The sequence below is a fragment of the Streptomyces sp. NPDC052721 genome, from assembly GCF_040678315.1.
Classification (GTDB): domain Bacteria; phylum Actinomycetota; class Actinomycetes; order Streptomycetales; family Streptomycetaceae; genus Streptomyces.
The window spans coordinates 1-55,559 of record NZ_JBFATL010000011.1; the positions used below are offsets into that span (position 1 = coordinate 1).

A 55,559-nucleotide genomic window follows, 5' to 3' on the forward strand; every position below is an offset into this window, starting at 1 on the left:
CCTGTCCGAGGAGGAACTCGTGCCCCTGGTGACGCGGGACGCGATGGTCGGCGTGGCCAAGGTGACGGCACCATGAGCGCGCCCCTGGACATCGAAGGACCGGCCGCACCGCCCCGCTCCAACGGCGAGCTGGTGTTCGCCGAGCCCTGGGAGAGCCGCGCCTTCGGCATGGCAGTCAGCCTGTACGACGCCGGCGCGTTCACCTGGCCCGACTTCCAGGGCGCGCTGGCCGCCCGGATCGCGGCCTGGGAGTCCACGGCGGCACCGGACGAGCCATACGAGTACTACCGGCTCTGGCTCGCCGCCCTGGAGGACGTCCTCACCGGCCTGTGCGCCGTGACGGCGGAGGAGGTCACCGCGCGGGCTGAAACCCTGGCCCAGCGTCCTCCCGGCCACGACCACTCTGACGACCACGACCACGACCACGACCACCCTCACCCTCACCCTCACTGACCTGCGGAACTCTGAGCGGGACGGCCCTGATCCGCGCCCTTTCCCGCAAGGGAACCGGTTGCACGACAGGGCCGTCGCCGGAACGACCCGACCAGGGACACAGAAGGCGTCACGAGCGCCGGCAGCCCGGCGACGGTGGCCACCAGCGCACCGACCTGGATGGCGCCGAGCTGCTCAGAGCGTTCCGACGGCATCGTGACCCCCGATCGGACCGCCGTCAGTGTCATCAGCGTGAGGACCGATCCCCTCCTCATCCACCGGGTACCGGGCCGTCCCCTCCCCGCGACGCCGGCCTGGTCGCCCATCGCCGGCTGTGACGTCGTAGCCGCCCATCGCACAGCATCCCGTACCTCTCCGTCACCAGCGCCCCACTGGCCGGCTGTCGAACGAACGTTCTGACGGGACCGCCTGAAGCCCGAACCGGCGGCTGTCCCGGCCGCCGACGTCCCCCGAGAGCAGCGTCTGCGCCGCCCGGCCGTCCGACCTGCCGCCGCCGTTCCGGCCGCCTTCCGGTGCTGCGGAGTTCGACGCCACCACCCTCGTCACGTCCGCCGGAGAAACACCCGTGTACCGATCACTCCTTGTTCTGACCGCCGCGCTGTTCGCCATCGGAACCGACAGCTTCGTCATCGCTGGAATCCTGCCGGACGCGGCGCATTCCCTCGGCGTCGGCATCGGTTCCGCGGGATGGCTCATCACCGCTTACGCCTTCGCCTACGCCGTTCTCGGTCCCGTCATGGCGGCGTTCACCGCGCGTTGGCCGCGCCGCACGCTCTTCCTCACCGGCCTCGGCATATTCGTCGCGGGTAACCTCCTGACGGCTTTCGTCCCCGTTTTCGGTGTGGCCCTGGTCGCACGGGCCGTCGCCGGACTCGGTGGTGCCATGGTCAGCCCCACCGCCGTCGCGGCGGCCGCCGCACTCGCACCGCCGGAGCGCAGAGGCCGCGCCATCTCGACGGTTCTGGCCGGTCTCAGCGCGGCGACCGCGCTCGGTGCCCCCATAGGCACGGCCATCGGAAGCGTGACCGGCAACTGGCGGGCCACGATGCTGTTCGTGTCCGCCCTGGGTGTGCTCGCCGCCGCCGGAATCGCCCTGCTGCTGCCCAAGATCGCCAACCCACCGCTGGTGCCGCTCAGGGCCCGCGTCGCCCCGCTGGGCGATCGCCGTATCGGGATGACCCTGCTGACCACGCTCCTCGTCTTCACCGGCCTGTACATCGTCTACTCCTACATCGCGGAGAGTCTGGACCGCACCACCGGTGGCAGCGGCACCACCCTCGCGGCCCTGCTGTTCGTGTGGGGTGTGGCGGCCACCTTGGGAACGCTCGGATCGGGTGCCCTGGTCGACCGGCTCGGCGCACGACGCATCATCAACACCGCGATCGTCGTGCTCACCGTCGACTTCGCCCTGCTCCCCTGGTCGAGCGCGCACCTGGGCACCTCCATCGTGGCGCTGGTCGTCTGGGGCGTCTGCGCATGGGGTCTGCTGACCCCCCAGACCCACCGCCTGATCGAGGCCATGCCTACGGCGGCGCCCATGCTCACCGGCCTCAACACCGCGACGGTCTACGTCGGTGTCTCCATCGCACCGCCCCTCGGCCAGGTCGGCATCGCATGGCTCGACGCACACTGGCTCGGCCCCCTGGGCGCCGCACTGATCGCCCTCGGCCTCGTCACGGCGGAGACGGCACACTTCATCATCCGCCGCCACCAGGACCACACAGCCGCGGCGCACGCGGAGTCGCTCCCTGCGGCGACAGCACCCGAAGTCGGCGGAGCTTCCTGATCGCGGCACCCGCTTCCGCCGGCGTACCCGGTCGGGCGAGTGGTGACGGAAGTCCGGATCAGTGCACCGACTCCCCTCCCGGCCGGCGGCGGTGCCGCAGTCGGCGGGAAGGGACGAGACGCTTTCAGCCGCCGCCACCGGACGCCAGGTCAGGCACTGTCCCTGGCCGCGGGGGAGCAGCAAGCAGGCCGTCGCATTTACGAGCAGGCCCTCGTATCATGGCAGGGGAAAGACAGTGGAGGAGACCATGACAACCGCGCGGAATGACTCCAGCGACTCGTGCAACAGCCTGGCCCTACGCAAGGCCGCCCGCTATCTGGGCGCGACCTACGACAGGGCCCTGGCACCCGTCGGTCTTCGCGCGACGCAGTTCAGCATCCTGCAGAAGCTCAGCACCCAGGGCGAGATGACGATCACCAGTCTGGCCGAGGCGATCGCCATGGACCGCACGACGATGGCCTCCAACCTCAAGCCACTCGCCCGCGAGGGTCTGGTGACCGTCGAGACGTCTGCGGCGGATCGCCGGGCACGGATCGCCGCCATCACACCGGACGGCCGTGACCGGATGAAGGTGGCGATACCACTCTGGCGAGAGGTGCAGGCCCAGTTCGAGGAGAGCTTCGGAGCCGACGAGGCCGCCCGACTGCGCACCTCGCTCGGCGCCGTCCTGCACACCGGCTTCGAGCCCTGGGCGGAGTAGGCGACGTCCGGCGAGTGGTCTGTCATCACCGTGGGAGATCCCTCAGCCCGGGACAGGTCCCGGCCTTCGTGTCCAGTCGGAATGCCTGGCTGACCGTTCATGGCGGACGGGGGCCGATCGACCGTGTACGCTCCCGGACACCCCATCGCTCGCGTCCACACACGACACCCCGCCGCACCCCTGCCGCGACCGAAGCCTCGGCCGGCTCCCCCCGGGTGACGGTCGCCCGGTGCTGCGACAGCACCCCGGCCGCGGCGAGTCGGCGAAGGATCCGGCCCGCCTCCGCCTGACGCTCTCACCCGGGCTGCGGCATCCCGCTCCTCCGGCGAACCCGTCGGCCACAACCCACCGGCCGACTCCGCTTACATGCGTCGATGCCGTGCGGGCCTCGGCGGCGGGGCCGTTCGCGCGCCTCCGCGGCATGTGGTCCTGCCACCCCGAGCTGCCCGGCAGGGCCGGGCGGTGGTCGGACCGGCCAGGGGCGACAATTGTGCCCGGACCGAAGGCCGGCGGACCCCGTCGCGGGACCGCGAAGAAGTGGAGAGCTCGACACTCGGCGGAGAAGGCCGGGAGCGTCCTTGCGGGCTCAGCAATAAGAGCATATGCTCCTATTGGTGAGGGTGCGGGGTACCGCCGTACTCGAGCAACCACCGAACGCACGGACAGGTGCCTGCTTCCAAGGCCATCGCGGTGTCACCGCGCCGTTGCTGCCAGGAGCCATCTGCTGCCTCGATTTGTGCCCAGATAAGGAGCTTGATCAATGGCCGACAATCTTGTTCTCATGACCGGGGTTGGCGCCGTGGGCCGCTCGGTCCTCGCGCAGCTTCGCGCGCAGAACGTACCGGTGCGCGCGATGGTGCGTCGTGACGACGAGTCCGCTGACGCTCTGCGCGCGCTAGGTGCCGAGGTGGTGATCGGTGACCTGACGCGGCCGGAGACCGTGGAAGCCGCCCTGAAGGGCGCCGCACGGATGTACTTCGCGATGCCCGTATCGCCCGACCACCTCCTGGCAGCGACCGTGGTGGCCAGCGTGGCACGTGAGCACGGCCGGCTTGATGCCCTGGTGGCCATGTCACAGATGACGGTTTCCCAGATGACCGCGACGAGCACCGCGGAGTCGCATCAGCAGCGGCTGCACTGGCTCGCCGAGCAGGTGTTCAACTGGTCCGCTCTGCCTGTGGTGCACATCCGGCCCACCTCCTTCCTGGACAACCCTCTGTTCACCACCCTCGCAGCACGGACCATCCGGGAGAACGGCACCATCGCGCTGCCGTTCGGCACGGGACGCACCTCGCCGGTGGCTGTCGAAGACGTGGCGCGGGTGGTCGCCACCGTGCTCCGCGATCCTGCGGAGCACATCGGTGCCGTGTACGAGCTCACCGGTCCCCGCTCGGTGGACATGCACGAGATGGCCAAGGAGTTCAGCCGGGCGCTCGGCCGTGAGGTGTCGTACAACGACGTGCCGCTGGACCGCTGGCACGCCGAGGGATTGTCGAAGATGGGTCTGCCCGCGCACATCGAGCAGCACATCGTCACCATGGCGCGGTTGCACCAGGAGAACCGCTACGACCGGACTTCGGGGGACGTCGAACGTGTGACAGGCGTCCCCGCGCAGTCGATCGAGGCGTTCGTTGCCGCCCGCAAGGACTTGTACCGCGGCTGATCGATTCGAAAGCTGCGGTCCCCAGTCGGCCATGCCAGACGCCCTGACCTGTTCATCGCCATCCCGCCTACCGGGAGAGCTGCGACGTGCCTCGTGCCTCAACACACGCGGTGGCCCCAGGGCGGAGGCCCGTATCGCCGATCCCGGCTCCGTCGACTTCGACCTGCCGGGTACCGACGCCAGAAAGGGAAGTACATGACCACGTCCTCAGCGAAACCGCCCTCCCGAGCAGGTCATGATGCGCGGCCGCCGCATCATGACACCCGGGGGGTCTCACGTCGCGCCTTTGTCGGGGGCGCTACTGCCGTTGCCGCCGGTGTCGGGCTCGTGGGCACCTCCGCACTGCCTGCCGCAGCAGCCGCCCGAACCTCTCATGACTTCGGTTCCGTCTCCAGCGTTCCGGGACTCCCCGCAGCCTTCGAGCGCATCTTCACCAGCCGGCTCATCCGGGCCAATGGAATACGCCAGCACGCGGTAATCGGCGGCGACGGACCGCCGTTGCTCCTGGTGCACGGCTGGCCGCAGAACTGGTACGCCTGGCGCCTGATCATGCCCGAACTGGCCCGGCACTACACCGTGGTCGCCGTCGACCAGCGCGGCACCGGACTGACCGACAAGCCGAGCGACGGATACGACACCGCAACCCTCGCCGGCGACCTGACAGCGCTGATGGAAACCCTCGGCTACGACCGCTTCGCGGTGGTGGGCCATGACACCGGCATGCCGATCGGCTACGCGCTCGCCGCCGACCACCCGCACCGGGTCGAGCGGCTCGCCGTCGCGGAAGCCGTGATCCCCGGGGTGACGCCGTCACCGCCCTTGCTCGGTACTTCCCAGGCCAACAACATGCTCTGGCACTTCCCCTTCAACCGGCTGGAGCACGTCAACGAACTACTCGTTGCGGGCCGGGAGAACATCTACTTCGGCTGGCAGTTGGAGACGAAGGCCGCACGGAAGCTGCCCGACTATGCCACCCGCTACTACATTGAATCCCTCACCGCACACCGGCACGCACTGCGCGGCAGCTTCGGTTGGTACCGGCATCTCGACACCACCTTCACGCAGAACGCAGAACGCGTGAAGCGGCGCCTGGTCATGCCGGTCCTGGCGATCGGCGGAGCCGAAAGTGTCGGGCAGGGAGTCGCCACCACGATGAAGCTTGCCGCGGACAACGTGGAGACCCTGGTCATTCCAGGCAGCGGCCACTGGGTTGCCGAAGAAGCGCCCCAGGAGATCTTGACGGCCCTCATCACGTTCCTGGCCCCGTATCGAGCCGCCGCCCTGTCCCGCTCCCACTGACAGGCAGTCACATCTCGTACCCACCCTCAGAGGGTCCTATCCGTGCACCGAGACGGCCTCTTCAGCCGACGGTCAGGCTCGCACCACGGGAGGGGGGCGGATCGCCGGTTCTCCTTCCGCTCACCACGGTGACCGTCACCGGGCTCACGGTGCGCCGATACCGGCGGTCGTCCCCCGGGCAACTGCCCGGCTGCCCCGCCACGCACTCGAAGCGGACATCTCCGATGGCCGTCGTACCACCTGTGACTTCGTACCGCCGGTCGGGCTGGGACGCGTGCTCGGAGCCCTCCGTGGTGGCGACGGCGTCGCCGGGACGGTGCGCGTCGCTTCGCCGCTGCTGGGCTCGGCCACGTGGCCGAGCCCGTGGTCAGTCAGGTCCGTACGCCAGTTGAGCGCGATGACCGGTTCACAGGTCGGCCGCGTGATCGGGGACGTAGGTCTGCAGATCGCGCGGCGGCCGCTCGTAGCCGGTCGACGGCGGCCGATGCGGCAGTTCCGGAACCGGTGGGGGCACGTGGTGATAGGGGACCGAGCCGAGCAGGTGGGTGATCATGTTCAGCAGCGCCCGGCGCTTGCCGTCGCTCTCCACGACGTACCAGGGCGCCTCGGAGATGTCCGGGACGACTGACGGTGCGAGGGAGCGAGGCAGACGTGGGACGGCGGCGTGTGCTCACACCTTGAGGCTGAACCACGTCGTCTTCCCCCCGTCAGTGGGACGCACGCCCCAGTCGTCGGCGAGGGCCCGCACGAGCAGCAGGCCGCGCCCGGACTCCTCGTCCTCCGCCGCCAGGCGCGGCTGGGGCAGGTGGGGGCTGCGGTCGCTGATCTCCACGGTGAGATCGGTGTCCGTGCGGCACGCATGCACCCCGATGGGGCCCTGGGCGTGCTGCACGGCATTGGTGAGGATCTCGGAGAGCAGCAGGAGCGGGTCGTCCGCCGCGCCCACGCAGTCCCGTGTGCCCAGTGCCTTGCCGAGGAAGTCGCGGCCCGCCGGCACCGACTCGGGCGTGGCGGGCAGGTCCGTGGCGGCCGTGGCCGGCAGAGCCGCCGGGAGCTGCGTCAGCAGCAGCGTGACGTCGTCGTGGCCGTCCGCGTCGGGCAGCAGCGTCGACAGGACCTGGTCGGCGGCGGTCTCCAGGTCGGGTGCCGCGGTCGAGTGCGCATCCAGGGCGGCGACGAGTTGGGTGAGCTTGTCCTCGATAGCGGAGCCCTGTTCGCCGCGTCACATGGTCGCGCTGGAGGCTCGCCGGCGCGCTCGGTAAGCGCGCAGATTGGCGGCATTGCCACAGACCTTCACGCTGTGCCACACCCCGCTGTTGTTGCGGGAGCGGTCGAAGAAGGCGACCGCACAACGAGGGTTCCGACAGGTCTTGATCCGGCCCCACGACCCGTCCTGCTGGGCCTTGAACACCTCGATGGCTGCCAGGGAAGCCACTTTCCTCCAGCCGGAACCGCGGGGGACAGGCCGTACATGGCCGGAGTCGTCCCACTGCATGCTCACGGGAACCGCGGGCAGCGTCCTGGAAGCAGCACCCGCGGGGTGCTCCACTCCCTCGTCGGCAACCGCGACGGAGTGGCGCAGGTCGTCCCGGAAGTCGCGCAGTCCGTCGAGGTCGTCCTGTCCGAGGGTGACGCGGAAGGGCGCCACCGCTGTGGCCGTCGCCCACTCGGCAAGGGCACCGTTCAGCCACTCCTGCGCGGTGGACAGGTCGGCGAGGAGATCCTCACGGCGCGGCTTGCCCGCCGCGATCGTGTTCATGAGTTCCTGCACGAGTGCGAGCCCTCCGGGTGCCGGGTCCGCGTCGTATCGGGCAAGGGCTGACCAGCCCACTTTCTCCTCCCCAGGGTGTGAAATACGTCTTACTTCTTCAGGTGCCGGTGAGGCGTGGGGCGGGGTCGGGCGGCTCGGCGCCGTGCCGTAACCGTCGATCGAGACGACCGCGCCCGCCGGTGCCACCGCCACCTGCGCGTGCCAGTGGCCGGACGGCTCGCGCAGATGGTCGACGTACACCTTGATCGTCAGCGTCCGGCCGGGCTCCAGGGTTCCCGAGGACTGGCTGAAGTAGAGCCAGCCGGCCGACGTCGACACCGACCAGCGGACCTCGGACGCGCCGGACGCCGTGAGGGTGATCAGGGTCGTGTCGCCGTCGTTGGCGGCGCTGACATCGAGCTGTCCCGCGCCCTTCCCGCCCGTGCCGCCGACGCTGACCACCTCCACCGAGACGTCCGCCTTGCCGTTCTTGCCCATGCGGACGCCCGGCTTCACGCTGGCGTTGCCCGCGTTCTCGTAGCCGCCGGACGTGTCGCCGCCGAGCACCTCGGGACCCTGCGCCTCCCGCGCGGTCGCCGAGCGCCCGTCGGCCTCCCCGGCCGGCCCGCCCCGGTAGGCGGCCCAGAGGGCGAGGACCGGCGCGGCGACCACCGTGGCCACGACCGTCGTCGTGACCGCCCGCGCGCGGATGCGGTCACGGCGGGCCGCGCGGTCCTTGGGGTCCATCGGGAAGCCGCGCCGGTCGAAACGGGGTACGGCCGCGCCCCGCGCGCGCGGGTGGCGTGCCAGGGCCGCGCGCGGGGCCTCCAGGACGGGCAGCTCGGCGGGGGTGACCGTGGCGCCGGGCCAGCGGCCGGGGACCGCGCGCTCGGCGGTGCGGCGGCAGCGCGGACAGTCGTCGACGTGCCGGACCAGCTCGCGGCGCAGGGCCGTGCTGAGGACCAGCCGGTTGTCACCGGTGAGGTGGGCCACGCTCGGGCAGCCGCCCGTCTCGACCACGGCGAGGGCCGCGCGCGTGCGCTCGACCTCGCAGGCGGCGGAGGCGAGCAGCTCCCGCGCGGCGGCGGGCTCCATGCCGAGGACGGCGGCGACCTCGTGGGTGGCGAGGTGGTGACGGACGGCGAGTTCCAGTGCCTCGCGCTGCTCGGGCGTGGTGCCGGCGGCCTCCGGCCAGGCCAGCAGCGCGAGTTCGCGGCGGCGCTGCTCTTGGATCTCCGGAGGGAGGGCGCCGGCTGACGCGGGGGGCTCTTCACCGGTGGGGCCCGGAGTCCGGGAATTCTTGGCGGCCCCGGAGGGCGACTGAGTCCCGGCGGGGGGCCTGGCGGACCCGGACGCGGACCCTGCGGACCCGAACGCGGACCCTGCGGACCCGGAGCCGGCGAAGACTGCGGCCCCGGTGGGCCCGAACCCGGCGGACCCACAGGCCCCGGAAGGCCCGTCCACTCCCGCAGTCCCGACAGCCCCAGGCCCGGGCGTCCACGAAGTCCCGGCAGCGTCCGCAGTCCCGGCAGCGCCCGGAGTCCCGGATACCCCGGCGCCCCAGGCGGTGTCGGCCACCCCGGCGCCGCCCCCGCCGGCGCTCGCACCCCCGGCTCTTCCCTTCCCGGCGCCGGACTTCCTCCCGCCGCCGTGCGCCCCCTTGCCGGCGGCGCCCGTTCCGCCGCGCGCCACCCCGCCACGCCCCGCCGCATGCGTGGCCTGACGTTTCTGCTTGGCCTCGGCCAGCTTGCGCAGGCACGCCCAGCGGGCCAGCGCGTACAGCCAGGCCCTGAGGTCGCCGGGGGCGCCGGGGGCGCGGTGGCTGCGCCGTTCGGCCAGGGCGAGGACGTCGCCGAGGGCGGCGGTGGCCGTGTCGTGGTCGCACAGGACGGACAGGCAGTAGGTGAACAGGCCGTCCAGGTACGGCTCGTAGCGCGCCGGCGTGCGCTGGGCGACGGTGCGTGCGGCGGCGCGGTCGCGCGCCTCTTTCTCCTCACGGTTCTCGCGTGCTTCGCGTCGTGCGTCACGGGCCTCGCGTGCCCCGCGATGCGCCCGGTGCGCGCCTGTCGTGCGGGTGGTCGTCTCCGGACTGCTGCTCATCACCCGTGCGACCGTAGGCGGCGGCGGAGTGACCCTTCTGGAACCTTGAGCACTTTTAATCCGTACGGGTGAAACGATCCCTCATAAGGGGACACGAACCCTTTATTCCGCGGCTGGATCCCCGTGGGCGGTGGCGAGAACGGTTCCCCCACACGCGCTCCCCGCTCCTTCACGCCCGACCGCCGGTCCCGTTGTCAGTGCCCCGGGCTACGGTTTCCGCATGGCTGCCCGTACCAAGACGACCAAGGACCGCCCGTCCTACCGCTGCACCGAGTGCGGCTGGCAGACGGCCAAGTGGCTCGGCCGCTGCCCCGAGTGCCAGGCCTGGGGCACGGTCGAGGAGTACGGCGCGCCCGCGGTCCGGACCACGGCCCCGGGCCGAGTGAGCACCTCCGCGCTGCCCATCGGCCAGGTCGACGGCCGGCAGGCCACCGCCCGCACGACCGGCGTGCCGGAGCTGGACCGGGTGCTCGGCGGCGGCCTCGTGCCGGGCGCGGTCGTCCTGCTCGCGGGCGAACCCGGCGTCGGCAAGTCCACCCTGCTGCTGGACGTGGCCGCCAAGGCGGCCGACGCCGAGCACCGCACCCTCTATGTGACCGGCGAGGAGTCGGCGAGCCAGGTGCGGCTGCGCGCCGACCGCATCGGCGCGCTCCACGACCACCTCTACCTGGCCGCCGAGACCGACCTGTCCGCCGTCCTCGGCCACCTGGACGAGGTCAAGCCGTCCCTGCTGATCCTCGACTCGGTGCAGACGGTGGCCTCCCCGGAGATCGAGGGCGCGCCCGGCGGCATGGCCCAGGTCCGAGAGGTGGCGGGCGCGCTGATCCGGGCGTCCAAGGAACGGGGCATGTCCACGCTGCTCGTGGGCCACGTCACGAAGGACGGCGCCATCGCCGGGCCCCGCCTGCTGGAGCACCTGGTGGACGTCGTCCTGCACTTCGAGGGCGACCGGCACGCGCGCCTGCGTCTGGTGCGGGGCGTCAAGAACCGCTACGGGGCGACGGACGAGGTCGGCTGCTTCGAGCTGCACGACGAGGGCATCACGGGCCTCGCCGATCCCAGCGGGCTGTTCCTGACCCGCCGGGCCGAGCCGGTCCCGGGCACCTGCCTCACCGTCACCCTGGAGGGCCGCCGTCCGCTGGTGGCCGAGGTGCAGGCGCTGACCGTCGACTCCCAGATCCCCTCCCCGCGCCGCACGACGTCCGGCCTGGAGACCTCGCGCGTGTCGATGATGCTGGCCGTCCTGGAGCAGCGCGGCCGGATCAGCGCGCTCGGCAAGCGGGACATCTACTCGGCGACGGTCGGCGGCGTGAAGCTGTCGGAGCCGGCCGCCGACCTCGCCATCGCGCTCGCCCTCGCCTCCGCCGCCAGCGACACCCCGCTGCCGAAGAACCTGGTGGCGATCGGCGAGGTGGGGCTCGCGGGCGAGGTCAGACGGGTCACGGGCGTGCAGCGCAGGCTCGCCGAGGCGCACCGGCTGGGCTTCACGCACGCGCTCGTACCGGCCGATCCGGGGAAGGTGCCGCCCGGCATGAAGGTCCTGGAAGTCGCCGACATGGGCGACGCGCTCCGGGTCCTGCCGCGCTCCCGTCGCCGAGAGGCCCCGCGGGAGGCGGAGGAGCGCCGGTAGACTTTGCCCAGGTCTCGCCCGTCCGTACGAACCGAGTGCGGCTGCGGGAGCGCGTCAGAACCTGCGACCGGAGGAGTGCAGTGGCAGCCAACGACCGGGCAGCAGCTCCCGGCAAGTCCGGTGGGAGTGCCGGTTCCGATGGTCTGATGCGCGCCTCGCTGAGCGCCGTGGCACCCGGTACGGCCTTGCGTGACGGCCTGGAGCGCGTCCTGCGCGGCAACACCGGCGGGCTCATCGTCCTCGGCTCGGACAAGACGGTCGAGGCGATGTGCACGGGCGGTTTCGTGCTGGACGTCGAGTTCACCGCGACCCGGCTGCGGGAGCTGTGCAAGCTGGACGGCGGCATCGTGCTGTCGTCGGACCTGTCGAAGATCCTGCGCGCGGGCGTCCAGCTGGTCCCGGACCCGACGATCCCGACGGAGGAGACGGGCACGCGGCACCGCACGGCGGACCGCGTGAGCAAGCAGGTCGGCTTCCCGGTGGTCTCGGTCTCCCAGTCGATGCGGCTGATCGCTCTCTACGTGGACGGTCAGCGGCGCGTCCTGGAGGACTCGGCGGCGATCCTGTCCCGCGCGAACCAGGCGCTGGCGACCCTGGAGCGGTACAAGCTCCGGCTGGACGAGGTCGCGGGCACGCTGTCGGCGCTGGAGATCGAGGACCTGGTCACGGTCCGTGACGTGTCGGCGGTCGCGCAGCGGCTGGAGATGGTCCGCCGTATCGCCACCGAAATCGCCGAGTACGTGGTCGAGCTGGGCACGGACGGCCGTCTTCTCGCCCTTCAGCTGGAGGAGTTGATCGCCGGGGTCGAACCCGACCGCTCGCTGGTCGTCCGCGACTACGTCCCCGAGCCGACGGCGAAGCGGTCCCGCACGGTCGACGAGGCGCTGGCCGAGCTGGACGCGCTGAGCCACGCGGAGCTGCTGGAACTCGGCACGGTGGCACGGGCGCTGGGCTACACGGGGTCTCCCGAGACGCTCGACTCGGCGGTGTCCCCGCGGGGGTTCCGGCTGCTGGCCAAGGTGCCGCGGCTGCCGGGAGCCATCATCGACCGGCTCGTGGAGCATTTCGGGGGCCTGCAGAAGCTGCTCGCCGCGAGCGTCGACGACCTGCAGACCGTGGACGGGGTCGGCGAGGCCCGCGCGCGGAGCGTACGGGAGGGGCTGTCGCGCCTGGCGGAGTCGTCGATCCTGGAGCGCTACGTCTGAGGTCCGGCCGGGCGTCTGACAGCTCGGGGCCGGATGCCCTGTGGCGGCTGCGGGTGCGCCGTGGTTTTCCGCACCCACGCGGCGGAGCCGCATATCGACACAGCCCCGCGCCCCTTCGATGCGCTCCTCTAGTCCGCCGACAGCACGAACGACGCGTGCGTCTTCCCGAACCCCGGGGTCTTGGCCTCCAGCAGGTACGTGCCCGGCTTCGCGGAACCCCCGGAGGGCGTCGCGCAGTGGGCCGCGCTCGGTTTGCGGTCCCACTTCACGGTGTAGGTGATGCTCTGCCCGGCGGGCACCCGGAACACCAGCCTGCCCGTGCCCTCGGGACAGTCGGCCGACGACCAGAACGTGTCGTCGCCGTCCGCCGGCGTGACCGTCAACACCGCGTTCTTCGGACCGAGATCGACCTTGCAGTCGGCCGACGAGCTGTTCTTCGCGGTGAGTTCGAACGTCGGCGTCTGGTCCGGCGAGTAGGAGTTGTGCACGCTGCGCAGGCTCAACGCCACCGCTCCGGCCGTGCAGTCGGGCAGCGTGGAGGACGCCGGGAGCGTGTCGCCCGTACCGACGCCGCCGCCACCGGACGCCGTACCCGAAGCCGAGCCGTCACCGGCGCCCGAGGAACCGCCGTCCCCGCCGTCCCCGCCGTCCCCGCCGTCCCCGCCAGAGGCGGAGCCGGAACCGGAGCCGGAGCCGGAGCCGCTGCCGCTGGAGTCCCCGCCGCCCGACTCGTCGCGTCCGCCGGGGTGTTGGCTGATGGCGGGACCGGACGAACTGGGACCCGGCGTGATGGTGTGTGTGGGATTCTTGCCGTTGGACCCGTCGGTGTTCTTCTTGCCCCCGCCGCCGGCGGTGACGATCCATGTGATCACCAGCGCCAACAGGGCGACCACGGACAGCAGTACGGCCCTCCGACGCCAGTAGATGGAGGAGGGAAGCGGCCCGACCGGATTGCGCAGAGATCCCACGGCGCAAACTGTACGAGAGATCGCCGCGCTTGCTCGCGCCACCCGCCGCGCCGGCGCCAACTTTTCCGGATCATCATCCCGGCAACTGCCGCGGACGGCGCGGTTCTTCGTGTTCCGCCACGCTCGGTGACCGTGCCGTCACCCTTCGGGCCCGCCAACCCGTGGCAGGATCGGAAGGGCCATGACTGAGAAGCTGCACGCCCCCGTGATCGCCTGGTTCGACGCCCACGCCCGTGACCTCCCCTGGCGCCGCCCGGAGGCGGGCCCGTGGGGCGTGATGGTCAGCGAGTTCATGCTCCAGCAGACCCCGGTGAACCGGGTGCTGCCCGTCTACGAGGAGTGGCTGGCCCGCTGGCCGCGCCCGGCCGACCTGGCGAAGGAGGCGCCCGGCGAGGCGGTGCGCGCCTGGGGCCGGCTCGGATATCCGCGCCGCGCCCTGCGCCTGCACGGCGCGGCGGTCGCCATAACGGAGCGGCACGGCGGTGACGTACCGACGGATCACGCGCAGCTGCTCGCGCTGCCCGGCATCGGTGAGTACACGGCCGCCGCGGTGGCCTCGTTCGCGTACGGGCAGCGGCACGCGGTGCTGGACACCAATGTGCGCCGGGTGCTCGCACGGGCGGTGACCGGGGTGCAGTACCCGCCGAACGCGACCACCGCCGCCGAGCGGCGCCTGGCGCGGGAGCTGCTGCCGGAGGACGAGCGGACCGCCGCGCGGTGGGCCGCCGCCTCCATGGAGCTGGGCGCGCTGGTGTGCACGGCGAAGAACGAGGGGTGCCCGCGGTGCCCGATCGCCGCGCAGTGCGCCTGGCGGCTCGCGGGCAAGCCGGAGCACGCGGGTCCGCCGCGCCGCGGGCAGACGTACGCCGGTACGGACCGGCAGGTGCGCGGCAAGCTGCTGGCCGTGCTGCGGGAGGCGCACGCGCCGGTGCCGCAGGCGGCGCTGGACCGGGTGTGGCACGAGCCGGTGCAGCGGGCGCGCGCGCTCGACGGGCTGGTCGCGGACGGTCTGGTGGAGCCGCTTCCGGGTGGTCTCTATCGGCTGCCGCTCGGCTGACGCACAGCCAAGTGACAGAAGCTCGGCACCCGTTACAGAGGTTCCGCCCGGTCAAATCGCCTCATATCGGCGCAAACTCCCCGCTCGCTCTACCCCGTTCCCACGTCCGTTACACAACCGACGGATAGCCGATTGCCAGCCGCAGGCTGGTCCGCACAGCCTCGTGACAACCACTCCGTAGCTTCTTCTCCGTGCCCGGCGGACCACCGGGCACGACGAGAGCGGGACTTCGGGCAAGAGCCGGAAGCACAACGGGGAACGGAGGCGGTTGATCATGGCGCAGGGCGAGGTGCTCGAATTCGAGGAGTACGTCCGCAGCCGGCAGGACGCGCTGCTGCGCAGCGCCCGTCGGCTGGTCCCGGACCCGGTCGACGCCCAGGACCTGCTGCAGACGGCACTGGTGCGGACGTACGGCCGCTGGGAGGGCATCGCCGACAAGCGGCTCGCCGACGCCTATCTGCGCCGGGTCATGATCAACACACGGACCGAGTGGTGGCGTGCGCGCAAGCTGGAGGAAGTGCCGACCGAGCAGCTGCCGGACGCCTGTGTGGAGGACTCCACCGAGCAGCACGCCGACCGGGCTCTGCTGATGGACGTCATGAAGGTGCTCGCACCGAAGCAGCGCAGTGTCGTGGTGCTGCGACACTGGGAGCAGATGTCCACTGAGGAGACGGCCGCTGCCCTCGGCATGTCGGCCGGTACGGTCAAGAGCACGCTGCACCGGGCGCTCGCCCGGCTCCGTGAGGAGCTGGAGGCCCGCGATCTGGACGCACGCGCTCTGGAGCGTGAGGAGCGGGAGCGTTGCGCGGCCTGACCGGGGCCGGGCCCGACCGGGCCCGAGGCAGTACACAGGCGGTGATCGCGGTGGGGGCCGCGCTCGCCGCCCCCGCCCTTTTCCTCGCCGCGTGCGGCAGCGGGGGCACGGGCGCGCGGGACGAGGGCCCGGCCCACGCCTCGGCGGTGGCCGGGGCCGTCGCCTCCCCCTCCCCCAGCCCGTCCGAGCACTACCGGCGGGTGGACCCCGTCGCGCTGATCAAGAGCGACCCCGAGGTGTCGCCGGCGGTCAAGCGGGAGCTGAAACCGTGCAACGGCGATGAGTACCCGGTCGACGTCTCCTACGGGAATCTGACCGGGGCCCCGGTGGACGACGTCGTCGTCAACGTACTCACCTGCGCCGACGCGGTCGGCATCGGCTCGTACGTGTACCGGGACGACGACGGCTCCTTCAGGAACGTCTTCAAGACCGAGGAGTCCCCGGTCTACGCGGAGATCGACCAGGGCGTCCTGTCGGTGACCAGGCAGTACTACGAGAAGGGCGACCCGATCTCCAGCCCGTCCGGTGAGATCGTGACCCCGTACACCTGGAAGGCGGGACGGTTCGCCCAGGGCAAACCCACGCGCAACGAGTACAGCAAGTCCGCCGGCGGGGGTCCGACACCGGTACCGGACAGCTGACCACCCCGCCCCGCACACCTGACCGCCCCACCTACCCCACGAGGACTGAGAGCACCGGGATGGCAGACCAGACCCACGTCCTGTTCGTCGAGGACGACGACGTCATCCGCGAGGCCACCCAGCTCGCCCTGGAGCGGGACGGCTTCGCGGTCACCGCGATGCCCGACGGCCTGTCGGGCCTGGAGGCGTTCCGGGCGAACCGCCCCGACATCGCGCTGCTGGACGTCATGGTGCCGGGCCTGGACGGCGTCAGCCTGTGCCGCCGGATCCGTGACGAGTCGACCGTGCCGGTGATCATGCTGTCGGCGCGGGCCGACTCCATCGATGTCGTCCTGGGCCTGGAGGCGGGCGCCGACGACTACGTGACCAAGCCCTTCGACGGTGCCGTGCTCGTCGCCCGCATCCGCGCGGTGCTGCGCCGCTTCGGACACGCCGGCGGATCCGCGCAGGCGGAGGAGGCCGCGTCGACGGCCGGCGGCGGCCCGCTCGCCTTCGGGGACCTGGAGATCGACACCGACGGCATGGAGGTGCGCCGGGCCGGGCAGCCGGTGGCGCTGACGCCGACCGAGATGCGGCTGCTGCTGGAGTTCTCCGCCGCGCCGGGTACCGTACTCTCCCGCGACAAGCTGCTGGAGCGGGTCTGGGACTACGGCTGGGGCGGCGACACCCGGGTCGTGGACGTGCATGTGCAGCGGCTGCGGCAGAAGATCGGCCAGGACCGGATCGAGACGGTCCGCGGCTTCGGCTACAAGCTGAAGGCCTGAGCGGAGCGGCGGTATGCGGGGGATTCTGCGGCATCCGGTCCGGCGCATGGAGCGCGCGGGCCTGCGCACCGGGCTCAGGTGGAAGGTCAGCGCGGCCATCGCGCTCGTGGCCGGGCTGGTGGCGATCGTACTGAGCCTGGTCGTGCACAACGCGGCACGCGTCTCGATGCTGGACAACGCGCGCGAGCTCGCCAACGACCGGGTCCTGATGGCCCAGCGCAACTACGAGCTGAACCGGGGGCCGGTCTTCCCCTACGTCAAGGTCGACGACCCGGAGCTGCCGGCCGCGCTGCGCGAGAAGGTCGAGCGGGGCCGCCGGGCGAGCGATGTCTCCGAGCACCACGGCGCGGCGGACATCTGGGCGGCCGTACCGGTGAAGGACGGGCATGTGCTGTCCCTGCACAGCCATCTGCCCGACCGCAGCACCGACATGCTGCAGGACCTGGACCAGGCCCTGGTCATCGGCTCGGTCGCGGTCGTGCTCGGCGGCAGCGCGCTGGGCGTGCTGATCGGCGGGCAGCTGTCCCGGCGGCTGCGCAAGGCGGCGGCCGCCGCGAACCAGGCCGCGGCCGGCGAGACCGACGTCCGGGTGCAGGAGGCCATCGGCGGGGTCGTACGGGACGAGACCGACGAACTCGCGCGCGCGGTGGACGCCATGGCGGACGCGCTGCGGCAGCGCCTGGAGGCCGAGCGGCGGGTCACCGCGGACATCGCGCACGAGCTGCGCACCCCGGTGACGGGTCTGCTGACGGCCGCCGAGCTGCTGCCGCCCGGCCGGCCCACGGAACTGGTCCTGGACCGGGCCAAGGCCATGCGCACCCTGGTCGAGGACGTCCTGGAGGTGGCCCGGCTGGACGGGGCCTCGGAGCGGGCGGAGCTGCAGGACATCATGCTCGGCGAGTTCGTCAGGCGCCGGGTGGCCGCCAAGGATCCGGACATCGCCGTACGGGTGGTGCACGAGTCGGAGGTCACCACCGACCCACGGCGGCTGGAGCGGGTGCTGTTCAACCTGCTCGCCAACGCCGCCCGGCACGGCCGGCCACCGATCGAGGTCACCGTGGAGGGGCGGGTCATCCGGGTCCGCGACCACGGCCCCGGCTTCCCGGACGAGCTGCTCGCCGAGGGGCCGAGCCGGTTCCGCACCGGCAGCAAGGACCGCGCCGGGCAGGGCCACGGCCTCGGTCTGACCATCGCGGCGGGCCAGGCGCGCGTGCTGGGCGCCCGGCTGACGTTCCGCAACGTACGGCCCGCGGGGGCGCCCGCAGGCGTTCCCGCGGAGGGTGCGGTGGCCGTCCTGTGGCTGCCGGAGCACGCCCCGACCAACACGGGCAGCTATCCGACGCTGCCCGCGTCCGGCGGCGCCTCGGTGCCGTAGGCAGGCACCGCTCGCCGGGCTCGGGAGATGTGAGGGTTCACCGCTCGCCGAGGAGACCCCCCGGCCGAGCGGGGACGCCGGCCCCGGCGCCCCTCCCGCCATCGCGTCGGACTGCTCAGGTCGTCGCCACCACCAGTTCCTCCGCTCTCGACGGCCGTAGCCCGTCCGGTCGGCCGGCGAAGTAGCGGCGGGCGAGTTCCTCCGCCGGTATGTGGCGGGCGTCGCGGAAGCCGGCCTCGCGGGTCAGGGCCACCATCCGCTGGGGCGTGAAGTAGCTGAGGAACGGCGTGCCGGACGCGCGCGCACCCCGCTCCGCCGCCTCGTGGAAGGGCCGCAGCTCCGGCTCGACGTCCGCGGCCGGCCGCAGGAACGTGGTGGCGAGTGTGGAGCCCGGAGCGAGCGTCGCGACCTGCCGGAAGCTCGCGGTGACGGCGTCCCGCGTGAGGTACATGGTCACGCCGGTGCAGGCCACGACCGCCGGGCGGCCCGGGTCGAGACCGGCCGCGAGCAGCCGCCCCCACCAGTCCTTCTCGAAGTCGACCGGCACCAGCCGCAGCCGGTCGGGCACCTCGTAGCCGAGCGCGGCGAGCCGGCGCCGCTTCCACTCCTGCGGCCCGGGCCGGTCCGCCTCGAACACCCGCAGCCCCGCGGCGATCTCCGGCCGCCGCTGGGCGAACGTGTCGAGCCCGGCGCCGAGGACGACGTACTGGTCGACGCCCCGCGCGGCCTGCTCCACGACGAGGTCCTCGACGAACCGGGCGCGGGCCGCGATGGACGCCCGCACGGGCCGGGTGTCCCGCTCGTCCATGTCGGGGCGGGAACGCCAGTCGTCACCGGGATCCGCCAGGCGCAGGCCGATCTCGTCCTCGATGACGTGCGGCGGCGGATCGGCCCGGACGTGCAGCGCCCGCCACAGGGCGACCCGCACCGCCGTGTGGTCCGGCAGTACGGCAGGTTCCGCGGTCACCCGAAGTCCTTGGAGAAGTCCAGCTCCTCGCTGCGCTCGGTCAGCGAGTACCAGTTGCCGCTGTCGTCGCGGAAGATCGCCTCGATGCCGTACGGCCGCTCCTTCGGCTCCTGGACGAACTCCACTCCGCGTGCCTTGAAGGCCGCGTAGTCGCCCCGGCAGTCGTCCGTGTGGAACGCCCCGGCCCCCAGTACTCCCTTGGCGACCAGCTTCTTCAGCGCCTCGGCGGACTCGGGGTCCAGGCCCGGGCCGTCCAGGCTCATCAGCGCCAGCTCCAGGTCGGGCTGGTCCTTGGCGCCGACGGTGATCCAGCGCATGTCGCCCAGGGCGAGGTCGGTGCGCACCTCGAAGCCCAGCTTCTCGGTGAAGAAGGCCTTCGTCCGCTGCTGGTCGGTGGTCCACACGGTGCTGATGGCCAGGCCTTTGATCATGGCTGCGCTCTCCTGTCACGAGGCTGCTGTTCCTGCTCGTCACCGTAGGCAGGGCCGGGCGCGGCGCGCTTCTTCGATGTTGCGGTGTTGAAACCGCCGGCCCAGAGCATGGCGTAGCAGCCGGGTATGAGGGCGGCGCCGCGGCCGACGTGCTTCGCCCGGTACTCGCTCGGGGTGAGGCCGGTGCGGGCCTTGAAGCGGGCGGAGAACGTGCCGAGGCTGCTGAAGCCGACCAGGGTGCAGATCTCGGTCACCGTGAGGTTGGCGGTGCGCAGCATCTCCTCGGCGCGCTCGATCCGCCGGTGGGTGAGGTAGTGGCCGGGTGTCTCGCCGTAGGCCTCCTTGAAGGCGCGCAGGAAGTGATACCGCGAGTACCCGGCGTGCGCCGCCACCACGTCCAGGTCGAGGCCCGGGTCGGCCCAGTCCCGGTCCATGGCGTCCTTGGCCAGACGCAGGCGGCGGATTTTGTCCATGGCCCGATGGTGACACGGGGGTCTGACATCGGGGCCGTGACCGAAACGGCCGAAGGCCCCGGCGCTGCGGACGCGCACCGGGGCCTTCGGGCTCAGGCAGACTCAGACGGCCTCGACCACGGCCACCGGCGCGGCGTCGGCACCCTCGGTGGCAGCCTTCGGCCCGCCCTTGAGCGGCACCTCCTTGACGAACAGCGCCGCGATCAGCACCAGCACCGAGATCCCGGCCCCGAGCAGGAAGGCGGAGTGCGTGCCCGAGGACACCGCGTGCTGGTACGCCTCGCGGACCACCGCCGGGAGCTTCTCCAGGCTCTTCGCGTCCAGCTGCGCCGACTTCTCGGTGATGTTCTTGCCGAGCGCGCCGGCCCGCTCGGCCATGACGTCCTGGACCCGGTGGTTGAACAGTGCGCCCATGATGGCCACGCCGAAGGACGAGCCGAGCGTACGGAACAGGGTGGTCGAGGAGGACGCCACGCCCATGTCCTTCATCTGGACGCTGTTCTGCGCGACCAGCATGGTGATCTGCATCAGGCAGCCCATGCCCGCGCCGACCACGGCCATGTAGAGGCCGGAGGTCAGGCGGGTCGTCTCGGTGTCCATCAGGGACAGCAGGTACAGGCCGACGGTCATCAGGACGCCGCCGACGATCGGGAAGATCTTGTACCGGCCGCTGTTGGTGGTGACCCGGCCGGCGACCATCGAGGTCACGAGCATCGCGCCGAGCATCGGCAGCAGCAGCAGTCCGGAGTTGGTGGCGGAGGCGCCCTGCACGGCCTGCTGGTACAGCGGCAGGAACAGGGTGGCGCCGAACATCACGAAGCCGGTGATGAAGCCGATGACCGACATCAGGGTGAAGTTGCGGCTCCTGAAGATGTGCAGCGGCACGACCGGCTCGGCGGCCTTGGTCTGCCAGAACACGAACCCGACCAGCGCGGCCACGCCGATGCCGGTCAGCTCCATGATCCGCGCGGAGGTCCAGGCGTACTCGGTGCCGCCCCAGGTGGTGACCAGCACGATGGAGGTGATGCCGACGGTCAGCAGCAGCACGCCCAGGTAGTCGATGCCCGCCTTGGACCGCTTCTTCGGCAGGTGCAGTACGGCGGTGACGAGCGCGAGGGCGACCGCGCCGAGCGGCAGGTTGATGTAGAAGGCCCAGCGCCAGCCCCAGTTGTCGGTGATGGTGCCGCCGACGAGCGGACCGCCGATCATCGCCAGCGCCATCACGCCGGCCATCATGCCCTGGTACTTGCCCCGCTCCCGCGGCGGGATCAGATCGCCGATGATCGCCATGACGCCGACCATCAGACCGCCGGCGCCCAGGCCCTGCACGGCCCGGAACCCGATCAGCTGGCCCATGTCCTGGGCCATGCCGCTCAGCGCCGAGCCGAGGAGGAAGATCACGATCGAGCTGAGGAAGGCGCCCTTGCGCCCGTACATGTCGCCGATCTTGCCCCAGACGGGGGTGGAGGCCGCGGTGGCCAGGGTGTACCCGGTGACGACCCAGGAGAGGTGCTCCAGGCCGCCCAGTTCGCCCACGATCGTCGGCATCGCCGTGCCGACGATCATGTTGTCCAGCATCGCGAGCATCATCGCGATCATCAGTGCGAGCAGCACCACCCGCACACTCCGGGGCTGTTTGCCCTCGGCCGCACTCTGGGGCTGTCCGCCCTCCGCCATGACACCTTCGACCGTGTCCGCCATCGTCTTCCCATTCCCCCTGCGGAAGCTACTTACTTGCCGCCCGGCTAGTTACTACACTACGGAAGGTAGACCCGCTACTAGCCGGGCGTCAAGTAAGTTTCCCCGGGAGCGCGACGAGTACGAGGATGGGCCTCACCATGGACGGCACCAAGCAGCAGCGCCGCGGCAACACCCGCCAGCGCATCCAGGACGTGGCGCTCGGACTCTTCGCGGAGCAGGGCTACGAGAAGACCTCCCTGCGGGAGATCGCCGAGCGTCTCGACGTCACGAAAGCGGCCCTGTACTACCACTTCAAGACCAAGGAAGAGATCATCGTCAGTCTCTTCGCGGATCTGACGAAGCCGATCGAGGACCTGATCGAGTGGGGCGGACGGCAGCCGCACACCCTGGAGACCAAGCAGGAGATCGTCCGCCGCTACAGCGAGGCGCTGGCCGGCGCGGAACCGCTGTTCCGCTTCATGCAGGAGAACCAGGCGACGGTCCGGGAACTGCGCATCGGCGACACGTTCAAGGACCGGATGCGCGGCCTGCGGGACATCCTCATCGACCCGGAGGCGGAGCTGGTCGACCAGGTCCGCTCGGTCAGCGCGATGTTCACGCTGCACGCCGGGATGTTCGTGATGCAGGACCTCGAAGGCGACTCCGAGAAGAAGCGCGAGGCCGTTCTCGAAGTCGCCCTGGACCTCGTCGCGCAGGCGCACGAGCACGCCCGCGAGAAGGACTAGGTCAGACCTTCACACCCTTGGCGCGCAGGAACGCGACCGGGTCGATGCCGGAGCCGTAGTTCGGGGTCGTACGGATCTCGAAGTGCAGGTGCGGACCGGTGGAGTTGCCGGTGGAGCCGGACAGCGCGATGTGCTGGCCGGTCCGGACGACCTGGCCGATCCGGACGTCGACCCGCGACAGGTGCGCGTACTGCGAGTAGGTGCCGTTGCCGTGCTTGATGACGACGGCGTTGCCGTACGCCGGGCCGTCACCGGCGCCGTTGGGGCCGGCCTTGACGACGGTGCCGCCGTGCGCGGCGACGACCTCGGTGCCGGTCGGCACGGCGAAGTCCTGGCCGCTGTGCTTGTGCGCCCAGTGGTTGCCGGCCTGCGCGAAGCCCGCCGAGAGCGCGTACTTCTTCACCGGGTCGACCCAGGAGCCGGCGGACGCGGTGGCGGCGCTCGCGACCCCGGTACCCAGCACGGCCGTGGCGCCGAGTCCGGCAGCCAGGACGGTCACACGGGCACGGAGCGAGGACGTACGGGAAGAGCGGGACGTGAAGCGCTGGAACATCTGGACCTCGTGAACTCGGGGACACTTCTGCCACCCGGCGTACGGACGTCCATGGAGACGTTTCACCGAAGCGGCCATCCCTTGGTAACCGAGCACCCCATCAAGCCCAAAACGCCTCAAGTACGGCACCGGGTAGTAGACGCCACTAAAACCACCCGCTTTCTTGACAGCCGCTCCGCTCGGCCCGCACGGCTCTGACGACGCACTTCTCTCTGGCAAGCCAGTGGGGCAAAAGTCCCTTTTTCGCCCCTTTTGTCTATCCGACGCATCCCACTATCCCGGCTAGTACCGGACATTTCGCCTGTGCCGCATATCACCGGCTCCCCTTGTCGGCGAATGCAGAAATGTGACGCAGGCCTCTATGCGCCTACCCTCCAGTAACCCTACGGTTCCCCTCGCGCCACCCTCGCCTCAGATCATGCCCCTGACATTCAGAGACGCGAGAGGACCCCCGCCGATGACCAGACGCCCCTGGGCGCGCCGCATCTCCGTGACCGCCGTCTCCGTGACCGCACTGGCAGCCCTGGCCGCTCCGGCAGCGACGGCCGCCCCGGCCGAGGCCGCGACCACGAACTACTCCTCCGCCAGGGTCGACTACGCCACCTGGCAGAAGGACTGCCAGGCGGTCATGGACCAGGCCCTGCCGTACCTGAAGGACCGCATCGCCGCCGCCAGGCCCGGCGAGAAGCAGGCGATCGTCTTCGACATCGACAACACCACGCTGGAGACCGACTTCGGCTTCAGCTACCCCCAGCCGGCCAACCGGCCCGTCCTGGACGTCGCCCGCTACGCCCAGGAGCACGGCGTCTCCCTCTTCTTCGTCACCGCCCGCCCCGGCGTCCTGTACTGGCCCACCGAGTACAACCTCGAACACGACGGCTACGACGTCTCCGGCCTCCACGTCCGCGGCCTGGTCGACCTCTTCAAGGACGTCGCCGCCTACAAGACCGCCCAGCGCGCCGACATCGAGAACGACGGCTACACGATCATCGCGAACATCGGCAACAGCGCCACGGACCTGTCCGGCGGCCACGCCGAGAAGACCTTCAAACTGCCGGACTACGACGGACAGTTGTCGTAACGCCGGCGGTACGCGGTGGCCGATACGGCTGTCCGCGCCGAGAACGCCGAAGGGGCCGGTGCCCGAAGGCACCGGCCCCTCATGTCCGGCTGAACCGCAGGAGACTGACGCTTACTCCTTGCTCAGGTTGGGCCCAGCCCCACCCGCGGCCTGCTCGATCGGCGGGACGTCCGGCAGTGCCGACTTCTCCTCACCCCGGAAGGTGAAGGTGGCGGCGTCGCCCTCGCCCTCGGTGTCCACGACCACGATGTGACCGGGGCGCAGCTCGCCGAAGAGGATCTTCTCCGAGAGCGTGTCCTCGATCTCGCGCTGGATCGTGCGGCGCAGCGGCCGGGCGCCCAGCACGGGGTCGTAACCCTTCTTGGACAGCAGTTCCTTCGCGGACTGGGACAGCTCGATGCCCATGTCCCGGTCCTTCAGGCGCTCGTCCACCTTGCTGATCATCAGGTCGACGATCCGCAGGATGTCCTCCTGCGTCAGCTGCGGGAAGACGACCACGTCGTCGACGCGGTTGAGGAACTCGGGCCGGAAGTGCTGCTTCAGCTCGTCCGACACCTTGTTCTTCATGCGCTCGTAGTTGGTCTTCGTGTCACCCGCGGCGGCGAAGCCGAGGTTGAAGCCCTTGGAGATGTCCCGGGTGCCGAGGTTGGTCGTCATGATGATGACCGTGTTCTTGAAGTCCACGACCCGGCCCTGGGAGTCGGTCAGACGACCGTCCTCCAGGATCTGCAGCAGCGAGTTGAAGATGTCCGGGTGGGCCTTCTCGACCTCGTCGAAGAGGACGACCGAGAACGGCTTGCGGCGCACCTTCTCCGTCAGCTGGCCGCCCTCCTCGTAGCCCACGTATCCGGGGGGCGAACCGAAGAGACGCGACACCGTGTGCTTCTCGCTGAACTCCGACATGTCGAGGGAGATCAGCGCGTCCTCGTCGCCGAAGAGGAACTCGGCGAGCGCCTTGGACAGCTCCGTCTTACCGACACCGGACGGGCCGGCGAAGATGAACGAACCACCCGGACGCTTCGGGTCCTTCAGGCCCGCACGCGTACGACGGATCGCCTTCGACAGCGCCTTGACGGCGTCGTTCTGGCCGATGACCCGCTTGTGGAGCTCCTCCTCCATGCGCAGCAGGCGGGAGGACTCCTCCTCGGTCAGCTTGAAGACCGGGATGCCGGTGGCCGTGGCGAGGACCTCGGCGATCAGCTCGCCGTCGACCTCGGCGACGACGTCCATGTCGCCGGCCTTCCACTCCTTCTCCCGCTTCGCCTTGGCGGCCAGGAGCTGCTTCTCCTTGTCGCGCAGGGAGGCGGCCTTCTCGAAGTCCTGCGAGTCGATCGCGGACTCCTTGTCCCGGCGGACGGCGGCGATCTTCTCGTCGAACTCGCGCAGGTCCGGCGGAGCGGTCATCCGGCGGATGCGCATCCGGGAACCGGCCTCGTCGATCAGGTCGATCGCCTTGTCCGGCAGGAAGCGGTCCGAGATGTACCGGTCGGCCAGGGTCGCGGCCTGGACCAGGGCCTCGTCCGTGATGGAGACGCGGTGGTGCGCCTCGTACCGGTCGCGCAGACCCTTGAGGATCTCGATCGTGTGCGGCAGGGACGGCTCGGCGACCTGGATGGGCTGGAAGCGGCGCTCCAGGGCCGCGTCCTTCTCCAGGTGCTTGCGGTACTCGTCCAGGGTGGTCGCACCGATGGTCTGCAGCTCACCGCGGGCCAGCATCGGCTTCAGGATCGAGGCCGCGTCGATGGCGCCCTCGGCGGCACCCGCACCGACCAGCGTGTGCAGCTCGTCGATGAACAGGATGATGTCGCCGCGGGTGCGGATCTCCTTGAGCACCTTCTTGAGGCGCTCCTCGAAGTCACCGCGGTAGCGGGAGCCGGCGACCAGGGCGCCGAGGTCCAGCGTGTAGAGGTGCTTGTCCTTGAGGGTCTCGGGCACCTCGCCCTTGACGATGGCCTGGGCGAGGCCCTCGACGACGGCGGTCTTGCCGACGCCGGGCTCACCGATCAGCACCGGGTTGTTCTTCGTACGGCGGGACAGCACCTGCATGACCCGCTCGATCTCCTTCTCGCGCCCGATGACCGGGTCGAGCTTGGACTCACGAGCGGCCTGGGTGAGGTTCCGGCCGAACTGGTCCAGGACGAGAGAGGTCGAGGGCGTGCCCTCGGCCGGGCCGCCCGCGGCGGCGGTCTCCTTGCCCTGGTAACCGGAGAGCAGCTGGATGACCTGCTGCCGCACCCGGTTGAGGTCTGCGCCCAGCTTGACCAGGACCTGGGCGGCGACGCCCTCGCCCTCGCGGATCAGGCCGAGCAGGATGTGCTCCGTGCCGATGTAGTTGTGGCCCAGCTGAAGGGCCTCGCGGAGCGACAGCTCCAGGACCTTCTTGGCACGGGGGGTGAAGGGGATGTGCCCGGACGGGGCCTGCTGGCCCTGACCGATGATCTCCTCCACCTGCTGGCGGACCGCCTCAAGCGAAATGCCGAGGCTCTCCAGGGCCTTAGCGGCGACACCTTCGCCCTCGTGGATGAGACCCAGGAGGATGTGCTCGGTGCCGATGTAGTTGTGGTTGAGCATCCGGGCTTCTTCCTGAGCCAGGACGACAACCCGCCGCGCGCGGTCGGTGAACCTCTCGAACATCGTTAATCGCTCCTCAGAGCGGTCAGGCAGTGGGGGGAACTTCCCCTCCCTGTCCTTCCGCAGCTTAGTCCCGCAAGCGGGGACCGCTCATTCCAACTGCCGACACCGTCGATGGCCTCCTGACCCGTGACGCCGACATCTGCTCCAACCCGATGGTGCGAGACGATGTTCCCGCAGGCCAGGCAGTTACCCCAGTCGCCAGTACGCCGATGGCGAACGTGAGACGTCCTTTCCTGCGTGTCGCCCCCTCCCACTAGGCATGTCTTACCCGCGGGGACTGACACTCCATGCGGCGCGCACCGGTTCCCTCCGCTATGGGCGAACAACCTTGCGCCTCCACGGACCCCCACGCGCCCCCTCTTCCGGCACTCCGCGCAGCCGACAGGCCACTCAGCGTAACCTGAAGGGGGGTCCGGCGGTTGCTCCTGGCATGGTTGGCTCGGTCCCCATGACCTCCACGGTCCCCCTTCCCCGCCGGCCCGTCGATCCGGGCACCCCGGCCGCCGGCCTCTCCGCCGGCCCCGAGGCCCGGGCCCGGCACTGGTACGAGAACGAGCTGGGCTGGCCGACCGTGCCCGGACGGCCGCTACGGCTGCGCACGGGGGTGCGGTTCGACGTGCTGGACGTACCGGCCGAGGCGGGCGCGAAGGCGCTCCGGCATCTCGCGCCGGGCTCCCCGGTGGCCCTGCGGGGCGACCGGATGCAGCTGCTGGTGGCCGCGGGCGGCGCGGAGGAGCTGCCCGGTCTGCTGGCCTGGCTGGAGTGGGGCACGGTGGCCCTGGACCTGCGCGTCCTCGGGACGGGCGACACGATGGAGGCCCCGCCGCCGCCCGCGGGGATCCCCGCCGTACGGCCTGAATCCGTACCGGCCGGAATTCCGCGCGAGCCATCCCCGCAGGGGGCCGCCGTGTGGTTGCGGCCCCCCGGTCCGGGAAGCGAGGCCGGGGCCTCGCTGCCCGCCATGCCGGCCATGCCGGCGTCGCCCCCCGTGGGACGCGAGGGGAGCGCCCCCGATCTCGTGCGACTGGTGGACACGGTGGCAGCGCAGTGTCACCGGGTCCGGCTGCGGCGCGCGTGCGCCGGGCATCCCGCCGGGCGGCGGGATCAGCCGTTGGCCTTCTCGTAAGCCTCGCGGATGGACGCGGGAACCCGGCCGCGGTCGTTGACCTCGTAACCGTTCTCCTTCGCCCAGGCGCGGATCGCCGCGGTGTCCTGGTTGCCGCCGGAAGCGGCACGCGCCTTCCCACGCCCACCGGAGGCACGGCCGCCGGTACGACGCCCGCCCTTCACATAGGGGTCAAGAAGCGTGCGCAGCTTGTCCGCATTGGCAGTCGTGAGATCGATCTCGTACGTCTTGCCGTCCAGCGCGAACGTCACGGTCTCGTCCGCCTCGCCGCCGTCGAGGTCGTCGACAAGAAGGACCTGAACCTTCTGTGCCACCGCATTTCCTTTCATCGATAACGTTGAGGGCCAGGGGTGTGCGGCGTCCGCCGTTTCGCCGCCCCTGTTATATGCAGTACTGCAGTACGTCGGAAAGCAAACCGCTTTTGCCGGAAAAACACAAACCCTCGGGAGTGACTCTGTGGACCACCCCCGTCCGGAAACATGCGCGTTTCGGACATAGGCCACCGGGGCAATGACGATCACAGATGCAGAAGCATCCGGCTGTTGCCCAAGGTGTTCGGCTTCACTCGTTCGAGACCGAGGAACTCCGCGACGCCCTCGTCATAGGAACGCAAGAGCTCGGCGTACACATCGGTGTCGACCGGCGTCTCCCCGATCTCCACGAAGCCGTGCTTCCCGAAGAAGTCGACTTCGAAGGTCAGGCAGAAAACCCGCCGAACGCCGAGCCAGCGCGCGGTCTGGAGCAACTTCTCCAGCAACTGGTGACCGACGCCGGCGCCCTTGAGGCCGGGCTTCACCGCCAGTGTGCGGACTTCCGCGAGGTCCTCCCACATGACGTGCAGCGCTCCGCAGCCGACCACCTCGGCGTTGTCGTCGCGTTCCGCGACCCAGAACTCCTGGATGTCCTCGTAAAGCGTGACCGTGGCTTTGTCGAGCAGGATGCGGTCGCGGACGTAGGCGTCGAGGAGGCGGCGCACGGCGGGGACATCGCTGGTCCGGGCCCGGCGGACGGTGATGGCTTTTGCGGAGACTTCGGGACGCTCTGCTGACATGAGCGGACGCTATCGCCCGTCGGTGTCCTGCGGCGCGCCGGGGTTCTCCTCTTGCCGGGCTTCGGCGGGTTCCTGTTGACGGGCTTCGGGGGCTTCCCGGGTTTCTTCCGGCCCCTGGACGATGCGTACGGCGTCCCTGAGGGCCTGGCGCTGTTCCTCGCTCATCATGCCGAAGAAGGCGACGAGAGCGGCGGCCGGGTTGTCGCTCTGCGACCAGGCGTCGTTCATGAGGGCGGCGGCGTACGCGGCTCGTGTCGACACGGCCTCATATCGATAGGCCCGCCCTTCGGCCTCGCGACGCACCCAGCCCTTCTGATGGAGATTGTCCAAAACGGTCATCACGGTGGTGTACGCGATGGTGCGTTCCTGCTGGAGATCTTGCAGGACTTCTCGAACGGTCACCGGGCGGTTCCACTTCCACACCCGCGTCATGACCGCGTCTTCGAGTTCTCCCAAGGGGCGAGGCACAACTCAGAACAATAGTGGGAGATCCCGGCAATGGCGTGCCGGACGTGCACTAGGACTACAAACGCGAACAAAAAGGGCGTACGACTCGTGTGGCGCCGGGGCGCGGGGAGTCGTACGCCAAGGGACGGCCAGAGTCGGCCGGGCCGGCCGACGGGCTCGCTGGATGGCCTGAAGGCCGTGCCGGAGGGCTGTGACCTGCGGTGATCGAGACGCTCTGGCGCGGTCCGCTCAGGCGTCGCCGCCGGCGGAGGCCTTGCGGGCGTCCGCGCGGGCGAGGGCGGCGTCGACGGCCGCGTCCTCCTTGGCCTTGGCGGCTCCGCCCTGGGTCTTCACGATCACCCTGACCACACCGACGAAGAACACGGCCATGACGACCGGGGGCACGAGCGCGGAGACGTAGTCCATGGCTCCAGAGTAGCCACGCCGGAACGCCCGAAAGGGGCGGGGCGCCCCTAACCCGCGGCCAGGCGGCGCGGCGCGCACTGCGCCGGGGGTGTCGGCTTGCGGCGCGGGAAGACCTCTCCGGGCGTGGGGATGGGCCGCTTCGGAGCGACCGGTTCCGGAGCCGGCCGCTCCGAGGGACCGGGCGCCGGCTTCTGCCCGGGCTCCCGAGCGGGCTCCTGCGGGGGCCCGGAGGGCCCGTCGGCCTCCTCTTCGCCCTGCCGCGCCCCGGACTCCCCCACGCCGCCCGCAAGGGCCAGCAGACGCGTCCTCGCGGGCGGCACCGCAGGCGGCGGCACCTTCCGCCCGCCCTGCGCGAACCGCGCCCGTACGTCCTGCTCGGCCAGCGCCTGACAGCGGTCCAGCAACGCCGCCGCCGCGGGGTTCCCGCGCAGCGCCCGGAGCGCGGCGAGGTCGTCCGCCGTCGGCCGGTGCCCGGCACCGAGCGCCTCCTCGAGGAGGGTGAGGTAGCCGGCGGCGGTACCCGGCAGGGCGGCCCGGTAACGGCCCAGGTCGGCCACCAGGAAGGCGCGCAGTCTGGCCCCCTCGCACATCGCCTCGTCGAGCGACTCGGCGAGCCGGAAACAGTCCTGCACGTCCTCGGCGGAGGCGTGGCCGGGGTGAAGGGCGAGGGCGAGGGCGCGGCGGAGCACACGCAGCTCCTCCACGCCGAACGCCATGCCGCCGCGGGATCCGTATGGCGTGGGCATGCGGCGACGCTACCCACTAATCCGACAAAAGTGACGAATTCGAATCCCATTCCCCCGCGTGTCGCTCCGGCTTTCGCTCATCCGGTGTCACCGGCGGAACGGCTGACGCCGACGGACGAGGGCGGCTCGCGCCACTGGACGGGATCGCCGACGCCACCGGCGGAACGGCTGACGCCGACGGACGAGGGCGGCCGGCGGCACTGGCGGGGCCCACGACGTCCCCGGCGAAGGCGGCCGGCGGCACTGGCGGAGCCCACGACGTCCCCGGCGGGGCAGCTGACGGCGAGGCGAGCGGCGTTCCCGGCGGGCCGCCGACTTCGCCGGCCAGGCCGGGGAGCGTCGCGGGGCAAGGCCCCTGGAGTCCCCGGCGGGGGTTCGACGGTGCCGCCCGACGAAGCCGGTGACGAGCCCGGCGGTGCCACCAGGCGAGGTCAGCGGCGTTCCCGATCGTGTCCCAGGCGGGCCACTGGAGTCACCGAGCGTCGGCGGCCTCCCCGGCGAGACCGGTTGCGGGGCCCGGAGGTGCCACCAGGCGAAGCCGGTGACGAGCCCGGAGGTGCCACCAGGCGAAGCCGACAGCGAGCCTGGCGGAGCCGCCGGACGAGCCAGCGGCGTTCCCGATCGTGTCCCCGGCCGGCCACTGGAGTCGCCGAGGGCCGGCGGCCTCCCCGGCGAGGGGCCGACGTCACTGGCGAGGCCGGGACGTTCCGGCGGGGACGGTGTGTCCCTGGCCGGCCGGTGTGCTCACGGTGGCGCCGCGGTGTGCGCCCGGGTGGGGGCAGGGGCGTTCTCGGTCGGGTCGGGGGTGTTCGCGGGGCGGGCCGGCGCATGGTGGGGCGCCGGGCCTTCTCATAGGCGGGAGACGTTTCGTTCGTAGACCAGGCGGAGGCCTATCAGGGTCAGCCACGGCTGGTGTTCGTCGATCACCGAGGACTCACCCAGCACCATCGGCGCCAGACCGCCCGTGGCGATCACCGTCACGTCGTCCGGGTCGTCGGCCAGCTCCCGGGCCATCCGGCTGACGACCCCGTCGACCTGCCCGGCGAACCCGTAGACGATGCCCGCCTGCATCGCCTCGACCGTGTTCTTGCCGATCACACTGCGCGGCCGGGCCACCTCGATCTTCCGCAGCTGCGCCCCCTTGACCCCGAGCGCCTCCACGGAGATCTCGATGCCGGGCGCGATGACCCCGCCGACGTACTCCCCGCGCGCGGAGACCGCGTCGAAGGTGGTCGCCGTACCGAAGTCCACGACGATCGCCGGGCCGCCGTACAGCTCGACCGCCGCGACCGCGTTGATGATCCGGTCGGCGCCGACCTCCTTGGGGTTGTCGGTGAGGATCGGCACGCCCGTCTTCACGCCCGGCTCGACCAGGACGGCGGGTACGTCGCCGTAGTACCGCCGGGTGACCTCGCGCAGTTCGTGCAGCACCGACGGGACGGTCGCGCAGATGGCGATGCCGTCGATGCCGTCGCCCAGCTCCTCGCCGAGCAGCGGGTGCATGCCCATCAGGCCCTGGAGCAGTACCGCCAGCTCGTCCGCCGTGCGGCGCGCGTCCGTGGAGATGCGCCAGTGCTCGACGATGTCCTCGCCGTCGAACAGACCGAGGACGGTGTGCGTGTTGCCGACGTCGATCGTGAGGAGCATGGCCGTTACTCCGCCTCGCGCAGGTCCAGGCCGATGTCCAGGATCGGCGAGGAGTGGGTCAGCGCGCCGACGGCCAGGAAGTCCACGCCCGTCTCGGCGTACGCGCGCGCGTTGGCCAGCGTCAGCCGTCCGGAGGCCTCCAGCAGCGCCCGCCCGCCGACGATGCCGACGGCCTCCTCGCACTCGCCGGGCGTGAAGTTGTCCAGCAGGATCAGGTCGGCGCCCGCGTCCACGACCTCACGCAGCTGGTGCAGGGTGTCGACCTCGACCTCGATCGGCACGTCCGGGAAGCCCTCCCGTACCGCCTTGAAGGCCTGCGCGACGCCACCGGCGGCGACCACGTGGTTGTCCTTCACCAGGGCCGCGTCGGACAGCGACATGCGGTGGTTGACGCCCCCGCCGCAGCGGACGGCGAACTTCTCCAGCGACCGCAGGCCCGGCGTCGTCTTGCGGGTGTCCCGCACGCGCGCCTTGGTGCCCTCCAGCGCGTCCGCCCACGCGCGCGTGGCGGTCGCGATGCCGGACAGCCGGCACAGGATGTTCAGCGCGCTGCGCTCCGCGGTGAGCAGGTCACGCGTGCGCGTGGTGACCGACAGCAGCTTCTGCCCGGCCTCGATCCGGTCGCCGTCCTCCACGTGCCGCTCGACTTCGAACTCGTCCGTGCACACCACGGAGAGCACGGCCTCGGCGACCCGGAGGCCGGCCACGACGCCCGCCTCGCGCGCGGTGAAGTCGGCGGTGGCCACCGCGTCCTCGGGGATGGTCGACACGGTCGTCACGTCCACGCCGCCGTCCAGGTCCTCCTGGATGGCGACGTTGGCGATGTCCTCGACCTCGACCGGGTCCAGTCCGGCAGCGGCCAGCAGTTCGGCGAGCGCGGGGTCCAGCCCGCACTCCAGGTATTCCTCGTCGCCCTCGGCGCCGCAGGTGCAGCCGTCGCCGCAGCCGCCGGTCGAGGCGAGGGGAAGGTCGTCGGTGCTCACGTCTGTCACTGCTCCTGGGGCGCTGGTGTTACCGGACAGGGGGGAAGTCTGCGGTGTCGGTGGTGCGTACGGCCAGCGACCGGTCCGGATTGAGCCGTACGACGATGTGGCGCCGCCAGATCGCGTCGTCGCGCTCGGCGCGGTCCTCGCGCCAGTGGCAGCCGCGGGTCTCCTCGCGCAGCCGGGCGGCGGCGACCAGGACCCGGGCCACGCACAGGAGGTTGGTCGCCTCCCAGGTGTCCACGCCGGGCTCGGCGGTCTTGCCGTTCTCCTCCAGCGCGTCCCGGGCCTCGGTGTGCAGCTTCTGGAGCTGGTCCGCGGCCCTGGCGAGGGACTCCTCGGAACGCAGCACGCCCGCGCCCTCGGTCATGGTCCGCTGGATGGCGAAGCGGGTCTCGGGGGTGAGCAGCGGGTGGGCCGGCTTCCCGGGGTCCGGGACCGGTACGGGCACGCGCGCGTGGAGGCCGTCCGCCGCGCGGGCGGCGGCGATGTCGGCGGCGATCCGTTCGGCGTAGACGAGGCCTTCGAGGAGGGAGTTGGAGGCGAGCCGGTTGGCGCCGTGCACGCCGGTGCAGGCGACCTCGCCGCACGCGTACAGGCCCGGGACCGTGGTGCGTCCCCGCGCGTCGGTGCGGACGCCGCCGGACGCGTAGTGGGCGGCCGGGGCGATCGGGATGGGCTCGGTGACCGGGTCGATGCCGTTGGCGCGGCAGGCGGCCAGGATGGTCGGGAAGCGGTGCTCCCACATGTCGGCGCCGAAGTGCCGGGCGTCGAGGTACATGTGTTCGGCGCCCTGCTCCAGCATCCGCCGCAAGATGCCCTTGGCGACGATGTCCCGGGGCGCCAGCTCGGCCAGTTCGTGCTGGCCCGCCATGAAGCGCACCCCGTCCCCGTCGACCAGGTACGCGCCCTCGCCGCGCACCGCCTCGGAGACGAGCGGCTGCTGGCCCTCGGCGTCCGCGCCGAGGAACAGCACGGTCGGGTGGAACTGGACGAACTCCAGGTCGCTGACCTCGGCGCCCGCGCGCAGCGCCAGCGCCACACCGTCGCCGGTCGACACGGACGGGTTGGTGGTCGCCGAGAACACCTGGCCCATGCCGCCGGTCGCGAGGACGACGGCGGGGGCGTGGACGGCACCCACGCCGTCGTGCTGGCCCTCGCCCATCACGTGCAGGGTGACCCCGGCCGTACGGCCCTCGGCGTCGGTGAGCAGGTCCAGGACCAGCGCGTTCTCGATCGTGCGCAGCCCACGCGCGCGTACGGCCTCCACGAGCGCCCGGGAGACCTCCGCGCCGGTCGCGTCGCCGCCCGCGTGCGCGATCCGGCGCCGGTGGTGGCCGCCCTCACGGGTGAGGTGGATGTCGCCCTCGTCGTCGGTGTCGAAGTGGGCGCCGGTGGAGATCAGCCGCCGGACGGCGTCGGGGCCTTCGGTGACGAGGATCCGTACGGCCTCCTCGTCGCACAGGCCCGCGCCGGCCACCAGGGTGTCCTCCAGGTGCTGCTCGGGGGTGTCCCCCTCGCCGAGGGCCGCGGCGATGCCGCCCTGCGCCCAGCGCGTGGAGCCGTCGTCCAGGCGGGCCTTGGTGACGACGACCGTGGTGAGCCCGGCGGCCTCGCAGCGCAGTGCAGCGGTCAGGCCGGCCACTCCGGAGCCGACGACGACCACGTCCGCGCGGATGCTCCACCCGGGTGCGGGTGCGTGCAGTCGTATGCCTGTGCTGGTCACGAGGCGGCTCCGAAGGTGAGAGGCAGATTGTCGATCAGCCGGGTCGTGCCGACCCGGGCGGCGACGGCGAGGACGGCCTCGCCGGTGAAGTCGTCGCCGATCTCGGTGAAGTCGGCGGGGTCGACCAGCGCCAGGTAGTCCAGCCGGAGGGGCGGGTCGAAGCGGGCGGCCTCGTCCAGGACCTGCCGGGCGGCGGCGCGGACGGCCGCCGGGCCGCCGGGCACGGCGGTGGCCACCGCGTGCGCGTCGGCCGCCGCGCGGGACTCCCCTATGGCGCTCAGCGCCTCGGCACGCGCGTGCGTGGAGGGCACTTCCCGGGCCCGCGCGCGCAGCGCCTCCTGCGCCGCGTGCCGGTCCCGGCCGGCGAACAGCGCGCGGGAGAGCGCGAGGGCGGTTCGGCGCTCGTCCGGCGAGAGGTAACGGTTCCGGCTGGACAGGGCGAGCCCGTCCTCCTCGCGGACGGTCGGTACGGCGACGATCTCGACGCCGAAGTTGAGGTCCCGCACCATGCGCCGGATCAGGGCCAGCTGCTGGGCGTCCTTCTGCCCGAACAGGGCGACGTCGGGGCGGGTGAGGTGCAGCAGCTTGGCGACGACGGTGAGCATCCCGTCGAAGTGCCCGGGCCGCGAGGCGCCCTCCAGGCGCTCGCCCATGGGGCCCGCGGAGACGCGCACCTGGGGTTCGCCGCCCGGGTAGACCTCGTCCACGGACGGCGCGAACACGGCGTCCGCGCCCGCCTGCTCGGCGAGCTTGAGATCGGCGTCCAGGGTGCGCGGGTAGCGGTCCAGGTCCTCGCCCGCGCCGAACTGCAACGGGTTGACGAAGACCGTGACGACGACCTCGCCGTCGGCGCCGGCGACCTGGCGCGCGGTGCGGATGAGGGTGGCGTGGCCCTCGTGCAGGGCGCCCATGGTCATCACGACGGCGCGGCGGCCGTGGCGCACCCGCGCGTGCAGCTCTTCGGCGGTGCTCAGCAGGGCGGTGCTCATCGGTCGTTCCCCTCGGTGCCGGTCGTGCCGTCGGAGCCGTTCGTGCCGTCGGTTCCCTCGCCTCCCCGGCTCGCGTGACCTCCGTCGGCGAGTACCCCGAGGAGGTCCTCGGCGAGTTCCGGCTTCAGCAGGCCGTGGGCGAGCGCGCGGTCGGCGGTCGCGCGGGCCATCGCCAGATAGCCCGCCACGGTCTGCGGGGCGTGCTTGCGCAGCTCGGTGATGTGCGCGGCGACCGTTCCGGCGTCCCCGCGCGCGACCGGGCCGGTCAGGGCGGCGTCGCCGGAGCGCAGGGCGTTGTCCAGGGCGGCCCCGAGCAGCGGGCCGAGCATCCGGTCGGGCGCCGCCACACCGGCGGCGCGCAGCAGTTCCATGGACTGGGCGACCAGGGTCACGAGGTGGTTGGCGCCCAGCGCGAGGGCCGCGTGGTAGAGCGGGCGGTTCTGCTCGCTGATCCACTCGGGTTCGCCGCCCATCTCGATCACCAGGGCCTCGGCGGCCAGCCGCAGCTCCTCGGGCGCGGTGACGCCGAAGGAGCAGCCCGCGAGCCGCTGGACGTCCACCGGAGTGCCGGTGAAGGTCATCGCCGGGTGCAGGGCCAGCGGCAGCGCGCCCGCGTGCAGGGCCGGGTCGAGCACCTTCGCGCCGTACCGGCCGGAGGTGTGCACGAGCAGCTGTCCCGGCCGTACCGCGCCGGTCTCGGCGAGGCCGGCGACCAGGCCGGGCAGGGCGTCGTCGGGGACCGTGAGCAGCACCAGGTCGGCGCGCTGGAGCACCTCGGCGGGCGGCACCAGCGGGACGTCCGGGAGCATGGTCTCGGCGCGCCTGCGGGAGGCGTCGGAGACTCCGGAGACGGCCACCGGGCGGTGCCCGGCGAGCTGGAGGGACGCGGCCAGCGCGGGGCCCACGCGACCGGCGCCGACGACGCCGACGGTGAGCCGCGCGGGGCGGTCCTTGAGGTCTGGCTGGTGGACTGTACTCACGCGACGGCGGCCTTCCCGTTCCAGTCCGCTCTGGGTACCGGACGATTTCTCGTCATGTTAACGCTATCGGGTGGGGCGGCGGCCGGTTGTCCACAGGCTGTGGGTTTCACCACGTCTACGCCCGCCCCTGCGGCCACGTCTTCGCCCGCCTCCGCACTCACGTCTTCGTCCTCGTCCTCGGCGCAGGAGAACCCGGCTGCCGCGCGGGGCCGTGCCGGGCATGATCCACGGCATGACTGATGTGGCTGAGCAGGACGACAGGCGATCGGCGGAGGAACGGACGCGGGAGCGGCACAGGGCCGCCCAGCGGCAGGCGCGGCGCATCCTGGCGCGCGCGACCCCGCGGGGCTCGATCCGCGAACGGCTCGCGCTGCTCCAGGAGGCCGGCGCCGAGGTGTACGACCTGGACGAGCCCGGGGACGTCTACGGCGACCGGATCGTGGCCACCCTGGAGGAGCGGGTCGCCGCGCTGCTCGGCACCGAGGCCGCCGCGTTCTTCCCGACGGGCACCATGGCCCAGCAGGTGGCCCTGCGCTGCTGGGCGGCCCGCACCGGGAACCCGGCGGTGGCCCTCCACCCGCTGGCCCACCCGGAGGTCCATGAGCGGCAGGCGTTCAGCCAGGTCAGCGGGTTGCGTCCGGTCAGGGTGGGCGGCGGGCGCCGGCTGCCCACGGCGGCCGGGATACGCGACCTCGAAGAGCCCTTCGGCGCGCTGATGCTGGAGCTGCCCCTCAGGGACGCCGGATTCGTGCTGCCCACCTGGGAGGAGCTGACCGAGGCCGTCGAGGCGGCGCGGGAGCGTGACGCCGTGGTGCACTTCGACGGCGCGCGCCTGTGGGAGTGCACCGAGCACTTCGGGCGTCCCCTGGCTGAGATCGCCGGCCTCGCCGACAGCGTCTACGTGTCGTTCTACAAGTCCGTCGGCGGTCTGGGCGGCGCCGCGCTCGCCGGTCCGAGGACGCTGGTGGAGGAGGCGAAGACCTGGCGGCACCGGTACGGCGGCATGATCTTCCAGCAGTTCCCGACCGTCCTGTCCGCGCTCATCGGCCTGGACCGCGAAGTGCCCCGGCTGCCCGAGTACGTGCGGCACGCGCGCGTGGTGGCCGCCGCGCTGCGCGAGGGCTTCGCGGCGGCCGGGGTGCCCTGGGCCCGCGTCCACCCGGAGGAGCCGCACACCCACCAGTTCCAGGTGTGGCTGCCGTACGAGCCGGAGACGGCCGCCGAGGCGGCCCTCCGCCAGGCCGAGGAGACCTCGGTGATGCTCTTCGCGAACGCCTGGAACGCCGGAGGGCCGGACCTCGCGTTCACCGAGGTCGGCGTCCAGGCCGCGGGACTGGAGTGGACGGCGGACGACGTCCGCGCGGCCGTACGGGACTTCGTGGACCGCCTACCGGACAGGGCCTAGAGGGCGCGGGTGCGCAGCCGGCGGGTCAGGGCGCGCAGCAGGCGGGTCAGGGTGCGCCGGAGCCGCCCGTGCGCCGGGCGTCCGGCGATGACCGCGCGGAAGCGCCGGTCATCGCGCACCGCGCGGACGAGGTCGAGGTCGTGGCGGCCCGGCGCGGGCGGCCCGGGCTCGCCGTGCAGGCGGGCGCGGTAGCTGTCGAGGAGGTACTGCTGGGTGATGCTCATGGCGAACCGCCTTCTCGGGACGTGGCTGACCGGTGACTGATCGGGCTCCGCGGCTGCCCCGGTGTCCTCAACGCTGCCCCTGCTCAGCGCGGATGTCCCGTGGATTGACGGCTGCCGTCAATCCACGGGGGCACTGTCAGTGGCCCGGTGCACCATGGGGGCATGAGCGTGACCATCGACATCACCGGACTGCCCCTGGAGAGGGTCTCCGTCGTGCCCTCCCCGCTGGCGGAGCTGGGGATGGCGCTGCACGCGCTGAGCGAGCCCGGGCACCACCCGGAGCTGCGGGGCTGGGCGACCGCCGTCTCCTCCCGGCTGGAGCCCTGCCTGGCCGACCGGCTGTGCGAGGCGGACTTCCTGTGGCGCACGACGTTCTCGGACGTCTTCGCCCCGTTCGCCGGCCTGCCGGGCGGGCGCGCGCTCCCCGGCGCCACGCTCGCCGAAGAACTGGACCAGCTGGACGAACTGACGGACGAACAGTTCGTCAACGCGGCCCTGGAGTTCACCTGCCAGCTGCGCTACGACGTCCAGGAGCCCGGACCGCTCGACGACCCGGAGCTGCGCCGCCGCTCCCTGGAACTGGCCGCCGCGCGCGGCGCCGTGCAGGAGCGGTTCACGCGCCGCCTGCTGACCGATCCGCCGGCCGTGCGCGCCTGGTTCCGCCGGCTGATGCTCGACTGCGACGACGCCTTCTTCGCCGACGTCTGGGCCCGCGTCCAGCCCCAGCTGGCCGCCGACGCCCGGCACAAGACCGAGCTGCTGCGCCGCAAAGGACTCGGCGAGGCCCTCGCGTCCCTGTCCGGGGCCGTCTCGCTGGACGAGGAGGCCGGGCTCGTCACGGTCGACAAACTGCTGGTGGGCCGCACCGCCACCGGCGACGGCGGTCTGGTGCTGGTGCCGACCAGCCTCGGCTGGCCGCACGTGATGGTCCTGCACCGCTACGGCTGGCAGCCCTCGGTCATGTACCCCGCGAGCGGTCCCCGGCCGCAGGCGCCCTCCGTCGAGCAGCTCACGCGCCGGCTGGAGGCGCTGGCCCACCCGGTGCGGATGCGGCTGTGCCGGCACCTCGCGCGCGCCCCGCACACCACGAGCGAACTGGCCGACGCGCACGGCATGTCCGCGCCCGAGATATCCCGGCATCTGACGGTGCTCAAGAAGGCGGGCCTGATCACCGGCTGCCGCCGCGGCCGGTACGTCCACCACCAGCTGGACCTGTCCGCGGTGGCCCGGCTGGGCAGCGACTTCATCGAGGGCGTACTGCGCTGAGGAGGCGGGGCCCGGCCCGGCGTCCCGCGCTGGGGAAGCGGGCCCGGGCCGTGGCCGTCAGCCGTGGCCGCCGGCGCGCACCAGCCCCGTCTCGTACGCCAGCACGACGACCTGCACCCGGTCGCGCAGGCCGAGCTTGGTCAGGATGCGGCCCACATGGGTCTTCACGGTCGCCTCGCTCAGCACCAGCCGGGCCGCGATCTCGCCGTTGGACAGGCCCTGCGCGACCAGCACCATGACCTCGCGCTCCCGCTCGGTGAGGCGTTCCAGCTCCTTGTGCTGGGGCTCCTTGCCGGCCGAGGGCAGCATCGGCGCGAAGCGGTCCAGCAGGCGCCGGGTGGTGGACGGTGCCACGACCGCGTCACCGCTGTGCACGGCACGGATGGCGGCGAGGAGATCACCGGGCGGCACGTCCTTGAGCATGAAGCCGGAGGCGCCCGCCTTCAGCCCGGAGAAGGCGTACTCGTCCAGGTCGAACGTGGTCAGGATGAGGACCTTCGGCGCGTCCGGCTCCGCGCAGATCCGCCGGGTGGCCTCCACACCGTCCAGCTTCGGCATCCGGACGTCCATGAGGACGACGTCGACGGCGGTGGACCGCAGCACCTGGAGGGCCTCGACGCCGTCGCCCGCTTCCGCGACGACCTCCATGTCCGGCTGGGCGGCGAGCACCATCCGGAACCCGGTGCGCAGCAGCACCTGGTCGTCCACGAGCATCACGCGGATCGTCATCGGGCCTCTTCCGTTCGGGATCAGGGAGGGTCAGGGGTCGGTCAGTGCGCCGGTTTGAGCGGCAGCAGGGCGCTGATGCGGAATCCTCCGCCCGGGCGCGGGCCGGCGTCCAGGGTGCCGCCGACCATGCCGACGCGTTCGCGCATGCCGATCAGGCCGTGCCCCTGCCCGTCGGCGCCGCCCTCCTCGTACAGCTCGTGCGGGGCGCCCTTGCCGTCGTCCTCGACCAGCAGGCCGAGGCCGTCGTCGAAGTAGACCAGGCGCACGCTCGCGCCCGCGTCCGGCCCGCCGTGCTTGCGGGTGTTGGTCAGCGCCTCCTGCACGATCCGGTACGCGGTCAGCTCCACGCCGCTGGGCAGCGGCCGCGGGGTGCCCTCCACCTTGAAGTCGACCGGGAGGCCGGAGCTGCGGCACTGCTCGATGAGATCGTCGATCTGCTCGACGTCGGGCTGCGGGACGTACTCCCCGCTCTCCTGGTGCTCGCCGGTGCGCAGCACGCCCAGCAGGCGGCGCATCTCGGCCAGGGCCTGACGGCCGGTGGAGGAGATCGTCTCCAGGGCCTTCCTCGCCTGGTCGGGGGCGGCGTCCAGGACGTAGGCGGCGCCGTCGGCCTGTACCACCATCACCGACACGTTGTGCGCGACGACGTCGTGCAGCTCGCGCGCGATACGGGCGCGCTCGGCGGCGACCGCGACCTTCGCCTGCGCCTCGCGCTCCTTCTCCAGGCGGGCCGCGCGCTCCTCCAGCTGGGCGAAGTAGGCCCGCCGGGTGCGAATGGAGTCGCCGAGCACCCAGGCGAGGGCGAAGGGCACCGTCTGGAAGACCGCTATGGCGGCCTGCCCGAGGAAGCCGGTGTCCTCGACCGGCCAGCGGATCTGCGCGGCGGTCGCCGCGCAGAGGCTGACGGCGAGCGCCAGCCGGGAGGCCCAGCGCGCGCCGACCGTCGCGACCGTGTAGGTGATCACCAGCATGGCGAAGTCGGCGACGGTCGTCTCGACGTCCAGGATCAGCTGGGCCAGGCCGGTCACCAGGGCGAGCAGCAGCATCGGCTCCGGGAAACGGCGGCGCAGCGCCACGACGACGCACAGGACGGTGGACACGGCCATCCCGCCGGCGATCGTCCCGTGGTGACCTCGCACCCCGTCGAGATTGACCACGCTCAGCGCGGACAGCCCGAACAGGACGACGGCCCAGAAGGAGTCGACCCAGGTCGGGTGGCGGCGGAGGAAGTCATAGAGGCGCTGCACGTAACCCAGCGTAGGGAAACCAGATGCGTGCAGGGGTCAACCGAAGGACCGATCCGCGCCCGGCGCGCGTACTCCCCAAGGTGGATGCCGTGATCATCAGTGTGCCTAGTCTGGTGCGGTGACGGATGGGACGACGGCGGAGGGCTCCCGCCGCGACAGCGGGGATTCCGGCCCGCGCGGCTGGCGCGCGGCGGCCGAGGCTGCCCTGTACGGGCCCGGTGGCTTCTACCGGCGCCCGGAGGGCCCGGCGGGTCACTTCCGCACGTCCGTGCACGCCTCCCCGCTGTTCGCGCGGGCCGTGGCCCGGCTGCTGTGCCGGGTCGACGCGGCGCTCGGGCGGCCCCCGGTGCTGGACTTCGTCGACATGGGCGCCGGACGGGGGGAGCTGGTCGGCGGGGTGCTCGCCGCCCTGCCGGCCGACGTGGCCGCACGCGCGCGTGCGTACGCCGTCGAGATCGCCGACCGCCCGGCCGGCCTGGACGGACGGATCACCTGGCTGAGCGACCTCCCGGACGCGGTCACCGGGCTGCTGTTCGCCAACGAGTGGCTGGACAACGTGCCCGTGGACGTGGTGGAGGTGGACTCCGCGGGCGTGCCCCGGCTGGTGCTCGTCGCTGAGGACGGGTCCGAACGGCTCGGGGAGCCCGTGACGGGCGCTCCGGCCGACTGGCTCGCGCGCTGGTGGCCGCTGCCGGCCGAGGAGGGCCTGCGGGCGGAGATCGGGCTGCCCCGGGACCGGGCCTGGGCGTCGGCCGTGGACCGGATGGTACGAGGACTCGCGGTGGCCGTGGACTACGCGCACACCGTGGACGCGCGCCCCCCGTACGGCACCCTCACCGGCTTCCGCGAGGGCCGGGAGACGGCCCCTGTTCCGGACGGTTCGTGCGACATCACGGCCCATGTGGCACTGGACGCGTGCGCGGCGGCAGCCGGTGCGGCGCACACGCCGTCCGGCACGGCGCCGGCGCCCCCGTACGCAGCGCACGCGCCCCAGCACACGGCGCGGACACACCCTCACGCGGCGCAGGAGACCCGCGAAACGGCACGTGAGCTTCCCAGGGCGCGCCTGCTCACACAACGCGCCGCTCTGCGCGCCCTTGACCTCACCGGCGCCCGCCCCCCGCTCGCGCTCGCCTCCACGGATCCCTCGGCCTATGTGCGCGCCCTCGCGAACGCCGGAGAGGCAGCCGAGCTGACGGCACCGGGCGGCCTCGGCGACTTCGGCTGGCTGCTCCAGCCGGTCGGCATCCCGGACCCCCTGGGGCCGGACCCTCAGGACCCGCCCGGGCTGTGAGGCCCTTACTTGTCGATGTCGCCGACCACGAAGAACATCGACCCCAGGATCGCCACCATGTCCGCCACCAGCGTCCCCGGCAGCAGCTCGGTCAGCGCCTGGATGTTGTTGTACGAGGCCGAGCGCAGCTTCAGCCGGTACGGGGTCTTGTCGCCCTTGCTGACCAGGTAGTAGCCGTTGATGCCGAGCGGGTTCTCGGTCCACGCGTACGTGTGCCCCTCGGGCGCCTTCAGCACCTTCGGCAGCCGCTGGTTGATCGGCCCGGGCGGCAGCTCGGCGAGCCGGTCCAGGCAGGCGTCGGCGAGGTCCAGCGCGTTGTGGGTCTGCTCCAGCAGGACCTCGAACCGGGCCAGGCAGTCGCCCTCGCTCCGGGTGACGACCTTCAGGGTGTCCTGGAGATCGCCGTAGGCCAGGTACGGCTCGTCGCGGCGCAGGTCGAAGTCGACGCCCGAGGCGCGCGCGACGGGCCCGCTCACGCCGTGGCCGTGCACCGTCTCCGGCGTGAGCACGCCCACCCCGCGCGTGCGGCCCCGGAAGATCTCGTTGCCGAGCACCAGGTCGTCGAAGACGTCCATGCGCGAGCGCACGGCGGCGACGGCTTCACGCGCGCGTGCGGTCCAGCCGGCCGGCAGGTCCTCCTTGAGGCCGCCGACGCGGTTGAACATGTAGTGCATGCGCCCGCCGGAGACCTCCTCCATGACGTTCTGGAGCACCTCGCGCTCCCGGAACGCGTAGAACACCGGCGTGATCCCGCCCAGCTCCAGCGGGTAGGAGCCGAGGAACATCAGGTGGTTCAGCACCCGGTTCAGCTCGGCGAGCAGTGTGCGCGTCCACACGGCCCGCCCGGGGACCTCCATGCCGAGCATCCGCTCCACCGCGAGGACCACCCCCAGCTCGTTCGAGAACGCCGACAGCCAGTCGTGGCGGTTGGCGAGCACGATGATCTGCCGGTAGTCACGCGCCTCGAAGAGCTTCTCGGCACCCCGGTGCATGTAGCCGATCACCGGCTCGGCGCGCACGATGCGCTCCCCGTCCAGCACGAGCCTGAGCCGCAGCACGCCGTGCGTGGACGGGTGCTGGGGCCCGATGTTGAGCACCATGTCGGTGCTCTCCGCCGCGCCGCCGATACCGACCGTGGTCTCCGTCGTAGGAGTCATGGGCCCAGTTTCCCCTACGTACGCTGGGCCCATGGAAACGGGGAGTCCCGAAGGGACCGGAGCGCCGGCGGACCAGCCGGTGTGGCGGGGGCTGCGGCCCGGGCTGTTGCGGGTACGCCGGCTGCTGCTGGTGGTGTGGACGGTGGTGCTCGCGGTCGCCGCGGGGCTCCTCCTGGGCCTTCTCGTAGGGCCCGCGTGGGCGGCCTGGGCGCTGCTGCCGCCGGCGTGCGCCGCCTGGTGCTGGTGGCTGCTGGGGCGCAACTGGCGCTCGTGGCGGTACGCCGAGCGCGCCGACGACCTGCTGATCAGCCGGGGTGTCCTGTGGCGCGAGGAGACGGTGGTGCCGTACGGGCGGATGCAGCTGGTGGAGGTGACCTCCGGGCCGTTGGAGCGACGCTTCGGGCTGGCCACCGTGCAGCTGCACACGGCCGCCGCCGCGACCGACGCGACCGTCCCCGGCCTCGACCCGGCCGAGGCGGAACGCCTGCGCGACCGGCTGACCGAGCTGGGCGAGGCACGATCGGCGGGCCTGTGACCTCCCCCGACGGCACCGACGGCATACCCGGCGGCGGCATACCTCAAGACGGCACACCGGACGGCGGGACACCTCGTGACGGCACACCGCCGCGCCCGCCGGTCAGAGAGCGCCGGCTGCACCCGGTCACGCCCTTCCGCCGGGCGTGGGCGCCGCTCGCCGTGCTGGCCGGCTGGGCCGCGCACGACCCGAACGGCGCCCAGGAGCAGCTCGCGCGGCTGACCGGCACCGTGCTCCTGCTGGGTCTCGCGGTACTGGTGCCGGCGGCCGGCCTCTACGGCTTCCTGTCCTGGTGGTTCACGCACTACGCGGTCACCGACACCGAACTGCGCATACGCACCGGGCTGCTGTTCCGGCGCACCGCGCACATCCGGCTGGAACGCGTCCAGGCCGTGGACGTCTCGCGTCCGCTCCTCGCGCGCGTGGCGGGCGTCGCGAAGCTGCGGATCGACGTCGTGGGCGCCGAGGGCAAGGACGAGCTGGCCTTCCTGGGCGAGCGGGAGGCGCGCTCCCTGCGCGCGGAACTGCTCGCGCGGGCGGCGGGTTTCGCGCCCGAGACGGCGCACGAGGTCGGAGAGGCACCGGCGCGTGTACTGCTGCGCGTGCCCCCGCGCGAGCTGGCACGCTCCCTGGTGCTGACGGGCGCCACCTGGGGCTCGTTGTGCGCCGCGCTGGTGGTCCCGACCGTGCTGTGGCTCATCACCCACAACCTGTGGACGGTCGCCGGGACCGCCCTGCCCCTGGCCGGCGCGGCCGGAGCGAGCAGCGTGGGCCGGTTCGTCACGGAGTTCGACTGGACGGTGAGCGAGTCCCCGGACGGGCTCCGCATCGATCACGGGCTGCTCGACCGCACCCACGAGACGGTGCCGCCGGGCCGGGTGCAGACCGTGCGGATCGTGGAGCCGCTGCTGTGGCGGCGGCCGGACTGGGTGCGGGTGGAACTGGACGTGGCCGGATCCGCCAACTCCGTGCTGATGCCCGTCGCCCCGCGCGCGGTCGCCGAAACCGTCGTCGCGCGTGTGCTGCCCGGGGTGACCGTGCCCCGGGAGCTGTCGCGGGTGCCGCGCCGGGCCCGGTGGTGCCTGCCGGTGTGGTGGCGCGGGCACGGCCTCGCGGTCACCGGCAGCGTGTTCGCCGCCCGGAGCGGCCTGCTGTGCCGCCGGCTCTCGCTCGTTCCGCACGCCAAGGTGCAGAGCGTACGGCTCACGCAGGGGCCCTGGGAGCGCTGCTGGGGGCTCGCCGACGTCCATGTGGACACCGGCGCCGACAAGACCGTGACGGCCCGGCTGCGGGGCGCCGAGGAGGCCGCGCGGCTCCTGGGCGAGCAGGCGGAGCGATCCCGCACGGGCCGCCGGGACGCCCTCCCGGACCGCTGGATGACCACCGGCTGACCGGTACCGCCCCGTCGGACGACGAACCGGCTGCCCGATGCGGCCCGTCGGACCGACGCCTCGGGCCCGGCACCCCCTCACGGGGAGGCCGGGCCCGGTGGCCGGTCCGTACGGCTGACGACGGCTCAGGAGGCCGCGCTGCGCAGCCCCTGGATGTCGATCTGCTCGGTCTCGTCGTGCGCGGTCAGGTCGATGACCTGGCCGACCCCCCGGGAGCGCGCGTCGGCGGCCTTGAACCCGGCCTCGGACTCGGCCTTGTGCACGGCGAGCGCCTCGGGGCCGACGACGTCGGCGAGGTCCTCGTTCTGCACGGAGTCCAGCGTGGCCTTCGGCGCGCCCTTCTGGGTGCCGAAGAAGTCGAAGCCGCCCTCGACCACCGGGCGCCGCGCGGGCGCCGCCGGTACGACGGCCACCGCGGTCGGCACCGTGAAGTGCCCGGCGGGCGGCCGGCCCACGGGACGCGCGAGTTCGGTGGCCGGCGCAGGGCCGGCGCCCTCCTTCACGCCGTCCGCCGCGGGTTCTCCTTTGGCAACCGCGGCCCCGGCGGCGCCGTCGGGAGCCGGGTGAGGCTCCGGCTCGGACGGTTCCGACGCGGCGGCATCGGACTCGGCGGACTCGCTCGCCTCTGTGGCGCCGGTGGGCTCGGTGGCGTCAGCGGACCCGGCCGGCTCGGCGGGCTCAGGCTGTGCGGCCCGGACCTCCGCCGCCTCGGGCTCGTCCTCCCCCTCGGCCTCCGTCCTGCCCGGAGCCTCCCGGTCGAACCGCGCCAGAGCCGTCAGCGCCCGCCGGTACAGCTGGGCGCCCTCGGGTGAGAACACCGCCGGCCGCTCCTCGGTGCCGGACACCTCCGGACTCGCGTCGGCCGCGGGCTCGGCGCTGCGCGCCGGCGGCAGCGCGGGCGACGACGAAGGCGCGGGCTCCGGCTCGGGCACCGCCGCTTCCAGCTCCAGCAGCCGCCGGCCCTCCAGGGCGCTGGCGCGCTCGGTCTCCGCCGTGGCGTACCGGCGCAGCAGGGCCGCGTGCTCGTTGCGCAGGCCCGCCAGCTCCGCCCGCTTGGCGCGCAGCCGCTGCTCCAGTTTCGCGCGCAGCTCGCGGGATTCCTCCAGGTCGGTCTCCAGCTCGGCGACCCGTTCCTCGTACCGCCACTCGTCGCCCGCACGCGCGCGCGTGAGTTCGGCGACCTGCTTGCCCGCCTGCGCGTCCCAGCGGCGCATCACGACCGCGCCGACGACCGCCGTCGCGGCGGCCGCCGCGGCCAGCGCGCGCAACACGGTGGCCTCGGAGAACACCCAAGGACCCAGCGCGCAGGCGACGGAGACGCCGGCGATCGCCGACGGGGGCAACAGCCGGTGCAAAGGCGGGGAATGGCGGTGGCGTCCACGTGGCATGGCCAGAAACTTACCGCGCGTAGGCGAATCGTGGGCCCCCGCCCCGTAAAAACACGGCCGCACCGTGGGCTTCACGGGGCGTCAGGGCCTCGGTGGCTCAGCGGTCGGTGAGCCGCCCGCTGAGCCACTGGAGCGTCGGCGGGATCTCGCGCCGCCAGGTGTTGAAGTTGTGCCCGCCGCTGCCGAGGATGATCGACGAGATCCGGGTCAGGTTCGTGGCCTGGACCCGCTGGATGAACTTCATCGTGGAGTTGTAGTTGTGCTCGCCGACCTTGCTGCTGGTGACGAGCAGCGAGGTGTCCGGCGCCTCCTCGTGCTCCAGCAGCCAGAACAGGTCGGCACGGTTGCGCCGCTTCGTGTCGCCGTGGAAGAGGTCACCGGTGGTGGGGTCGATCGGCGCCTTGTAGTACGGCGAGAGACCCGCGCCGGCCGCGTACACGTTCGGGTGGTGCATGGCGAGCTTGAGCGCGCAGTAGCCGCCCGTGGAGTCCCCGACGACGCCCCAGCTGCCCGGCCGCTTGCCGGCCCGGTAGTGCCCGAGGACCGCCTCCGGCAGATCCTTGGCGAAGAACGTCTCCGCCTGCGGCCCGCCCGGCACGTCGACGCACTCGGTGTCCCGCGGCGGTGCCACGGTCGGCCGCAGCATCACCAGGATCATCGGCTGCACGCGCCCGTCCTTGGCCAGCCGCTGCGCCGTGCTCGGGTAGTTCAGCTTCTCCACCAGCGCCCGCGCGGTGCCCGGGTAGCCGGTCAGCACGACCGCCACCGGGAACGTACGCGTGCGGTACTGCGGCTGGAAGTACTCCGGCGGCAGGTACACGTACGCCGGCGTGACGATGTGGGTGGTACGGCCCACGATGTCGACCTTCTGTATCTGCCCGCCGGTCTCCGGCCGCGCGGCGCTCACGCCCGGAACGTCGGAGGTGGAGACCACCTGGAGCGGGCCGCCGGTGCTGCCGTTGGCCGAGTGGTCGACGACGATCCCCTGGTCGGTCTCCTGGCCGAACAGGTCGGCCCAGCTGGCGTAGAAGCCGAAGGCCTGGTTGGCGGCGAGCCCGACGGAGGCGAAGAGGGCCACCTGGGTGGACAGCAGCAGACCGACCCGCCCGCTGACGGACCGCCAGTTCGGGCGGGCCAGGCGCGGCCACAGCCATACCGTGCCGACGAACAGCACGACGGCGACCAGAATCGCCAGCACCAGCACTTTGTTGCTCGTGAGACCCATGGGCTGTTTCCTGCCTGTGCTTTCCGCCCGTGTCGTGCCCACGCGAGGTTGCGAGGGCTTGCCCGGGGCTTTCCTTGACCTTTGACCCGACTTTCCGGTGGGGAGTGAACCTCTCTCCCCGAGACACCGTCCTAGAGGGCGCAATGTCGCCGGATGCCCGATCGGGCCCGGGTTCAAGGTCTCTCGCAGAACTACGGGATGCGATGTCTGTCAGGATAGATGGGGAAATGTCGGGCGGGGTTCCGGGCCGATCAAGCCGGGCGCGGCGCGTACTGCGCGGCCCGCGCCCCGAGGCCGTTCCCGCTGTGGTCGGCAGGGCCGCCGCGGTCGTGGGCGTCCTGGACATCGCGGCGGGTGTGTTCCCGCGCTTCCGTCACAGCCGTATGCACGCCATGGCGGAGGTGCTGCCGGGCTCCTTCGGGCCGTTCGCGGCGGCGCTCTCGCTCAGCGCGGGCGTGCTGTTGCTGCTGCTCGCGCACGGGCTCAAACGGCGCAAGCGCCGGGCGTGGCGCGCGGCGGTCGCGCTGCTTCCGGCGGGTGCGGTGGCGCAGTTCGCGTACCGGCACTCGGTCGTGGGCATGCTGATCGCGGTGGTGCTGCTGGTGCCGCTGCTGCGCCACCGCGACCAGTTCGCGGCCCTGCCCGATCCGCGCAGCAGGTGGCGCGCGCTCGCGAACTTCGTGCTCATGAGCGCCGGTTCCCTCGCTCTCGGTCTCGTCATCGTCAGCGTCCACCCGCACCGGACGATCGGCGACCCGAGCCTGGCCGACCGGCTGACGCACGTCATCTACGGTCTGTTCGGCTTCGAGGGCCCGGTCGACTACCAGGGCAACACCTCCTGGACGGTCGCCTTCTCCCTCGGCGCCCTCGGCTGGATCACCGCCGTCACCACCATCTACCTGGCCTTCCGCCCGGAGCACCCGGCCGCCCGCCTCACCGAGGACGACGAGGTCAAGCTGCGCGCGCTGCTGGAGAAGCACGGCGGGCGCGACTCGCTCGGCCAGTTCGCGCTGCGCCGTGACAAGGCCGTCGTGTTCTCGCCGAGCGGCAAGGCCGCGGTCACCTACCGGGTCGTCTCCGGCGTGATGCTCGCCAGCGGCGACCCCATCGGTGACGTCGAGGCGTGGCCGGGCGCCATCGAGCGCTTCATGGACGAGGCCAGGGCCCACTCGTGGACGCCCGCGGTCATGGGCTGCTCGGAGACGGGCGGCGAGGTGTGGACCCGTGAGACCGGCCTGGACGCCCTGGAGCTGGGCGACGAGGCGGTGGTGGACGTGGCGGATTTCTCGCTCGCCGGACGCGCGATGCGCAACGTGCGCCAGATGGTCAAGCGCATCGAGCGGGCCGGCTACGAAACCCGGGTACGGCGCATCCGTGACGTCGGCGAGGCCGAGTTGGAGCGGATCCGCCGGGCGGCGGAGGACTGGCGCGGCACGGACACCGAGCGCGGCTTCTCCATGGCGCTCGGCCGCATCGGCGACCCGGCCGACGGCGACTGCCTGATCGCCACCGCCCACAAGCAGGACGACGAGCCGGGTGAGTACGGCGACCTGAAGGCGATCCTCCACTTCGTGCCCTGGGGCAAGGACGGCGTGTCGCTGGACCTGATGCGCCGCGACCGCGCCGCCGACCCGGGCATGAACGAACTGCTGATCGTCGCCGCCCTGCAGGCCGCCCCGAAGTTCGGCATCACCCGGGTCTCGCTGAACTTCGCGATGTTCCGCTCCGCCCTCGCACGCGGCGAGAAGATCGGCGCCGGCCCGGTGCTGCGCGCCTGGCGCGGACTGCTGGTGTTCCTCTCGCGCTGGTTCCAGATCGAGTCGCTCTACAAGTTCAACGCCAAGTTCCAGCCGCGCTGGGAGCCGCGGTTCGTGGTCTACCGGGCCTCCGCCGACCTGCCCCGCATCGGCTTCGCCGCCATGCAGGCGGAGGGCTTCGTCAACCTCGCCGTGCCGTTGCCGCGCTTCCTGCGCCGGCGCCGGTCGACGGCCCAGCGCCCGTGCGCGCACGCGGTGACCGAACGGGACGTCCGAGCGGCCTGAGCCGCCCACCTGCCGACCCGAGCCCCGACACGCCGAGCGGCACGGCCCCGGGACCGGCCCGGGCGGAAGCCCCACCCCCCTCCAGCACGGGGCTTCCGCCCGGGCCACAGCGCGTTCCGGCACGGTCCTGGGCCTACGCTGAACGTATGAACAACCTCAGCGGGCGCGGCCGAGTCGCCGGCCTTCCGGCATGGGACCGGTGCGCGGTCATGGGGGTCGTGAACGTGACCCCCGACTCCTTCTCCGACGGCGGCCGCTGGTTCGACACGACCGTCGCCGTCAAGCACGGCCTGGATCTGGTCGCCGAGGGCGCGGATCTGGTCGACGTCGGCGGCGAGTCCACCCGGCCCGGTGCCACGCGCGTGGACGAGGCCGAGGAGCTGCGGCGGGTCATCCCCGTGGTGCGCGGCCTCGCCTCCGAGGGAGTCGTCGTCTCCGTCGACACCATGCGCGCCTCCGTCGCCGAACAGTCCCTCGCGGCCGGCGCCGCCCTCGTCAACGACGTCAGCGGCGGCCTCGCCGATCCCGCGATGATCCCGGTGGTCGCCGACGCGGGCGCCCCCTTCGTCGTCATGCACTGGCGCGGCTTCCTCCAGGGCGGCAACGTCAAGGGCGTCTACGAGGACGTCGTCGGCGAAGTCGTGGACGAACTGCACGCGCGCGTGGAGGCCGTTCTGGCGGGCGGCATCGCCCCGGACCGCATCGTCGTCGACCCGGGCCTCGGCTTCTCCAAGGAGGCCGAGCACGACCTCGTCCTCCTCGCCCACCTCGACCGGCTGGGCTCCCTCGGCCATCCGCTGCTGGTCGCCGCCTCCCGCAAGCGGTTCCTCGGCCGGGTCCTCGCCGGACCGCAGGGGGCGCCCCCGCCGGCCCGGGAGCGCGACGCGGCCACCGCCGCCGTCTCCGCGCTCGCCGCGCACGCCGGCGCGTGGGCGGTGCGCGTGCACGAGGTGCGCGCCACGGCGGACGCGGTCCGGGTGGCCCGGGCCGTGGAGGAGGCGCGCGGCACGGCGAGCGCGCCCGGAACCGGCGGCGAGCGCGGGCCGGAAGGAGACCGGTGAGCGCCCCCCACACCGACGTCGAGCAGGTGGAGGCCGCCAACACCGCCTTCTACGAGGCGCTGGAACGCGGCGACTTCGAGGAGGTCTCCTCCCTCTGGCTGACCCCCGGCGACCTGGGCGTGGACGAGACGTACCACGACCCCGCGGACAGCGGCGTCATCTCCTGCGTCCACCCCGGCTGGCCGGTGCTCACCGGCCGCGGCGAGGTCCTGCGGTCGTATGCCCTGATCATGGCCAACACCGACTACATCCAGTTCTTCCTCACCGATGTGCACGTCTCCGTGACCGGCGACACCGCGCTCGTGACCTGCACGGAGAACATCCTCAGCGGCGGCCCCGCCCCCGAGGAGGGCGCGGAGCTGGGCCCGCTGGTCGGCCAGCTCGTCGTCGCCACGAACGTGTTCCGGCGCACACCCTCCGGCTGGAAGCTCTGGTCGCACCACGCCTCCCCCGTGCTGGCCGAGACCGACGAGGACGACGACGACAACCACGTGAACGGCGTCAACCCGGACGACGAGCCCCTGGCCTGACCCGAGGAAGTGGTTGGAATCACCTACCCCGGGGTAGGAGCGGCTACCAGCCCATGACAGGGCCGGGTTCCCCAGGGGAAACGGCCGGTGAACCCTCCGGGCACCGGCCCGTGCCCACGCCCCTGCGGCCCGGCTGTGTCAGTGCTCGCAGGTAGATTCGTCCGAGGCCGGTGTGCCGCCCGCACACGGCACGGGCCGGTCGTTCCCGACGATTGCAGGAGTGATTCGCGTGGATCGTGTCGCGCTGCGCGGCCTCAAGGCCCGCGGGCACCACGGTGTGTTCCCCAAGGAGCGCGAGGAGGGCCAGACCTTCATCGTGGACCTCGTCCTCGGCCTGGACACCCGGCCGGCCGCGGCCGACGACGACCTGACGAAGACCGTGCACTACGGCATCGTGGCCGAGGAGGTCGTGGCCGTGGTCGAGGGCGAGCCGGTGAACCTCATCGAGACCCTCGCCGAGCGGATCGCCCGGACCTGCCTGAAGCACGAGGGGGTCGAGGAGGTCGAGGTCCGCGTCCACAAGCCCGACGCCCCGATCACCGTCCCCTTCGACGACGTGACCGTCACGATCACCCGGAGCCGAGTATGACCCGACCTTTCCGCCAGGGTCACAGCGACCCGACCGTCCAGCCGGTGCCCGCCTCGGTCGTCGAGCAGGTCGACGCCGCCGACACGACGCTGAGCAACCCGAAGTGGGCCGTGATCTCCATCGGCTCCAACCTCGGCAACCGCCTGGAGACCCTCCAGGGTGCCGTCGACGCCCTGGAGGACACCCCGGGCCTCCGGGTGAAGGCCGTCTCCCCGGTGTACGAGACCGAGCCGTGGGGCGTGGAGCCGGGCAGCCAGCCGTCGTACTTCAACGCGGTCGTGGTCCTCAAGACGACCCTGCCCCCGTCGTCCCTGCTGGAGCGGGCGCACGCCGTCGAGGAGGCCTTCCACCGCGTCCGGGACGAGCGCTGGGGCCCGCGCACGCTGGACGTCGACATCGTGGCCTACGCCGACGTCACCTCGGACGACCCGCGGCTCACCCTGCCCCACCCGCGCGCCCACGAGCGCGCCTTCGTGCTCGCGCCCTGGCACGACGTCGACCCGCAGGCGCAGCTCCCCGGCCGCGGCACGGTGGCCGACCTGCTGTCCGCCGTCACCCGTGAGGGTGTCGCGCCCCGCACGGACCTGGAACTCCGGCTGCCCGAGTAGTCGTTAAGGTCGAGACGGGTCAAGACCAAGACGACCACCCTCCGGGATGGTCCGGGGGAACTGAAGGGACACCGTGAGAGAGCTGCGCATCAGGGTGCTGGCGGGCGTGTTCGTCGTGGCCGGCGTCCTGTCCTGGGCGGGCGCCCGCCTCTGGAACTCGATCGGGACCCTTCCCAGCGTCCCCCTGGCCGCCCCCATCGTCCTCGCGCTGATCGCGGTGGTCCTGCTCTCGACGGCGCTGTCGCTGCGCGCCCGTCTCAAGGCCCAGCGCGAGCGCCGGCCCGGCGCCAAGGGCGTCGACCCGCTGATGGCCGCCCGGGCGGTCGTCTTCGGCCAGGCCAGCGCCCTGGTGGCCGCGCTCGTCGCCGGCATGTACGGCGGCACGGGCGTCTTCCTGCTGGAGCTGCTGGACATCCCGGCCCGCCGCGACCAGGCGATCTACGCCGGTTTCTCGGTCCTGACCGGTCTCGGCGTGATAGCCGCCGCCATCTTCCTGGAGCGGGTCTGCAAGCTCCCCGAGGACGACGACCAGAACCACCCGGGCGCGGAGCCGGTGGCCTGACCACCGCCCCGCGCCCCGGCCCGTTCGGCGGCTCGCTCAGCGCGCCATGATGAGGCTCATCGCCTCGTTCCGCGTCGCGGCGTCCCGCAGCTGACCTCGGACGGCGGACGTTATGGTCTTCGCGCCCGGCTTGCGGATGCCGCGCATGGACATGCACATGTGCTCGCACTCGACGACCACGATGACGCCCCGCGGCTCCAGGATGTTCATCAGGGAGTCCGCGATCTGCGTGGTGAGGCGTTCCTGCACCTGCGGCCGGCGGGCATAGACGTCGACCAGGCGGGCCAGCTTGGACAGACCGGTGATCTTGCCGGTCTCGGACGGGATGTAGCCGACGTGGGCGACACCCCGGAACGGCACCAGATGGTGCTCACAGGTCGAGTACACCTCGATGTCCTTCACCAGGACCATCTCGTCGTGCCCCAGGTCGAACGTCGTCGTCAGGACGTCCTCCGGCTGCTGCCACAGACCGGCGAAGATCTCCTTGTAGGCACGCGCGACCCGGGCCGGCGTCTCCCGCAGGCCCTCACGGTCCGGGTCCTCGCCGACCGCGATCAGCAGTTCCCGTACGGCGTTCTCGGCGCGCTTCTCGTCGAACTCGCCGATGGGGCCCTCACCGTCCAGCGTCACCGGGTCGGTCATCTGGTTCCTCGTTCCTGTGCCTTGCACGCGGGTGTGCCTCGCGTTCCGTCTGCGGACATGCGAGATGCCGCGCCCCCAGGCTAGAACCTGGGGGACGCGGCATCCATTCCGGCCCTCGTGGCCGCAACAAGGTCAGCTCTCGGAGCGGTCCTCCGGGGTCTGCTCCGTCACCGGGGCGGACTCCGCGGCCGTGGACTTCGCCGTGCTGATCGCCGCCGTCGCGCCGTTCGCACCGTTGGTCAGTGCCAGCTCCTTCGGGGAGAGCACCGGCGGGCGGGTGGACGGGGTGCGGCGCGAGGAGCCGGTCCAGGCGGGCCGCGGCGGGCGCTTGACGATCGGGGCGAAGATCTCGGCGATCTCCTCCTTGCCCAGGGTCTCCTTCTCCAGCAGCTGGAGAACGAGGTTGTCGAGCACGTCGCGGTTCTCGACCAGGATCTCCCAGGCCTCGTTGTGCGCGGTCTCGATGAGCTTCTTGACCTCTTCGTCCACCAGCGCGGCGACCTCTTCCGAGTAGTCGCGCTGGTGAGCCATCTCACGGCCCAGGAACGGCTCGGAGTTGTCGCCTCCGAACTTGATCGCGCCGAGGCGCTCGGTCATGCCGTACTGCGTGACCATCGCGCGGGCCAGGTTGGTGGCCTTCTCGATGTCGTTCGCGGCGCCCGTGGTCGGGTCGTGGAACACCAGTTCCTCGGCCGCCCGGCCGCCCAGCATGTACGCGAGCTGGTCGAGCATCTCGTTGCGCGTGGTCGAGTACTTGTCCTCGTCCGGCAGGA

53 protein-coding genes and 1 pseudogene (1 of these 54 running past the window's edge) are annotated in these 55,559 nt (G+C 72.1%); 26 read left to right on the forward strand and 28 right to left on the reverse strand.

Annotated features, from left to right (window positions below; genetic code table 11):
* The first annotated feature begins 72 nt into the window (after positions 1-72).
* The 5 genes from AB0L21_RS13200 (at position 73) to AB0L21_RS13220 (ending at position 5,901) form a co-directional block, all read left to right on the forward strand.
* A complete protein-coding gene (locus tag AB0L21_RS13200; RefSeq protein WP_365783952.1) occupies positions 73-453 on the forward strand; it encodes a nitrile hydratase accessory protein in 381 nt (126 codons plus the stop codon).
* Between the two features lie 565 nt (positions 454-1,018).
* A complete protein-coding gene (locus AB0L21_RS13205) occupies positions 1,019-2,239 on the forward strand; it encodes an MFS transporter (RefSeq protein WP_365783954.1) in 1,221 nt (406 codons plus the stop codon).
* Between the two features lie 247 nt (positions 2,240-2,486).
* On the forward strand, positions 2,487-2,939 hold the full coding sequence (locus AB0L21_RS13210) for a MarR family winged helix-turn-helix transcriptional regulator (RefSeq protein WP_365783956.1): 453 nt from the start codon (positions 2,487-2,489) through the stop codon (positions 2,937-2,939).
* Between the two features lie 760 nt (positions 2,940-3,699).
* Positions 3,700-4,602 (forward strand): NAD(P)H-binding protein, encoded by a 903-nt coding sequence (locus tag AB0L21_RS13215; protein ID WP_365783958.1) that lies wholly within the window; start codon positions 3,700-3,702, stop codon positions 4,600-4,602.
* A 327-nt stretch (positions 4,603-4,929) separates the two neighbouring features.
* Positions 4,930-5,901, forward strand: coding sequence for an alpha/beta hydrolase (locus AB0L21_RS13220; RefSeq protein WP_365783960.1), 972 nt, complete (start codon positions 4,930-4,932; stop codon positions 5,899-5,901).
* A 406-nt stretch (positions 5,902-6,307) separates the two neighbouring features.
* Here the strand turns inward: AB0L21_RS13220 and AB0L21_RS13225 are convergent.
* The 3 genes and pseudogenes from AB0L21_RS13225 to AB0L21_RS13235 form a co-directional block, all read right to left on the reverse strand.
* Positions 6,308-6,517, reverse strand: a pseudogene (locus tag AB0L21_RS13225) (polyphosphate kinase 2); the annotation flags it as partial.
* Positions 6,518-6,571: 54 nt separating this feature from the next.
* Entirely contained in the window at positions 6,572-7,102 is a 531-nt protein-coding gene (locus AB0L21_RS13230) for an ATP-binding protein (RefSeq protein WP_365784125.1), read from the reverse strand.
* Positions 7,103-7,123: 21 nt separating this feature from the next.
* Positions 7,124-9,751: a CGNR zinc finger domain-containing protein gene (locus AB0L21_RS13235; RefSeq protein ID WP_365783962.1), complete on the reverse strand. Its 2,628-nt coding sequence runs from the start codon at positions 9,749-9,751 to the stop codon at positions 7,124-7,126.
* Positions 9,752-9,971: 220 nt separating this feature from the next.
* On the opposite strand from AB0L21_RS13235, the gene radA reads away from it, so the two are divergent.
* Together radA and disA are read left to right on the forward strand one after the other, a co-directional pair.
* Positions 9,972-11,381 (forward strand): DNA repair protein RadA, encoded by a 1,410-nt coding sequence (gene radA, locus AB0L21_RS13240; RefSeq protein ID WP_365699247.1) that lies wholly within the window; start codon positions 9,972-9,974, stop codon positions 11,379-11,381.
* 80 nt (positions 11,382-11,461) lie between these two features.
* The gene (gene disA, locus AB0L21_RS13245; protein WP_365699246.1) at positions 11,462-12,586 is read left to right on the forward strand and encodes a DNA integrity scanning diadenylate cyclase DisA; all 1,125 of its coding nucleotides are present in this window, start codon (positions 11,462-11,464) and stop codon (positions 12,584-12,586) included.
* Between the two features lie 128 nt (positions 12,587-12,714).
* On the opposite strand, the gene AB0L21_RS13250 is transcribed toward disA, so the two are convergent.
* Positions 12,715-13,554 (reverse strand): hypothetical protein, encoded by an 840-nt coding sequence (locus tag AB0L21_RS13250; RefSeq protein WP_365783964.1) that lies wholly within the window; start codon positions 13,552-13,554, stop codon positions 12,715-12,717.
* 181 nt (positions 13,555-13,735) lie between these two features.
* Here AB0L21_RS13250 and AB0L21_RS13255 point away from each other — a divergent pair, with 181 nt between their 5' ends.
* The 5 genes from AB0L21_RS13255 to cseC all read left to right on the forward strand — a co-directional run bounded on the left by AB0L21_RS13255 (position 13,736) and on the right by cseC (position 18,205).
* Positions 13,736-14,611 carry an A/G-specific adenine glycosylase gene (locus tag AB0L21_RS13255; RefSeq protein ID WP_365699244.1) on the forward strand — a complete coding sequence of 292 codons (876 nt, stop codon included), beginning with the start codon at positions 13,736-13,738 and terminating at the stop codon, positions 14,609-14,611.
* Between the two features lie 274 nt (positions 14,612-14,885).
* Entirely contained in the window at positions 14,886-15,425 is a 540-nt protein-coding gene (locus AB0L21_RS13260) for a SigE family RNA polymerase sigma factor (protein WP_365699243.1), read from the forward strand.
* On the forward strand, positions 15,413-16,066 hold the full coding sequence (locus AB0L21_RS13265) for a hypothetical protein (RefSeq protein WP_365783966.1): 654 nt from the start codon (positions 15,413-15,415) through the stop codon (positions 16,064-16,066). The genes AB0L21_RS13260 and AB0L21_RS13265 overlap by 13 nt, the downstream gene beginning before the upstream one ends.
* A 59-nt stretch (positions 16,067-16,125) precedes the next feature.
* A complete protein-coding gene (cseB, locus tag AB0L21_RS13270) occupies positions 16,126-16,830 on the forward strand; it encodes a two-component system response regulator CseB (RefSeq protein ID WP_365699241.1) in 705 nt (234 codons plus the stop codon).
* 13 nt (positions 16,831-16,843) lie between these two features.
* On the forward strand, positions 16,844-18,205 hold the full coding sequence (gene cseC, locus AB0L21_RS13275; protein ID WP_365699240.1) for a two-component system sensor histidine kinase CseC: 1,362 nt from the start codon (positions 16,844-16,846) through the stop codon (positions 18,203-18,205).
* A 115-nt stretch (positions 18,206-18,320) separates the two neighbouring features.
* On the opposite strand, the gene AB0L21_RS13280 is transcribed toward cseC, so the two are convergent.
* The 4 genes from AB0L21_RS13280 to AB0L21_RS13295 all read right to left on the reverse strand — a co-directional run bounded on the left by AB0L21_RS13280 (position 18,321) and on the right by AB0L21_RS13295 (position 21,753).
* Positions 18,321-19,172, reverse strand: coding sequence for a class I SAM-dependent methyltransferase (locus AB0L21_RS13280; protein ID WP_365699239.1), 852 nt, complete (start codon positions 19,170-19,172; stop codon positions 18,321-18,323).
* Entirely contained in the window at positions 19,169-19,603 is a 435-nt protein-coding gene (locus AB0L21_RS13285; RefSeq protein ID WP_365783968.1) for a VOC family protein, read from the reverse strand. Before AB0L21_RS13285 ends, AB0L21_RS13280 begins: the two co-directional genes overlap by 4 nt.
* Positions 19,600-20,076, reverse strand: coding sequence for a helix-turn-helix transcriptional regulator (locus tag AB0L21_RS13290; protein WP_365699237.1), 477 nt, complete (start codon positions 20,074-20,076; stop codon positions 19,600-19,602). Before AB0L21_RS13290 ends, AB0L21_RS13285 begins: the two co-directional genes overlap by 4 nt.
* Before the next feature lie 102 nt (positions 20,077-20,178).
* Positions 20,179-21,753: an MDR family MFS transporter gene (locus AB0L21_RS13295; RefSeq protein WP_365784126.1), complete on the reverse strand. Its 1,575-nt coding sequence runs from the start codon at positions 21,751-21,753 to the stop codon at positions 20,179-20,181.
* 149 nt (positions 21,754-21,902) lie between these two features.
* Between AB0L21_RS13295 and AB0L21_RS13300 the strand changes: the two genes are divergently transcribed.
* Positions 21,903-22,502 carry a TetR/AcrR family transcriptional regulator gene (locus tag AB0L21_RS13300; protein WP_365699236.1) on the forward strand — a complete coding sequence of 200 codons (600 nt, stop codon included), beginning with the start codon at positions 21,903-21,905 and terminating at the stop codon, positions 22,500-22,502.
* A gap of 1 nt (position 22,503) precedes the next feature.
* On the opposite strand, the gene AB0L21_RS13305 is transcribed toward AB0L21_RS13300, so the two are convergent.
* The gene (locus AB0L21_RS13305) at positions 22,504-23,055 is read right to left on the reverse strand and encodes a M23 family metallopeptidase (protein ID WP_365699234.1); all 552 of its coding nucleotides are present in this window, start codon (positions 23,053-23,055) and stop codon (positions 22,504-22,506) included.
* Positions 23,056-23,512: 457 nt separating this feature from the next.
* Between AB0L21_RS13305 and AB0L21_RS13310 the strand changes: the two genes are divergently transcribed.
* On the forward strand, positions 23,513-24,136 hold the full coding sequence (locus AB0L21_RS13310; RefSeq protein WP_365783970.1) for an HAD family acid phosphatase: 624 nt from the start codon (positions 23,513-23,515) through the stop codon (positions 24,134-24,136).
* A 111-nt stretch (positions 24,137-24,247) separates the two neighbouring features.
* On the opposite strand, the gene AB0L21_RS13315 is transcribed toward AB0L21_RS13310, so the two are convergent.
* Entirely contained in the window at positions 24,248-26,770 is a 2,523-nt protein-coding gene (locus AB0L21_RS13315) for an ATP-dependent Clp protease ATP-binding subunit (RefSeq protein WP_014674145.1), read from the reverse strand.
* A gap of 448 nt (positions 26,771-27,218) precedes the next feature.
* Here AB0L21_RS13315 and AB0L21_RS13320 point away from each other — a divergent pair, with 448 nt between their 5' ends.
* Entirely contained in the window at positions 27,219-27,896 is a 678-nt protein-coding gene (locus tag AB0L21_RS13320; RefSeq protein WP_365783972.1) for an SCO3374 family protein, read from the forward strand.
* Here the strand turns inward: AB0L21_RS13320 and AB0L21_RS13325 are convergent.
* The 10 genes from AB0L21_RS13325 to AB0L21_RS13370 form a co-directional block, all read right to left on the reverse strand.
* Complete coding sequence (locus AB0L21_RS13325; protein ID WP_365699231.1) at positions 27,875-28,210, reverse strand: Lsr2 family protein; 336 nt, start codon at positions 28,208-28,210, stop codon at positions 27,875-27,877. The two genes, AB0L21_RS13320 and AB0L21_RS13325, sit on opposite strands and share 22 nt — an antisense overlap.
* Positions 28,211-28,413: 203 nt before the next feature.
* Complete coding sequence (locus tag AB0L21_RS13330; RefSeq protein ID WP_030651520.1) at positions 28,414-28,947, reverse strand: amino-acid N-acetyltransferase; 534 nt, start codon at positions 28,945-28,947, stop codon at positions 28,414-28,416.
* 9 nt (positions 28,948-28,956) lie between these two features.
* Positions 28,957-29,415 (reverse strand): BlaI/MecI/CopY family transcriptional regulator, encoded by a 459-nt coding sequence (locus AB0L21_RS13335; protein ID WP_365783975.1) that lies wholly within the window; start codon positions 29,413-29,415, stop codon positions 28,957-28,959.
* Between the two features lie 228 nt (positions 29,416-29,643).
* Complete coding sequence (locus AB0L21_RS13340; RefSeq protein ID WP_365699229.1) at positions 29,644-29,820, reverse strand: hypothetical protein; 177 nt, start codon at positions 29,818-29,820, stop codon at positions 29,644-29,646.
* A gap of 47 nt (positions 29,821-29,867) precedes the next feature.
* A complete protein-coding gene (locus tag AB0L21_RS13345; RefSeq protein WP_365784129.1) occupies positions 29,868-30,536 on the reverse strand; it encodes a hypothetical protein in 669 nt (222 codons plus the stop codon).
* Between the two features lie 879 nt (positions 30,537-31,415).
* Positions 31,416-32,213: a type III pantothenate kinase gene (locus AB0L21_RS13350; protein ID WP_030651508.1), complete on the reverse strand. Its 798-nt coding sequence runs from the start codon at positions 32,211-32,213 to the stop codon at positions 31,416-31,418.
* 5 nt (positions 32,214-32,218) lie between these two features.
* Entirely contained in the window at positions 32,219-33,196 is a 978-nt protein-coding gene (gene nadC / locus AB0L21_RS13355; protein ID WP_365699228.1) for a carboxylating nicotinate-nucleotide diphosphorylase, read from the reverse strand.
* A gap of 28 nt (positions 33,197-33,224) precedes the next feature.
* On the reverse strand, positions 33,225-34,922 hold the full coding sequence (locus AB0L21_RS13360; RefSeq protein WP_365699227.1) for an L-aspartate oxidase: 1,698 nt from the start codon (positions 34,920-34,922) through the stop codon (positions 33,225-33,227).
* Positions 34,919-35,911, reverse strand: a complete 993-nt coding sequence (panC, locus tag AB0L21_RS13365; protein WP_365699226.1) for a pantoate--beta-alanine ligase — start codon at positions 35,909-35,911, stop codon at positions 34,919-34,921. The genes AB0L21_RS13360 and panC overlap by 4 nt, the downstream gene beginning before the upstream one ends.
* Positions 35,908-36,891: a DUF2520 domain-containing protein gene (locus tag AB0L21_RS13370; RefSeq protein WP_365783977.1), complete on the reverse strand. Its 984-nt coding sequence runs from the start codon at positions 36,889-36,891 to the stop codon at positions 35,908-35,910. The genes panC and AB0L21_RS13370 overlap by 4 nt, the downstream gene beginning before the upstream one ends.
* A 232-nt stretch (positions 36,892-37,123) precedes the next feature.
* Between AB0L21_RS13370 and AB0L21_RS13375 the strand changes: the two genes are divergently transcribed.
* Positions 37,124-38,296 carry a beta-eliminating lyase-related protein gene (locus AB0L21_RS13375; protein ID WP_365783979.1) on the forward strand — a complete coding sequence of 391 codons (1,173 nt, stop codon included), beginning with the start codon at positions 37,124-37,126 and terminating at the stop codon, positions 38,294-38,296.
* On the opposite strand, the gene AB0L21_RS13380 is transcribed toward AB0L21_RS13375, so the two are convergent.
* Positions 38,293-38,520 (reverse strand): hypothetical protein, encoded by a 228-nt coding sequence (locus AB0L21_RS13380; RefSeq protein WP_365783981.1) that lies wholly within the window; start codon positions 38,518-38,520, stop codon positions 38,293-38,295. The genes AB0L21_RS13375 and AB0L21_RS13380 overlap by 4 nt on opposite strands.
* 162 nt (positions 38,521-38,682) lie before the next feature.
* On the opposite strand from AB0L21_RS13380, the gene AB0L21_RS13385 reads away from it, so the two are divergent.
* Positions 38,683-39,786: a DUF5937 family protein gene (locus tag AB0L21_RS13385; protein ID WP_365699221.1), complete on the forward strand. Its 1,104-nt coding sequence runs from the start codon at positions 38,683-38,685 to the stop codon at positions 39,784-39,786.
* Positions 39,787-39,843: 57 nt separating this feature from the next.
* Here AB0L21_RS13385 and AB0L21_RS13390 read toward each other — a convergent pair whose 3' ends face one another.
* Together AB0L21_RS13390 and AB0L21_RS13395 are read right to left on the reverse strand one after the other, a co-directional pair.
* Entirely contained in the window at positions 39,844-40,515 is a 672-nt protein-coding gene (locus tag AB0L21_RS13390; RefSeq protein WP_030981845.1) for a response regulator transcription factor, read from the reverse strand.
* Between the two features lie 41 nt (positions 40,516-40,556).
* A complete protein-coding gene (locus AB0L21_RS13395) occupies positions 40,557-41,762 on the reverse strand; it encodes a sensor histidine kinase (protein ID WP_365783983.1) in 1,206 nt (401 codons plus the stop codon).
* Between the two features lie 118 nt (positions 41,763-41,880).
* Between AB0L21_RS13395 and AB0L21_RS13400 the strand changes: the two genes are divergently transcribed.
* On the forward strand, positions 41,881-43,056 hold the full coding sequence (locus AB0L21_RS13400; protein ID WP_365783987.1) for an SAM-dependent methyltransferase: 1,176 nt from the start codon (positions 41,881-41,883) through the stop codon (positions 43,054-43,056).
* Positions 43,057-43,061: 5 nt separating this feature from the next.
* Here the strand turns inward: AB0L21_RS13400 and AB0L21_RS13405 are convergent, their stop codons facing one another.
* Positions 43,062-44,213 (reverse strand): NADH-quinone oxidoreductase subunit D, encoded by a 1,152-nt coding sequence (locus AB0L21_RS13405; protein WP_365783989.1) that lies wholly within the window; start codon positions 44,211-44,213, stop codon positions 43,062-43,064.
* 31 nt (positions 44,214-44,244) lie between these two features.
* Here AB0L21_RS13405 and AB0L21_RS13410 point away from each other — a divergent pair, with 31 nt between their 5' ends.
* On the forward strand, positions 44,245-44,748 hold the full coding sequence (locus tag AB0L21_RS13410; RefSeq protein WP_365699217.1) for a PH domain-containing protein: 504 nt from the start codon (positions 44,245-44,247) through the stop codon (positions 44,746-44,748).
* Between the two features lie 38 nt (positions 44,749-44,786).
* On the forward strand, positions 44,787-46,139 hold the full coding sequence (locus tag AB0L21_RS13415; RefSeq protein WP_365784131.1) for a PH domain-containing protein: 1,353 nt from the start codon (positions 44,787-44,789) through the stop codon (positions 46,137-46,139).
* 125 nt (positions 46,140-46,264) lie between these two features.
* Here AB0L21_RS13415 and AB0L21_RS13420 read toward each other — a convergent pair whose 3' ends face one another.
* Both AB0L21_RS13420 and AB0L21_RS13425 read right to left on the reverse strand, forming a co-directional pair.
* Entirely contained in the window at positions 46,265-47,527 is a 1,263-nt protein-coding gene (locus AB0L21_RS13420; RefSeq protein ID WP_365783991.1) for a hypothetical protein, read from the reverse strand.
* A 97-nt stretch (positions 47,528-47,624) separates the two neighbouring features.
* Positions 47,625-48,752: an alpha/beta hydrolase-fold protein gene (locus AB0L21_RS13425; RefSeq protein WP_365783993.1), complete on the reverse strand. Its 1,128-nt coding sequence runs from the start codon at positions 48,750-48,752 to the stop codon at positions 47,625-47,627.
* 227 nt (positions 48,753-48,979) lie between these two features.
* Between AB0L21_RS13425 and AB0L21_RS13430 the strand changes: the two genes are divergently transcribed.
* The 6 genes from AB0L21_RS13430 (at position 48,980) to AB0L21_RS13455 (ending at position 54,144) form a co-directional block, all read left to right on the forward strand.
* Positions 48,980-50,794, forward strand: coding sequence for a phosphatidylglycerol lysyltransferase domain-containing protein (locus AB0L21_RS13430; RefSeq protein ID WP_365783995.1), 1,815 nt, complete (start codon positions 48,980-48,982; stop codon positions 50,792-50,794).
* A 146-nt stretch (positions 50,795-50,940) separates the two neighbouring features.
* Entirely contained in the window at positions 50,941-51,855 is a 915-nt protein-coding gene (gene folP, locus AB0L21_RS13435) for a dihydropteroate synthase (RefSeq protein ID WP_365699211.1), read from the forward strand.
* Entirely contained in the window at positions 51,852-52,385 is a 534-nt protein-coding gene (locus AB0L21_RS13440; RefSeq protein ID WP_365783997.1) for a nuclear transport factor 2 family protein, read from the forward strand. Before folP ends, AB0L21_RS13440 begins: the two co-directional genes overlap by 4 nt.
* Before the next feature lie 229 nt (positions 52,386-52,614).
* Entirely contained in the window at positions 52,615-52,974 is a 360-nt protein-coding gene (gene folB, locus AB0L21_RS13445) for a dihydroneopterin aldolase (protein ID WP_171154071.1), read from the forward strand.
* Positions 52,971-53,582, forward strand: a complete 612-nt coding sequence (folK, locus tag AB0L21_RS13450; protein ID WP_365699209.1) for a 2-amino-4-hydroxy-6-hydroxymethyldihydropteridine diphosphokinase — start codon at positions 52,971-52,973, stop codon at positions 53,580-53,582. Before folB ends, folK begins: the two co-directional genes overlap by 4 nt.
* Positions 53,583-53,655: 73 nt before the next feature.
* Complete coding sequence (locus tag AB0L21_RS13455) at positions 53,656-54,144, forward strand: DUF3180 domain-containing protein (protein ID WP_365699208.1); 489 nt, start codon at positions 53,656-53,658, stop codon at positions 54,142-54,144.
* Positions 54,145-54,180: 36 nt separating this feature from the next.
* Here the strand turns inward: AB0L21_RS13455 and folE are convergent, their stop codons facing one another.
* Entirely contained in the window at positions 54,181-54,786 is a 606-nt protein-coding gene (gene folE, locus AB0L21_RS13460; RefSeq protein ID WP_030651447.1) for a GTP cyclohydrolase I FolE, read from the reverse strand.
* 132 nt (positions 54,787-54,918) lie between these two features.
* Positions 54,919-55,559 carry the 3' end of an ATP-dependent zinc metalloprotease FtsH gene (gene ftsH, locus AB0L21_RS13465; RefSeq protein WP_165951823.1) on the reverse strand. It continues 1,399 nt past the right edge of the window, so 641 of the gene's 2,040 nt are visible here — the last part of the coding sequence; the start codon falls outside the window, past its right edge; the stop codon is at positions 54,919-54,921.

Excerpts from the sequence above, each read along its gene's own strand:
- AB0L21_RS13200 (WP_365783952.1), top strand. The coding sequence starts at position 73 with ATGAGCGCGCCCCTGGACATCGAAGGACCGGCCGCACCGCCCCGCTCC.
- AB0L21_RS13210 (WP_365783956.1), top strand. The coding sequence starts at position 2,487 with ATGACAACCGCGCGGAATGACTCCAGCGACTCGTGCAACAGCCTGGCC.
- AB0L21_RS13215 (WP_365783958.1), top strand. The coding sequence starts at position 3,700 with ATGGCCGACAATCTTGTTCTCATGACCGGGGTTGGCGCCGTGGGCCGC.
- AB0L21_RS13235 (WP_365783962.1), bottom strand. The coding sequence starts at position 9,751 with ATGAGCAGCAGTCCGGAGACGACCACCCGCACGACAGGCGCGCACCGG.
- radA (WP_365699247.1), top strand. The coding sequence starts at position 9,972 with ATGGCTGCCCGTACCAAGACGACCAAGGACCGCCCGTCCTACCGCTGC.
- AB0L21_RS13255 (WP_365699244.1), top strand. The coding sequence starts at position 13,736 with ATGACTGAGAAGCTGCACGCCCCCGTGATCGCCTGGTTCGACGCCCAC.
- AB0L21_RS13260 (WP_365699243.1), top strand. The coding sequence starts at position 14,886 with ATGGCGCAGGGCGAGGTGCTCGAATTCGAGGAGTACGTCCGCAGCCGG.
- cseB (WP_365699241.1), top strand. The coding sequence starts at position 16,126 with ATGGCAGACCAGACCCACGTCCTGTTCGTCGAGGACGACGACGTCATC.
- cseC (WP_365699240.1), top strand. The coding sequence starts at position 16,844 with ATGCGGGGGATTCTGCGGCATCCGGTCCGGCGCATGGAGCGCGCGGGC.
- AB0L21_RS13285 (WP_365783968.1), bottom strand. The coding sequence starts at position 19,603 with ATGATCAAAGGCCTGGCCATCAGCACCGTGTGGACCACCGACCAGCAG.
- AB0L21_RS13290 (WP_365699237.1), bottom strand. The coding sequence starts at position 20,076 with ATGGACAAAATCCGCCGCCTGCGTCTGGCCAAGGACGCCATGGACCGG.
- AB0L21_RS13295 (WP_365784126.1), bottom strand. The coding sequence starts at position 21,753 with ATGGCGGAGGGCGGACAGCCCCAGAGTGCGGCCGAGGGCAAACAGCCC.
- AB0L21_RS13300 (WP_365699236.1), top strand. The coding sequence starts at position 21,903 with ATGGGCCTCACCATGGACGGCACCAAGCAGCAGCGCCGCGGCAACACC.
- AB0L21_RS13305 (WP_365699234.1), bottom strand. The coding sequence starts at position 23,055 with ATGTTCCAGCGCTTCACGTCCCGCTCTTCCCGTACGTCCTCGCTCCGT.
- AB0L21_RS13310 (WP_365783970.1), top strand. The coding sequence starts at position 23,513 with ATGACCAGACGCCCCTGGGCGCGCCGCATCTCCGTGACCGCCGTCTCC.
- AB0L21_RS13315 (WP_014674145.1), bottom strand. The coding sequence starts at position 26,770 with ATGTTCGAGAGGTTCACCGACCGCGCGCGGCGGGTTGTCGTCCTGGCT.
- AB0L21_RS13320 (WP_365783972.1), top strand. The coding sequence starts at position 27,219 with ATGACCTCCACGGTCCCCCTTCCCCGCCGGCCCGTCGATCCGGGCACC.
- AB0L21_RS13330 (WP_030651520.1), bottom strand. The coding sequence starts at position 28,947 with ATGTCAGCAGAGCGTCCCGAAGTCTCCGCAAAAGCCATCACCGTCCGC.
- AB0L21_RS13340 (WP_365699229.1), bottom strand. The coding sequence starts at position 29,820 with ATGGACTACGTCTCCGCGCTCGTGCCCCCGGTCGTCATGGCCGTGTTC.
- AB0L21_RS13345 (WP_365784129.1), bottom strand. The coding sequence starts at position 30,536 with ATGGCGTTCGGCGTGGAGGAGCTGCGTGTGCTCCGCCGCGCCCTCGCC.
- AB0L21_RS13350 (WP_030651508.1), bottom strand. The coding sequence starts at position 32,213 with ATGCTCCTCACGATCGACGTCGGCAACACGCACACCGTCCTCGGTCTG.
- panC (WP_365699226.1), bottom strand. The coding sequence starts at position 35,911 with ATGAGCACCGCCCTGCTGAGCACCGCCGAAGAGCTGCACGCGCGGGTG.
- AB0L21_RS13375 (WP_365783979.1), top strand. The coding sequence starts at position 37,124 with ATGACTGATGTGGCTGAGCAGGACGACAGGCGATCGGCGGAGGAACGG.
- AB0L21_RS13380 (WP_365783981.1), bottom strand. The coding sequence starts at position 38,520 with ATGAGCATCACCCAGCAGTACCTCCTCGACAGCTACCGCGCCCGCCTG.
- AB0L21_RS13385 (WP_365699221.1), top strand. The coding sequence starts at position 38,683 with ATGAGCGTGACCATCGACATCACCGGACTGCCCCTGGAGAGGGTCTCC.
- AB0L21_RS13390 (WP_030981845.1), bottom strand. The coding sequence starts at position 40,515 with ATGACGATCCGCGTGATGCTCGTGGACGACCAGGTGCTGCTGCGCACC.
- AB0L21_RS13405 (WP_365783989.1), bottom strand. The coding sequence starts at position 44,213 with ATGACTCCTACGACGGAGACCACGGTCGGTATCGGCGGCGCGGCGGAG.
- AB0L21_RS13410 (WP_365699217.1), top strand. The coding sequence starts at position 44,245 with ATGGAAACGGGGAGTCCCGAAGGGACCGGAGCGCCGGCGGACCAGCCG.
- AB0L21_RS13420 (WP_365783991.1), bottom strand. The coding sequence starts at position 47,527 with ATGCCACGTGGACGCCACCGCCATTCCCCGCCTTTGCACCGGCTGTTG.
- AB0L21_RS13425 (WP_365783993.1), bottom strand. The coding sequence starts at position 48,752 with ATGGGTCTCACGAGCAACAAAGTGCTGGTGCTGGCGATTCTGGTCGCC.
- AB0L21_RS13430 (WP_365783995.1), top strand. The coding sequence starts at position 48,980 with ATGTCGGGCGGGGTTCCGGGCCGATCAAGCCGGGCGCGGCGCGTACTG.
- folP (WP_365699211.1), top strand. The coding sequence starts at position 50,941 with ATGAACAACCTCAGCGGGCGCGGCCGAGTCGCCGGCCTTCCGGCATGG.
- folK (WP_365699209.1), top strand. The coding sequence starts at position 52,971 with ATGACCCGACCTTTCCGCCAGGGTCACAGCGACCCGACCGTCCAGCCG.
- folE (WP_030651447.1), bottom strand. The coding sequence starts at position 54,786 with ATGACCGACCCGGTGACGCTGGACGGTGAGGGCCCCATCGGCGAGTTC.